Here is a 56,683-nt window from a genome sequence, read left to right on the forward strand (position 1 = left end):
GAGGGTTGCGGCGAGAGGGGAGAAGGAGGGGAAGAAGAGCGGGCCGAGCACGAGGGCGGCGGCCGTCCCGTACACGAAGAAGTCGTAGAACTCGATCGCGGTCCCGGCGAGCGAGGCCGTGGCCAGCCGCAGCATGCCGGGCCCGGAGCGGACGCCGGCCTCGGGGGGCGGCGTCGGGGACGGGGCGGGGGAGGCGAGGGGCGGGGAAGGGTCCTGTGGCATGCCGCACCACATACCCCTTTCCCACCCCTCGGGGCGGGAGTTCGGTCGCAGGCGACCGGAAGGAGTGGGTCGCGCCAGGAAGTTGACGCGTTGCGGTGCCTACCAGCCGCGCTCGCGCCATTCGGCCAGGTGCGGACGCTCGGCGCCGATCGTGGTGTCGTTGCCGTGGCCCGGGTAGACCCAGGCCTCGTCCGGCAGCCGCTCGAAGAGCTTGTGCTGGACGTCGTCGATCAGGCTGGCGAAGGCTTCGGGGTCGTCGTGCGTGTTGCCGACACCGCCCGGGAAGAGGCAGTCCCCGGTGAACACGTGCGGGTGCCCGTGCGGGTCGTCGTAGACCAGGGCGATCGAGCCGGGGGTGTGCCCGACCAGGTGGCGGGCGGTCAGGCTGACCCGTCCCACCGTGATCGTGTCCCCGTCGGTGACGAGGACGTCCGTGGCGACGGGAATGCCCTCGGCGTCGAGCGCGCCCGCGACGGTGCGCGCGCCGGTCGCCCCGACCACCTCGGCGAGCGCGCCCCAGTGGTCGCCGTGCTGGTGGGTGGTGACCACGGACGCGATGCCGTCGTCGCCGATCAGGCTGAGCAGGGTGCCGGCCTCGGCGGCCGCGTCGATGAGCAGCTGCTCATCGGTGGCGCGGCAGCGCAGCAGGTAGGCGTTGTTGTTCATCGGGCCCACCGCGACCTTGGAAATCATCAGGTCCGCGAGTTCGTGCACGTCGGCCGGACCGCCGACCTTGACCTCTCCGGTGTACGTCATGCCTTGATCCTAGAGCGGGGGGAGCTCGGGGAGGCCGTCGCCGTCGATGACCGCGAGGTGGGCGCCCTGGAGGCCGCGCCCGGCCAGCCAGCCGAGCAGTTCGTCCATGGGGCCTTCCAGAACCACCGAAGTGCCCTCCGTGCCGCCGGTGCGCCAGACCTGGCCGTCGTGCGCGGTCCGCAGGGTCACCGGCGGGACGTCCGGACGTCCGGACCAGCGGTCGGCGAGGAAGACGATCTCGCGCTCGGTGAACTCGTCCGGGAGGTCGCAGAGCTCGTAGCCGATGTTCAGGTCGACGTGGTGCAGATCGGCCTCGACCCAGCGGCGGAAGGGTACGTTGGCGGCGAGGTCGGTGACGCCGTTGCGCAGCTCGACCGTGCGGGACCAGTCCTGGTCGTGCTCGGTGGTGGCCATGAAGCGGGCCGCGGAATCACGGAGGTCCGCCAGGTGTTCTTCCAGGGGCCGACCTGCGTCGCGCTCGATGTCGGCGTCGCGCGCGGTGCCGCTCTCGTACATCGGGCGCCCCTCGAAGACGTTGACGAGGGCGTCGGCGTTGCGTGCGAGGTGGGCCAGGATGTGGCCGCGGGTCCAGCCCGGGAGGTGTGACTCCTCGGTGAGGGCCGCGTTGTCCAGTTTCGCGACTGCGGTCAGCAGCCGGTCCGTGGCTTCACGTACAGATCGCAGGTCGTGCACATGATCAGTCATGACGGCGAGCCTAGTGGCTCACCTCGTACCGCCACACGATGGGGTGAAGCGGTCTGCGGAGTGCCGTAAATCGAATGTGCGTGCTATACGCTCGGAAGTCCAAGGACCCAGTCCATCGCAGAGGCGCCCCCCATACCCTGGGACGGGGGCCCGTGCCCCGCTCTCTCAAGAAAGGTGCGGACCGGCGTGACCGACCGTCTCATCGTTCGTGGCGCTCGCGAGCACAACCTGAAGAACGTCTCGCTCGACCTGCCCCGCGACTCACTCATCGTCTTCACCGGACTCTCCGGGTCGGGCAAGTCCTCCCTGGCCTTCGACACGATCTTCGCCGAGGGCCAGCGCCGCTACGTCGAGTCGCTCTCGTCGTACGCCCGCCAGTTCCTCGGGCAGATGGACAAGCCCGACGTCGACTTCATCGAGGGCCTCTCCCCGGCCGTCTCGATCGACCAGAAGTCGACCTCGCGCAACCCGCGCTCGACCGTGGGAACCATCACCGAGGTCTATGACTACCTGCGCCTGCTCTTCGCCCGCATCGGCAAGCCGCACTGCCCCGAGTGCCGCCGGCCCATCTCGCGCCAGTCGCCGCAGGCCATCGTCGACAAGGTGCTCGCGCTCCCCGAGGGCAGCCGCTTCCAGGTGCTCTCGCCGCTGGTGCGCGAGCGCAAGGGTGAGTTCGTCGACCTCTTCTCCGACCTCCAGACCAAGGGCTACAGCCGGGCGCGGGTGGACGGGGAGACCATCCAGCTCTCCGAGCCGCCCACGCTGAAGAAGCAGGAGAAGCACACCATCGAGGTGGTCATCGACCGCCTCACCGTCAAGGAGAGCGCCAAGCGCCGGCTCACGGACTCCGTGGAAACCGCCCTCGGCCTCTCGGGCGGCATGGTGATCCTCGACTTCGTCGACCTCGCCGAGGACGACCCCGAGCGTGAGCGGATGTATTCCGAGCACCTCTACTGCCCGTACGACGACCTGTCCTTCGAGGAGCTGGAGCCCCGCTCCTTCTCCTTCAACTCGCCCTTCGGCGCCTGCCCCGAGTGCACCGGTATCGGTACGCGCATGGAGGTGGACCCGGAGCTGATCATTCCGGACGAGGACAAGTCACTGGACGAGGGCGCGGTCTCGCCCTGGTCGCTCGGCCACACCAAGGACTACTTCCAGCGGCTGGTCGGCGCGCTCGCCGAGGAGCTCGGCTTCCGGACCGACATCGCGTGGGCCGGGCTTCCGGTGCGCGCGAAGAAGGCCCTGCTGTACGGGCACAAGACGCAGATCGAGGTCCGCTACCGCAACCGGTACGGGCGGGAGCGCGCGTACACCACGGCCTTCGAGGGCGCCGTGCCGTTCGTCAAGCGCCGGCACGCGGAGTCCGAGAGCGACGCGAGCCGCGAGCGCTTCGAGGGCTACATGCGCGAGGTGCCCTGCCCGACCTGTGAGGGCACCCGCCTCAAGCCGATCGTGCTCGCCGTGACGGTGATGGAGAAGTCCATCGCCGAGGTCGCCGCCATGTCGATCAGCGAGTGCGCGGACTTCCTGGGGCGGATGCGCCTCGACGCCCGCGACAAGAAGATCGCCGAGCGGGTCCTCAAGGAGGTCAACGAGCGGCTCCGCTTCCTCGTTGACGTCGGCCTCGACTACCTCTCGCTCAACCGGGCCGCCGGCACCCTGTCGGGCGGCGAGGCCCAGCGCATCCGGCTCGCCACCCAGATCGGCTCCGGCCTGGTCGGCGTGCTCTACGTACTGGACGAGCCCTCCATCGGTCTGCACCAGCGGGACAACCACCGGCTGATCGAGACCCTGGTGCGGCTGCGGGACATGGGCAACACGCTCATCGTGGTCGAGCACGACGAGGACACCATCAAGGTGGCCGACTGGGTCGTGGACATCGGTCCGGGCGCCGGCGAGCACGGCGGCAAGGTGGTGCACAGCGGTTCGCTCAAGGACCTGCTCAAGAACCCCGAGTCGATGACCGGCCAGTACCTGTCGGGCAAGAAGTCGATCGAGATCCCGGACGTGCGCCGGCCCGTGAACGGGGAGCGCAAGCTGACCGTCCACGGTGCCAAGGAGAACAACCTGCGGGACATCGACGTGTCCTTCCCGCTGGGTGTGCTGACGGCCGTGACCGGTGTGTCGGGCTCGGGCAAGTCGACACTGGTCAACGACATCCTCTACACGCACCTGGCGCGCGAGCTGAACGGCGCCCGTTCGGTGCCCGGGCGGCACACGCGGGTGGAGGGCGACGAGCTCGTCGACAAGGTCGTGCACGTCGACCAGTCGCCGATCGGCCGGACCCCGCGGTCCAACCCGGCGACGTACACGGGCGTCTTCGACCATGTGCGCAGGCTCTTCGCGGAGACGATGGAGGCGAAGGTGCGCGGCTACCTGCCGGGCCGCTTCTCCTTCAACGTGAAGGGCGGCCGGTGCGAGAACTGCGCCGGTGACGGCACGATCAAGATCGAGATGAACTTCCTGCCGGACGTCTACGTCCCCTGCGAGGTCTGCCACGGCGACCGGTACAACCGGGAGACGCTGGAGGTCCACTACAAGGGCAAGTCGATCGCGGAAGTCCTGAACATGCCGATCGAGGAGGCCCTGGGCTTCTTCGAGGCGGTGCCGACGATCGCGCGTCACCTCAAGACGCTCAACGAGGTCGGGCTGGGCTACGTCCGCCTCGGCCAGTCGGCGCCGACCCTGTCGGGCGGTGAGGCGCAGCGCGTGAAGCTGGCCTCCGAGCTCCAGAAGCGATCCACGGGCCGGACGGTCTACGTGCTGGACGAGCCGACCACGGGTCTGCACTTCGAGGACATCTCGAAGCTGATCAAGGTGCTGTCGGGGCTCGTGGACAAGGGGAACTCGGTGATCGTCATCGAGCACAACCTCGATGTCGTCAAGACCGCGGACTGGGTCATCGACATGGGTCCGGAGGGCGGCTACGGCGGCGGCCTGGTGGTGGCCGAAGGTACGCCGGAGGCCGTTGCCTCCGTCGGCGCGAGCCACACCGGCAAGTTCCTGCGGGACATCCTGGGCGCCGACCGGGTCTCCGACGCGGGTGCGTCCCCGGTGCGGGCCTCGGCGAAGAAGGCCCCGGCCAAGAAGGCGCCGGCCACGAAGGCTCCGGTGAAGAAGGCCGTGGCCACCAAGGCCGCTGCCGCGAAGAAGGCGGCCCCGGCCAAGAAGACGACGGCCCGGGCGCGCAAGGCGTAGCAGCCGCGCGGTGTTCGAGTCCGACGGAAGGGCCCGGTCCACGGCCGGGCCCTTCCGCGTGCGCCCGGGCAGCCCTCAGGAGGCGACGCCCACCGCGCGGCAGGTGCAGGCCGGGTCCGTCAGGGCGGCGAGGAGGGCGTCCGCGACATCCCCGCGCGGGATGACGCTGCCGCCGGGCGCAGGCGGCGCAGCAGCGGGTGGACCACGGCGCGGGTGAGGAGCCCCGTGCCCTTCGGCAGGGGGCCGACCGGCGCGGTCCGGCCGCGCTGCGGTGAGCCGGCCGGGGCCGACGCGGGCCGAGCGCCCTGCCGGAGCTCCTGCTCCGCCGCGTCAGAGCACCGCCGCGTCAGAGCGCCGCCGCGTCAGAGCTCCGCCGCGTACGGGGGTTCCGCGCCCGCCCGCGTGCAGGTCAGGGCCGCCGCGTGGGCGGCGCGGGCCAGTACGTCCGGCCAGTCCACCGGGCCGTGCGGCGCGATGGTGAGCCGGTGCAGCAGGGCGGCGTTGACGGTGTCGCCCGCGCCGATCGTGTCCACCACCGCCACCGGGCGGGCCGCCGCCGAGTACTCCCCGCCCTCCCGCGTCCAGGCCGTCAGGCCCGCCGCGCCCCGGGTCAGCACCACCGCCGACGGTCCGGCCGCCAGCCAGTCCTCGACCCGGCCGCCCAGCCAGACCGCGTCCTCCTCCGACAGCTTGAGGACGCTCGTGTACGGCAGCAGCCGCTCCAGGAAGCGCGCGCGGTACGCCGCCGGTTCCGCGATCAGCGCCGGCCGGATGTTGGGGTCCAGCAGGGTGAGCAGCCCGCGCCGGGACTCCCGGCGCAGCAAGGCCTCGTACGCGCTCGCGCCCGGCTCCAGGACCAGCGAGCAGGTGCCGAGCGCGAGGGCCCGTACCCCCTCCGGGAGGGCCGGCGGCAGGGTGAACAGCCGGTCCGCGGTGCCCTCGACGTAGAAGCCGTACGAGGCCGAGCCGTCCGGGGCCAGCGAGGGCACGGCGAGTGTGGTCGGCTCCGGTCCCCGCTGGACCAGCGACAGGTCCACCCCGGCCGCCCCCAGCCCGGCCAGCAGGCTCTCGCCGAAGCCGTCCGAGGAGACCCGCGAGCAGAAGGCCACCTCGGCGCCGAGCCGGCCGAGCGCGAGCGCGGTGTTGTACGGTCCGCCGCCCGGCCGGGGCAGCAGCGCGCCGGGCGGCCGTGCCGCGGGCACCAGGTCGATGAGGGCTTCTCCGCCGACGACGATCACGCGGGGGAAGCTACCGCATGGGACGGCGGTATCGTCGGGTGGGCCGGTGCCCCGGTCGGGTTCCGGCCCGGGCCGTGCACCAGCACCCGCACCGCACCCCCGTAGCTCAGGAGAACCGCATGCCCGCGCCGCAGTCGCCCGCCCGCCGTACCGTCCTCAGGGGCGCCGCCGCGCTCGCCGGGGCCGCGGGCGCCGGAGCGACCCTCGCGGCCTGCTCCACCGAGAGCAACAACGGGGGCAACACCCCTGCCACCCCGGGTGAGCCCGTGGAGCTGGGCGCCGCGGCGGATGTCCCGGTGGGCGGCGCGAAGCTGTACCGGGAGAAGAAGCTGATCGTCAGCTGCCCGGCGGAGGGCCAGTACAAGGCGTTCAGCGCCCTGTGCACGCACGCCGGCTGCGTGCTCGACAAGATCGTCGAGGGTGAGGGGAACTGCCCCTGCCACGGCAGCCGTTTCGACGTGAACACCGGCAAGGTGCTGCGCGGCCCGGCCTCCGCCCCGCTGCCCGCCGTCCCGGTCCGGGCCGAGAACGGCAACCTCGTCGCGGGCTGAGCAGCGACCGGGCTCGCGACCGGGCTCGCGACCGGGCCCGCATCCGCATCCGCACCCGCGCCCCCGCCGTCAGTCCCAGTCCCAGGCGATCCCGAGGATCCCTCGCCGCACCGACTGCTCCACCAGGTGCACCGCCCGGTGCCGGCCGCTGGGCGTCAGGTCCACGACGCCGGTGCGCGGGGCGTCCGGGCCGCCCCGCGCGAAGCGTCGGCAGCGCACCGGAAGGGCCGCCTCGTCGAAGCCGACCTGGAGCATGTACTGGCCGCCGGCGTAGCTGAACCCGCGCACGTACTCGCTGCTGCGGGGACCCGTACCGTCCTCGATCACATAGCCGAAGACGTGGGTGTCGCCGCGCCGCAGCCGCGCGTCGAAGAGCAGCTCCGCGACCACCACCCCGGACTCCGGGTGGCACCGCACGCGGCCCGTGCGGCAGTTCTCGTACGCCGATACGCGGATCCGGGACACATCGCAGCCCGGGTCGCCGTGGTGGACGGCCAGGTAGCGGTCCACCCCGTCCCGGTGCGCCCGCACGATCTGCTGCGACTCGCGCACCCGCAGCTCGCCCGCCGCTCCGATGCGGACCCGCTCATGGTGCCCGACCGAGTGCAGGCCGCCGTCCGGCGGCAGGTCCATCCCGTTCAGCAGCCGCTCCACCGTCCCGCCCATGGTGAACAGGGCCCGATAGGAGCGGGCGGGCGGCCGGGCGGGCCCTGGGCCGGTCTCGGGTGCGGCCAGCAGCCGCAGGAGGGCGCCGTCGGGCAGCTCCAGGATCCGCTCCAGGGCGCCGACCGCCCGCAGTGACTCGGGGTGACGCGGCCGCCGGGCGCCCTGCTGCCAGTAGCTGAGGCTGGTGACGCCGACCTTGATGCCCTGCACCGCGAGCCGGTGCTGGACCCGGTGCAGCGGCAGTCCGCGCGCGGCGAGGGCGGCGCGCAGGGCCAAATGGAAGGGGCCGCCGCGCAGCAACCGGCCCAGTTCCGCCGTGTCGCCGGTCGGTCGCATGGCGACTCCTCTGTGAACGTTCACACGGGCCGGCGCGGGGGATCGCGGGGGCGGCTCCGGGGGACCAGGTGACACGACAGCAACCGTTCACACCGCAGCCCCACTGTTCACACCGCAACGTCACCGCGTATTGAAGCGTGTTGACCTGATCGCGACAACTCCCTGATGCTCCTGAACAGCGTCCGGACGCGCTCCTCCACCCCCCAATCCCCACACTGGGAGGAACGCGATGCGCAACCGAAACCGGCGGCTTTCCCCAGCCGCCCCGCTCACCGCCGTGCTCACCGTCCTGCTGTTCGTCCTGCCCATCGGTGCCGGCGCCGGCACCGCCGCCGCCGATGCCGGCACCGATTCCGCCCTCGCCACCAAGCGCCTGAACATCACCATGCAGGCACAGACCAAGACCAACTGGTGCTGGGCCGCGGGCGGCAACACCATCGCCACCTGGTTCGGCCGGAACTACAGCCAGAACCAATTCTGCAACGCCGCCTTCAACCGCCAGCAGGGCACCGAATGCCCCAACAACCAGGCCACCCTCGGCAACGTCCAGACCGGGCTGCGCTGGGCGGGCATCAACCCCGGCTCGTACGTGACCGGCTGGCTCCAGTACTCCACCGTCCAGACCGAGATCAACGCCGACCGGCCGATCGAGACCCGTATCCAGTGGTCGAACGGCGGCGGTCACATGCACGTCGTCTACGGCTACGACACCGCGAGCAACTGGGTCTACTGGGGCGACCCCTGGCCCTCCAGCGACCGCTACAACTGGGCCTCGCACGCCTGGTACGTCAACAACAACACCTTCTCCTGGACCCACTCGCTCTACCGGATCGGGGCGTGACCGCCATGACCCTGCGCGCCACCGCCGCCGCCGCGGTCCTCGCGGCCACCGTCCTGCTCGGCCTCGCCCCACAGGCCGTCGCGGCCCCCGGTGGCCCCGTGCCGCAGCCCGAGGCCGCCACCGCCGAGAACCGGGCCGCCGCCGGCCGGGCGGCCACCGCACCCGACACCCTGGCCACCCTCTCCCGGTTCTTCGCCCGGGAGGGCAAGGTCTCCCTCGCGGCCGCGCAGCCCCGGATCGAGGGCGAGGCGATACCCGTCAACCACCTCTCCCCGGAGTTCGTCGCGGGCCGAACGGGCGCGCCCGTCGCCCGCCTGGAGTTCCTCGCCAGCCAGGCCGTCTCCTCCGACGGGCAGCAGGCCGCGCTGTGGACGGCGCGTACGGAGACCGGCTGGCAGGTCGTGAACATCGCCACCGGCGACGACGAGTTCCGCTACGCCCGGCTGGGCGCGCAGAAGCTGCCCGGCGGGACGGTGTTCCGGGAGCCGCAGATCGACGCCTGGTACGTGACCGGGGGCAGCAGGGTGGTGCCGCTGGACGAGGACGCGGTGCGGGCCGTGGGCGCCGGGGGTACGAGCCTGGCCGCCTACCGGGCCCGGGTCGCCGGGGCGTACGGGGACAAGCTGCCGGGCTCCTCGTATGCCGCGCGGGGCATGGCGGGCGGCTATGGCGAAGCCCCGCCGGAGGGCGGCGCGACCGCGGTCGCGGCGGTCGCCGGCGGCGCCGGGGCGCTCGCGCTGGGCGGGGGTGGCGTGCTGGTCGCCCTGCGGCGGCGCCGGGCGGTCGGGGCGTAGCCCGTCGGGGCCCGGCCGACCGCCAGGCGGCCGGGCCCCGCGGCCCCCGGGGGCTCCGCCCCCGCACCCCCGCGCCTCAAACGCCGGCGGGGCTGGAGGTGGCGGCGGGGCTGATGCCGGGCGCGAGGGCTGGTGCCGGGCACGAGGGCTACGGTCTGTTGTCGGTGGGCGCAAGTAGGGTGGTTGGCATGGCCGACCCTTCCAGCTACCGCCCCGAGCCGGGACAGATCCCTGACTCCCCGGGGGTCTACAAGTTCCGCGACGAGCACCGCCGGGTGATCTACGTCGGGAAGGCCAAGAGCCTGCGCCAGCGCCTGGCCAGCTACTTCCAGGACCTCGCCGGCCTGCACCCCCGTACCGCCACCATGGTGACCACGGCCGCCTCCGTCGAGTGGACCGTGGTGTCCACCGAGGTCGAGGCGCTCCAGCTGGAGTACTCGTGGATCAAGGAGTTCGACCCCCGGTTCAACGTCAAGTACCGGGACGACAAGAGCTACCCCTCCCTCGCCGTCACCCTCAATGAGCAGTACCCGCGGGTCCAGGTCATGCGGGGGCCCAAGAAGAAGGGCGTGCGCTACTTCGGTCCGTACGGACACGCCTGGGCGATCCGCGAGACCGTCGACCTGATGCTCCGGGTGTTCCCGGTACGGACCTGCTCCGCGGGCGTGTTCAAGCGTTCCGCCCAGATCGGCCGGCCCTGCCTGCTCGGCTACATCGGCAAGTGCTCCGCCCCTTGTGTCGGCCGGGTCACGCCCGAGGAGCACCGCGAACTGGCCGAGGACTTCTGCGACTTCATGGCCGGCCGCACCGGCACCTACCTCTCCCGGCTGGAGAAGGAGATGCACGCGGCGGCCGAGGAGATGGAGTACGAGAAGGCCGCCCGGCTGCGCGACGACATCGGGGCGCTGCGCCGGGCCATGGAGAAGAACGCCGTGGTGCTCGCCGACGCCACCGACGCCGACCTGTTCGCCGTGGCCGAGGACGAGCTCGAAGCCGCCGTGCAGATCTTCCACGTCCGCGGCGGCCGGGTCCGCGGCCAGCGCGGCTGGGTCACCGACAAGGTCGAGGCCGTCGACACCGCCGGCCTCGTCGAGCACGCCCTCCAGCAGCTGTACGGCGAGGAGAAGGGCGAGGCCGTGCCCAAGGAGGTGCTGGTCCCGGCGCTCCCCGAGGACACCGCGGCGCTGGCCCAGTGGCTCGCCGACCGGCGGGGGTCCCAGGTCAGCCTGCGGATACCGCAGCGCGGCGACAAGAAGGCCCTGATGGAGACCGTCCACCGCAACGCGCAGCAGTCCCTCGCCCTGCACAAGACCAAGCGCGCCAGCGACCTCACCACCCGCTCCCGGGCCCTGGAGGAGATCGCCGGGGCCCTGGACCTCGACGGCGCCCCGCTGCGCATCGAGTGCTTCGACATCTCCCACCTCCAGGGGGACGACGTCGTCGCGTCGATGGTCGTCTTCGAGGACGGGCTGGCCCGCAAGAGCGAGTACCGGCGCTTCGCGATCAAAACGTTCGAGGGGCAGGACGACGTCCGCTCCATGCACGAGGTGGTCTCCCGGCGCTTCCGCCGCTACCTCCAGGAGAAGCTCAAGACGGGGGAGTGGGACCCGCAGGACGCCGTCGGCGGCGGGGAGGTGCCCGAGGACGACGGGCGCCCCAAGCGGTTCGCGTACCCGCCCCAGCTCGTCGTGGTCGACGGTGGGCAGCCGCAGGTCGCCGCCGCCAAGCGGGCCCTGGAGGAGCTCGGGATCGACGACGTCGCCGTGTGCGGCCTGGCCAAGCGGCTGGAGGAGGTCTGGCTGCCCGGCGAGGACGACCCGGTCGTGCTGCCGCGCACCAGCGAGGGCCTCTACCTGCTCCAGCGGGTCCGTGACGAAGCCCACCGGTTCGCCATCCAGTACCAGCGGGGCAAGCGCGGAAAGCGCCTGAAATCCGGGCCGCTGGACGAGGTGCCCGGCCTCGGCGAGAGTCGCAAACAAGCCCTGGTCAAACACTTCGGTTCGGTGAAGAAGCTGAGACAGGCGACAATCGACCAGATCTGCGAGGTCCCGGGCATAGGACGGAAGACGGCCGAGACCGTGGCCGCGGCCCTCGCCGGGGCGGTTCCCGCCGGTCCTGCCGTCAACACGGCCACAGGAGAGATCATTGAGGATGAGAACCCCGCGCCAGCGGGAGCATCGTCCGAACGGGGGACCGAGCAATGACCGAGCACGAGACCGCGCACGACCGAGACGGAGCACAGGTGAGTACGGGCACGACAGTGGAGCCCGGCGAGACCGCCGAGGCGGCCATCCCCGAGCTGGTGATCATCTCCGGCATGTCCGGGGCCGGCCGCAGTACGGCGGCCAAGTGTCTGGAGGACCTCGGCTGGTTCGTCGTCGACAACCTCCCGCCGGCCCTGATCCCGACCATGGTGGAGCTCGGCGCCCGCTCCCAGGGCAACGTGGCGCGCATCGCCGTCGTCGTGGACGTCCGCGGGCGCCAGTTCTTCGACGCCCTGCGCGAGTCCCTCGCCGACCTCGACAGCAAGGGCGTCAACCGCCGCATCGTCTTCCTGGAGTCCTCCGACGACGCGCTGGTGCGCCGCTTCGAGTCGGTCCGCCGCCCGCACCCGCTCCAGGGCGACGGGCGCATCACCGACGGCATCGCCGCCGAGCGCGACCTGCTGCGCGAGCTGCGCGGCGACGCCGACCTCGTGATCGACACCTCCAGCCTGAACGTGCACGAGCTGCGCGCCAAGATGGACGCCCAGTTCGCCGGGGACGAGGAGCCCGAGCTGCGGGCCACCGTCATGTCCTTCGGCTACAAGTACGGCCTCCCCGTCGACGCCGACCTCGTCGTCGACTGCCGCTTCATCCCCAACCCGCACTGGGTCCCGGAGCTGCGCCCCTTCACCGGGCTCAACGAGGAGGTGTCGGGGTACGTCTTCAGCCAGCCCGGCGCCAAGGAGTTCCTCGACCGCTACACCGAGCTGCTCCAGCTCATCGCCACCGGCTACCGCCGCGAGGGCAAGCGGTACGTGACCATCGCGGTCGGCTGCACCGGCGGCAAGCACCGCAGCGTGGCCATGTCCGAGAAGCTCGCCGCCCGCCTCGCCTCCGAGGGAGTCGAGACCGTCGTAGTCCACCGGGACATGGGGCGCGAGTGACCGCACGGACCCCGCGGCTGAGCCGCCTGCGCCGCCTCACCCCCGGACGGGGCGAGGACGGCGCGGGCCGCTCCGGCCGCCGGCGCGGCGCCACGCCCAAGGTGGTGGCGCTCGGCGGCGGCCAGGGCCTGTCGGCCTCCCTCGCCGCCCTGCGCCGCATCACGGGTGACCTCACCGCGGTGGTCACCGTCGCCGACGACGGCGGATCCAGCGGCCGGCTCCGGGAGGAGCTCGGCGTGCTCCCGCCCGGTGACCTGCGCAAGGCGCTGGCCGCGCTGTGCGGGGACGACGACTGGGGCCAGACCTGGGCCCGGGTCATCCAGCACCGCTTCCAGTCCGAGGGCGATCTGCACGGGCACGCGGTCGGCAACCTGCTGATCGTCGCCCTGTGGGAACAGCTCGGCGATCCCGTCCAGGCCCTCGACCTGGTCGGGAAGCTGCTCGGGGCGCAGGGCCGCGTCCTGCCGATGTCGGCGGTGCCGCTGGAGCTCCAGGCCCTGGTCAGAGGGCACGACCCGGCCCGTCCCGAGGACGTGGACACCGTCCGCGGGCAGGCCACGGTGGCGCTGACCCCGGGCGAGGTGCTCTCCGTACAGGTGGTGCCGAGCGACCCGCCGGCCGTGCCGGAAGCGGTCGCGGCGGTTCTGGACGCCGACTGGGTGGTGCTCGGTCCGGGGTCCTGGTTCTCCTCGGTCATTCCGCACCTGCTGGTGCCGGAACTGCTGGAAGCGCTCATGGAGACGAAGGCCCGGCGGGTCCTCTCGCTGAACCTCGCGCCGCAACCCGGCGAAACAGAAGGCTTCTCTCCGCAGCGTCATTTGGAGGTTTTGGCCCGACACGCCCCTAAACTCGCCCTGGACGTGGTGCTGGCCGACGAGGCCGCCGTGCCCGACCGCGAGTCCCTCTCCGATGCCGCGAAACGGTTCGGTGCCGCGGTCGAGCTGGCTCCCGTGGCCAGGCAGGACGGTTCTCCGAAGCACGATCCGGAGCTGCTGGCCGCCGCGTACGACCGTATTTTTCGGATGCATGGAAGGATCGGCCCATGGCGATGACGCCTGCGGTGAAGGATGAGATCTCCCGCCTGCCCGTCACCCGGACCTGCTGCAGGAAGGCGGAGGTCTCGGCGATCCTTCGGTTCGCCGGCGGGCTGCACCTGGTGAGCGGCCGCATCGTCATCGAGGCGGAGCTGGACACCGGGATCGCCGCAAGACGTCTGCGCAAGGACATCCTGGAGATCTTCGGCCATTCTTCGGACCTCGTGGTGATGGCGCCCGGCGGTTTGCGACGAGGCAGCCGCTACGTGGTCCGCGTCGTGGCCGGCGGTGACCAGCTGGCGCGCCAGACGGGCCTCGTGGACGGCCGCGGACGCCCCATCCGGGGTCTTCCGCCGCAGGTGGTCTCCGGGGCCACCTGTGACGCCGAGGCGGCCTGGCGCGGCGCCTTCCTGGCCCACGGCTCGCTCACCGAGCCGGGCCGGTCCTCCTCCCTGGAGGTCACCTGCCCCGGCCCGGAGGCCGCCCTGGCCCTGGTGGGCGCCGCCCGCAGGCTGTCCATCGCCGCCAAGGCGCGCGAGGTGCGCGGAGTGGACCGCGTCGTGGTCCGGGACGGCGATGCGATCGGAGCCCTGCTGACCCGGCTCGGTGCGCACGAATCGGTGCTGGCCTGGGAGGAGCGGCGGATGCGGCGCGAGGTGCGCGCCACCGCCAACCGCCTGGCCAACTTCGACGATGCCAACCTGCGCCGCTCGGCGCGGGCCGCGGTCGCCGCCGGAGCCCGCGTGCAGCGCGCGCTGGAGATCCTCGGCGAGGAGGTCCCCGAGCACCTCGCCGCGGCCGGCCGACTGCGCATGGAGCACAAGCAGGCCTCCCTGGAGGAGCTGGGCGCGCTCGCCGACCCGCCGCTGACCAAGGACGCGGTGGCCGGCCGGATCCGCCGCCTGCTGGCGATGGCCGACAAGCGGGCCCAGGATCTCGGCATCCCGGGCACCGAGTCGAACCTCGACCTCAGCGAGGAGATGGCCGACAACATGGTCGGCTGACCGGACCGGCAGCCGGTTTCCGGATTCGGCCGAAGGGGGCCCGTGCGATCACTCGTGCGGGCCCCCTTTCCGCACGCCCCATTGACATGAGCATGGGCCGGTCTTGAGTCTGGCGTCCGAACGCTTTCGTGGCAGACGACGCCCAGGGGGGCACATGAGTCACCGCGCGAGATCGATCCTCGCCGCAAGCGCACTCGTCTTCGGAACCACACTCGCCGTGCTGCCCGCCGCGGCGCAGGCCCAGCCAGGACCCGGCGCCGCATCCGGCGCCGACGAGGTACGGGTCTACGACGCCGACATCACCAGGGAACAGGTCCCGCTCGTCCTCGCCGCGGGGCAGGACGCGCACGAGCTTTCCGAGCGGGCCCCGGAGACCGGCACCGCCCGGGTCGAGCTCTTCCTCAGCGGCGCCCAGGCCGGGGAACTGGCCGCCCAGGGCGTCAAGCTGGCCGAGCGCAAGGTCCCCGCCCAGGGCCTGGCCCGCGCCAAGGCCGCCGGCGACGGGGTGTTCCGCCCGTACAGCGGCAAGGGCGGCCTCCAGGAGGAGATCCTGCGGACCGCGCAGGAGAACCCGGGACTCACCAAGGTCGTCTCCATCGGCAAGACCGTCCAGGGCAAGGACATCCTCGCCCTGAAGGTCAGCAAGAACGCCAGGAAGACCAAGGACGGCGACAAGCCTGCCGTGCTCTACATGTCCAACCAGCACGCCCGTGAGTGGATCACCCCCGAGATGACCCGGCGGCTGATGCACCACACGCTCGACAACTACGGCAAGGACCAGCGGATCACCAAGCTGGTGGACTCCAGCGAGCTGTGGTTCCTGCTCTCCGCCAATCCCGACGGGTACGACTACACGCACGCGGCCGACGGCCAGCGGCTGTGGCGCAAGAACCTGCGCGACAACGACGGCGACGGGAAGGCCGGCCCCGGCGACGGCGTCGACCTCAACCGCAACTTCGCCTTCAAATGGGGCTACGACAATGAGGGTTCCTCGCCGAGCAAGGCGAGCGAGACCTATCGCGGCCCGAGCGCCTCCTCCGAGCCGGAGACCAGCGCCCTCGACCGCTTCGAGAAGCGCATCGGCTTCGAGTACGCCATCAACTACCACTCCGCTGCCGAGCTGCTGCTCTACGGCGTGGGCTGGCAGGTGGCCACCCCCACTCCCGACGACATCGCCTACAAGGCGCTCGCCGGCACCCCGGAGAACCCCGCCGTCCCCGGCTACTACCCGCAGGTCTCCTCCGAGCTCTACACCACCAACGGCGAGGCCGACGGCCACGCCTCCAACGTCAACGGCATCATGATGTTCACGCCGGAGATGACCACCTGTCAGACCGCTTCGGCGAGCGACCCCGATGACCAGTGGAAGCCCGAGGACTGCGCCTCCGGCTTCAACTTCCCGGACGACGAGCAGCTCGTCCAGGCAGAGTTCGCCAAGAACGTGCCCTTCGCGCTGTCGGTCGCCGAGAGCGCCGCGACCCCGGACCGCCCGAAGTCCTCGCTCGGCCTGAGCGCCGCGGACTTCACGGTGGACTCCTTCGCCACCTCCTACGTCGCCCGCGGCGAGGACCAGGCCGTCTCCGTCACGGCCCGTAAGGCGCTGAAGGACAAGGAACTCAACTTCCGGATCAACGGGGGCCGCACGCACGACGAGGACCTGAAGCCCTGGAAGGGTGGCGAGGTCTACGGCGGCGACGACAACAACTGGTTCGACGAGTACCGCGCCGAGGTCGACGGCGCGAAGCCCGGCGACAAGGTCGAGGTCTGGTTCACCGGCAGCGACCGCTCCGGCAAGCAGGTCTCCAGCGAGCACTTCACGTACACGGTCGCCGAGCGGCCGCGCGCGGACGTCCTGGTGATCGCGGAAGAGGGGGCCAAGGCCCAGCACGCCCAGACCTACGTCGACGCCCTGCGCGCCAACGGCAGGTCCGCGGCCGTCTGGGACGTCGCCGTCCAGGGCGTCCCGGACCACCTCGGCGTCCTCTCCCACTTCGGTACGGCCGTCCATTACACGGGGGCCAAGTCCCCCGGCGGCGAAACCCAGTTGGCCGTGCGCGACTTCCTGAACGAGGGCGGCAGGCTGATCGAGGCCGGTGAGCTGGCGGGCGGCAACGCCCAGGTCGGCCGCGCCGTGACCAACGACTTCAGCCAGTACTGGCTCGGCGCCTACGGCCGTACGAGCACCCCCGGAGCCACCGGCTTCGCCGGCGCCGGCGCCCTGAACGGGGCCCGGGGCAACGTGGGCGACGCCGCGGGCAACCCGCTCAACGCCCCCGGCGGTTACACCGTGACCTCCGAGACCCTGGCGGCCGCGCAGTTCCCGCAGTTCAAGAGCGCCCAGGCGGGAGCCTTCACCGGGGTCGTGAACCCGTACGCCCCCTACGCCGGCTCCGGCATGGCCTCGGCCCTGCACGCCGACGACGACTGGAAGCGCCTCGTGCGCACGATCGACCTCACCGGGGTCACCGCGGCCGAACAGCCCAAGCTGAAGCTCGCGCTCAGCTGGAACACCGAGGAGGGCTACGACCACGCGGCCCTGGAAGCCCGGACCGCCGGCGGCGACGACTGGACCACCCTGCCCGAGGCGGGCGGGGCGACCAGCAGCACCGTCCCGGAGGAGTGCGCGGCCGGGTTCTTCATGAACGGCCACCCGTTCCTGCGCCGCTACCTCACGCTCGACGCCGGCGGCTGCACCCCGCAGGGCACCAGCGGCCGGTGGAACAGCTTCACCGGTTCCTCCGGCGGCTGGAAGCAGGTCTCCTTCGACCTGAGCGCCTACGCGGGCCGGACCGTTGAGCTCTCGCTCTCCTACATCACCGACCCGGGCTCGGGCGGCCGCGGCGTCTTCGCGGACGAGGCGCGCCTCTCCGTCAACGGGGCGGACCAGGGCGCCGAGGGATTCGAGACCTCCCTCGGTGCCTGGACGGCACAGGGCGCACCTGCCGGAAGCCCCGAGGTCGCGGGCGACTGGTCCCGGTCCGGTGAACTGTTCAAGTCCTATGCGGCGGTCACCACGCGTGACACCGTCCTGCTGGGCTTCGGTCTGGAGCACATGCCGACCGCGGCAGATCGCGCGCTACTCGTCGGTAAGGCACTGCGCTCGCTGCACCGCTGATCAGAGCCCCGGTCCTCGCTCACCCTGAGTGACCGGGGTCAAGGTCCCGAGGTCCCGTTCCGGAGCGTCCGGAACGGGACGCCGCGGGGATCCCCCCCCCACGAAGTGGGGGAGTGTCAGGCCCCGACCGATGTCACCCAGAAGCTCACGGAGAGGTAGGGTCGTAAGCGGTCGGGGACATCCCATACAGCTCGCCGGCGCTCTTACCGGCGCACCAACGAGGAGATCGGTTCGTGACGATCCGCGTAGGCATCAACGGTTTTGGTCGAATTGGCCGTAACTATTTCCGGGCGCTCCTGGAGCAGGGAGCGGACATCGAGATCGTCGGTGTCAACGACCTGACTGACAACGCGACCCTGGTGCATCTGCTCAAGTACGACACCATCCTGGGCCGGCTCAAGGCCGAGGTCTCCCACACCGACGACAGCATCACCGTCGGCGGTCAGACCTTCAAGACGTTCGCCGAGCGCGACCCCGCCAACCTCCCCTGGGGTGAGCTGGGCGCCGACATCGTCATCGAGTCGACCGGCATCTTCACCAAGAAGGCCGACGCCGCCAAGCACATCGCCGCGGGCGCGAAGAAGGTCCTCATCTCGGCTCCGGCCAAGGACGAGGACATCACCATCGTGATGGGCGTCAACCACGACAAGTACGACGCGGCCAACCACCACGTCATCTCGAACGCCTCCTGCACCACCAACTGCGTGGCGCCGATGGCCAAGGTCCTCGACGAGAACTTCGGCATCGTCAAGGGCATGATGACGACGGTCCACGCGTACACGAACGACCAGCGCATCCTGGACTTCCCGCACTCGGACCTGCGCCGCGCCCGCGCCGCCGCCGAGAACATCATCCCGACCTCCACCGGTGCCGCCAAGGCCACCGCGCTGGTCCTCCCGCAGCTCAAGGGCAAGCTCGACGGCATCGCCATGCGCGTCCCGGTCCCGACCGGCTCGGTCACCGACCTGGTGCTGGAGCTCTCCCGCGAGACCACGGTGGAAGAGATCAACGCGGCCTTCCAGAAGGCTTCGGAGGGGCAGCTCAAGGGCATCCTCGACTACACCGAGGACGCGATCGTCTCTTCCGACATCGTGAACTGGCCCGCGTCCTGCACCTTCGACTCCTCCCTGACCATGGTTCAGGACGGTACGCAGGTCAAGGTCGTCGGCTGGTACGACAACGAGTGGGGCTACTCCAACCGTCTCGTCGACCTCACCGTCTTCGTCGGCGGTCAGCTCTAAGAACGTAGGGCAAGGCACCGCGATGTGAGCACAGGGTCCGAGCAGCGCAACGAAGCGCCGCACGGGCCCTGTTGCTTGCCTCGTTCTTTCCTTCCTCGCCCTTCGAGTGAAGGCTAAAGGAGTAGAAATACATGAAGACGATCGATGAACTGCTCGCCGAGGGCGTCAAGGGCAAGCGGGTCTTCGTCCGCGCGGACCTGAACGTTCCGCTGGCCGAGGGCACCATCACCGACGACGGCCGCATCCGCGCCGTCCAGCCCACGATCGCGAAGCTCGCCGAAGCCGGCGCCCGCGTCATCGTGGCCTCGCACCTGGGCCGCCCGAAGGGCACCGGCGTGGAGCCGGCGTTCTCGCTCGCCCCCGCCGCCGCGCGCCTCGGCGAACTCCTCGGTGCGGACGTCGCGTTCGCCGCCGACACCGTCGGAGCCTCCGCCAAGGAGACCGTCGCGGCCCTCACCGACGGCCGGATCGCCGTCATCGAGAACCTGCGCTTCAACGCCGGCGAGACCTCCAAGGACGACGCCGAGCGCGGCGCCTTCGCGGACCAGCTCGCCGAGCTCGCCGACATCTACGTGGGCGACGGCTTCGGCGCCGTGCACCGTAAGCACGCCTCGGTCTTCGACCTGCCCGCCCGGCTCCCGCACGCGGCCGGCTACCTCATCGCCACCGAGGTCGGCGTGCTGAAGAAGCTGACCGCCGAGGTCGAGCGCCCGTACGTGGTGGTCCTCGGCGGCGCCAAGGTCTCCGACAAGCTCGCCGTCATCGACGAGCTGCTCGGCAAGGCCGACCGCATCCTCATCGGCGGCGGCATGGCCTACACCTTCCTCTACGCCAAGGGCTACGAGGTCGGCATCTCCCTGCTCCAGAAGGACCAGGTGGAGGTCGTCAAGGAGTACATGAAGCGCGCCAAGGACACCGGGGTCGAGCTGGTCCTCCCGGTCGACGTACTGGTCTCCTCGGAGTTCCCGGACCTCAAGGGCAAGACCCCGGCCGACTTCGCGGTCGTCGACGCGGACAAGATCCCCGCCGACAAGGAGGGCCTGGACATCGGCCCCGGGACGCGTGAGCTGTACGCGTCGAAGATCGCCGACGCGAAGACCGTCTTCTGGAACGGCCCGGTGGGCGTCTTCGAGCACCCCGACTACGCCGGGGGCACGTCGGCCGTCGCCCGGGCCCTGCTCGACAGCAGCGCCTTCACCGTCGTCGGCGGTGGCGACAGTGCCGCCGCGGTCCGCATCCTGGGCTTCGACGAGAATGCATTCGGCCACATCTCGACCGGTGGCGGCGCCTCCCTCGAATACCTCGAGGGCAAGACGCTCCCCGGCCTCGCCGCCCTGGAGGGCTGAACCCGTATGACCACGCGTACCCCGCTCATGGCGGGCAACTGGAAGATGAACCTCAACCACCTCGAGGCCATCGCCCACGTTCAGAAGCTCGCCTTCGCCCTCGCCGACAAGGACTACGACGCCGTCGAGGTCGCGGTCCTGCCGCCCTTCGTCGACCTGCGCTCGGTCCAGACCCTGGTCGACGGCGACAAGCTGAAGATCAAGTACGGCGCCCAGGACATCTCCGCGCACGACTCCGGTGCCTACACCGGCGAGATCTCCGGCCCGATGCTCTCGAAGCTGAAGTGCACCTTCGTGGCGGTCGGCCACAGCGAGCGCCGCCAGTACCACGGCGAGAGCGACGAGATCTGCAATGCCAAGGTCAAGGCCGCGTACCGGCACGGGATCACCCCGATCCTCTGTGTCGGCGAGGGCCTGGACGTCCGCAAGGCCGGCGAGCAGGTCCCGTACACCCTCAGCCAGCTCGACGGCGGCCTGGAAGGCGTCCCGGCCGATCAGGTCGAGTCCATCGTGATCGCCTACGAGCCCGTCTGGGCCATCGGGACCGGCGAGGTCGCCACCCCCGACGACGCCCAGGAGGTCTGCGGAGCGATCCGCGGCCGTCTCGCCGAGCTGTACTCGCAGGAGCTGGCCGACAAGGTCCGCATCCAGTACGGCGGCTCGGTGAAGTCCGGGAACATCGCGGCGATCATGGCCCAGCCCGACGTCGACGGCGCCCTGATCGGCGGCGCGGCACTGGACGCGGACGAGTTCGTCAAGATCGTCCGCTTCCGCGACCAGTGAGTATGCGGTAGGGCGGATCCGTCGTACCCTTGCGGGGGCCAGGGGCTGAACCATCAGCCACTGGCCCCCGCGCACATCTCGCAAAGCCGGAAAGCCAGAAAGTAGGAATCAGCCGTGATTATGGGGTTCTCGATCGCCCTGATCGTCTTCAGCGGCCTGCTGATGCTGCTCGTGCTGATGCACAAGGGCAAGGGCGGCGGCCTCTCCGACATGTTCGGCGGCGGTATGCAGTCGTCGGTCGGCGGTTCCTCCGTCGCGGAGCGCAACCTGGACCGCATCACTGTGGTCGTGGGTCTGCTGTGGTTCGCGTGCATCGTCGCGCTCGGCCTGCTGATGAAGTCGAGCACCTGACCGTTCTGGCCATTCCGGCAGTCCGGTCGGCACCACCCGGCCTATCATTGAGGTCGGCGTTCATGGCGTGGAATCAGTAACTCCGCTCCCTGGACGTGCGTTGGGCCTTACGTAGACTTGGGCGCTCCGCGGCGGAAATCCACACACACTCCGCGGCACCATCACGCAGGGAGTTACGACCGTGGCAAGTGGCAACGCGATCCGTGGTAGCCGGGTCGGAGCGGGGCCGATGGGTGAGGCAGAGCGCGGCGAGTCCGCGCCCCGCCTGCGCATCTCCTTCTGGTGCTCGAACGGGCACGAGACGCAGCCGAGCTTCGCCAGCGACGCGCAGGTGCCGGACACCTGGGACTGCCCGCGCTGCGGGTTCCCGGCCGGCCAGGACCGGGACAACCCGCCCGCGCCGCCGCGCACCGAACCGTACAAGACCCACCTGGCGTACGTACGGGAGCGGCGCTCGGACGCCGACGGGGAGGCGATCCTCGCGGAGGCGCTCGCCAAGCTCCGCGGCGAGATCTGAGACGGCCCCAAGCGTGTGACGTGAGGCCCGGTGCCACAGGAACTTCTCCTGTGGCACCGGGCCTCTTTGTGTGCGTTCTGCCGCTTGTGATCCCTTAAGTTGGAGAACGGCGGGGCACGACAGGACGGAAGAAGTGGGTTGATGTCCGAGATGAATGCAAAGCAGGCCGCCGCGCGGAGCGCGTCGAGCGAGGGTGGCGGTGGGCGACAGGATGGACGTACGAAGCTGACCCGGACGCCCGAGTGGCTGGCGCTCGGCAAGCACCGGGAGGAGTTCGGGCCGACGCATCTGCGGGAGCTGTTCGAGGAGAATCCCGGCCGCGGCTCCGGCTACACCCTGCAGGTCGGCGACCTGCACATCGACTACTCGAAGCACCTCGTCACCGACGAGACGCTCAGGCTGCTCCGCGAGCTGGCCGAGGCCACGGGCGTGGCCGAGCTGCGCGAGGCGATGTTCCGCGGCGAGAAGATCAACACGACCGAGGACCGGGCGGTCCTGCACACCGCCCTGCGCGCACCCGCGGACGCGGTCGTCGAGGTCGACGGCGAGAACGTCGTCCCCGGCGTGCACGCCGTCCTCGACAAGATGGCGGACTTCTCCGACCGGATCAGGTCGGGGGCATGGACCGGCTTCACCGGCAAGCGCATCAAGAACGTCGTCAACATCGGTATCGGCGGCTCCGACTTGGGCCCGGCCATGGCGTACGAGGCCCTGCGGGCCTTCGCCGACCGGGATCTGACGGTGCGCTTCGTCTCCAACGTCGACGGCGCCGACCTGCACGAGGCCGTGCGGGACCTGGACCCGGCCGAGACGCTGTTCATCATCGCCTCCAAGACCTTCACCACCATCGAGACCATCACCAACGCCACCTCGGCGCGCGGCTGGCTGCTCGCGGGGCTGGGCGGGGACCAGTCCGCGGTGGCACGGCACTTCGTGGCCCTGTCGACCAACGCCGAGAAGGTCACCGACTTCGGCATCGATCCGGCCAATATGTTCGAGTTCTGGGACTGGGTCGGCGGGCGCTACTCCTTCGACTCGGCCATCGGCCTCTCGCTGATGATCGCGATCGGCCCGGCCGCCTTCCGGGAGATGCTCGGCGGCTTCCACGCCATGGACGAGCACTTCCGCACGGCGCCCGCCCAAGAGAACGCGCCCCTGCTGATGGGCCTGTTGGGGATCTGGTACATCGCCTTCTTCGACGCCCAGTCGCACGCGGTGCTCCCGTACAGCCACTACCTCTCGCGTTTCACGGCGTACTTGCAGCAGCTCGACATGGAGTCCAACGGCAAGTCCGTGGACCGCGACGGCAATCCGGTGGAGTGGCAGACGGGCCCGGTCGTCTGGGGCACGCCGGGCACCAACGGGCAGCACGCCTACTACCAGCTGATCCACCAGGGCACCCGGGTGATCCCCGCGGACTTCATCGGCTTCGCCCGGCCGGTGGCGGAGCTGGAGGAGGCCACCGCGGCCCAGCACGACCTGCTGATGGCGAACTTCTTCGCGCAGACCCAGGCACTGGCCTTCGGCAAGACGGCGGACGAGGTGCGCGCCGAGGGCGCCCCCGAGTCCCTCGTCCCGCACAAGACCTTCCACGGGAACCACCCGACGACCACCATCCTGGCCGGCGAGCTCTCCCCGGCGGTGCTGGGCCAGCTGATCGCCCTCTACGAGCACAAGGTGTTCGTCCAGGGCGCCGTGTGGAACATCGACTCCTTCGACCAGTGGGGCGTCGAGCTCGGCAAGGTGCTCGCCAGGCGCGTCGAGCCCGCGCTGAGCGAGGGCGCGGACGTGCCGGGGCTGGACGCCTCGACGAAGGCCCTGGTGGCCACGTACCGGAAGCTGCGCGGGCGCAGCTGACCCGGGCGCAGATGCAGGAAGGGCCCGCCTCCCGGTACCGGGAGGCGGGCCCTTCGCGCGTGGGCCGCCGTCAGGAGGAGGCCGGGGGGTACATCCCGGTCGGGAGCTTGGCCGCGGCCGCCCGGTCCAGGAGCCACAGGGTGCGCGAGCGGCCGTACGCCTGCGCGGCCGGGGCCTGGACCCCGCCCGCCCCGCCGAGGGCCAGGGAGACCGCCCCGGCCTTGTCCTCGCCCGCCGCCAGCAGCCAGACCTCACGCGCCGCCCGGATCGCCGGGAGGGTGAGCGAGATCCGGGTGGGCGGGGGCTTCGGCGCGCCGTGGACGCCGACCACCGTGCGCTCGGTCTCGCGGGCCGCCGGGTGCTCAGGAAACAGCGAGGCCACGTGCGTGTCCGGGCCGACGCCCAGCATCAGCACGTCGAAGGTGGGGACCGGACCGTGGTCCTCGGGGCCGGCCGCCTTCGCGAGCTCGGCCGCGTACGAGGCTGCCGCCGCGTCCACGTCCGCCCCGTACGGGCCGTCCGAGGCGGGCATCACGTGCACGCGGGCCGGGTCCACGGGGACCGAGTCCAAAAGGACCTCGCGGGCCTGGGTGTGGTTGCGCTCGGGGTCGTCGGCGGGGACGTACCGCTCGTCACCCCACCACAGGTCCAGCCGGGCCCAGTCGATGGCGTCCCGCGCCGGGGCGGTGGCCAGGGCCGCGAGCAGGCCGTTGCCGTTGCGTCCGCCGGTCAGGACGACGGACGCGGAGCCGCGGGCCGTCTGCGCGTCCACGATCTTCGTGATGAGCCGGGCCGCGGTGGCCTGGGCCATCAGTTCCTTGTCCCGGTGGACGACGACCTGGGGAGTCGTCATACCCATGTGCTGCCGCCTTCTTGGTTGTGCGGGTGGGATGCGGTGCGGGTGCCGCTGCGCGGAGCCGGCCCCGCCCTTTCGCCGTTTCCCGGGCTCTGCCCGGACCCGGTCCTCAAACGCCGGACGGGCTGACGATCCAGCCTCGCCGGCGATTGAGGCGCGGGGTCCGGGGCGGAGCCCCAGCACGGTCCCGCAGAGCCCTACTTGGCCTTGGCCCTCTTGGGCTTCGGAGCCGGCTGAGGGGCCGGCTGAGGGGCCGGCTCCGCCGGAGCGTCGGCCGGGGCCGGCCCCGCCGGGGTCGCCGAGGCTTCCAGCCGCGCCACGCCGAACTTCAGCGAGGCCTCGTACGTGTTGTCCGGGTCCAGCCTGCGCAGCTCCTCCGCCAGGAGCTCGGCCGTGTCGCGGCGCTTGAGCGCCACGGCACGGTCGGGCTGCCCCGGCATGCACAGGGTGGCCAGCGCGCCGTCCGCCCGGTCCAGGACGATGTCGCCGTCCTTGGTGGACAGCCGTACGGCGGTCAGGCCGGGGCCCGACGACAGCGTGCGCTTGACGGGGACCTGGAGCCGGTCCGCCAGCCACATGGCCAGCAGTTCGCAGCTCGGGTTCTCGTCCTCGCCCTCTACGGTCGCCGATTCGACCGACAGGGCCTGCTGGTCCAGTGCCGCGGCCAGCATGGAGCGCCACGGGGTGATCCGGGTCCACGAGAGGTCCGTGTCCCCGGGGGCGTACGCCCCCGCACGGCCGCCGAGCGCCCTGATCGGGTCCTCGCAGGAGTACGTGTCCGTGATCCGGCGCTGTCCCAGCGCCCCCAGCGGATCGCCCGCCAGGTCCGCGGGAGCACCGTCCGGCCACCAGACGACCACGGGGGCGTCCGGCAGGAGCAACGGGAGAACCACTGACTGGGCGTGGTCGACCAGTTCGCCGTGAAGGCGGAGCACAACCGTTTCACCGCTGCCGGAGTCCGCTCCGACGCGGACTTCCGCGTCGAGCCGGGCGTCGCGGCGGCTGCGTGGCGAGCGGCTGGCCCGCTTGATGACGACGACGATCCGCGAGGGGTGTTCGTGGGACGCGTCGTTCGCCGACTTGAGCGCGTCGTACGCGTTCTCCTCGTCGGTCACGATCACCAGCGTGAGGACCATGCCGATGGCCGGCGTGCCGATGTCCCGGCGTGCCTGCACCATCGCTGCATTGATCTTGCTGGAGTTGGTCTCCGTGAGGTCGATCTTCATGGCCGGCGCCAGCTCCGTCCGTCTCGTGCGAGCATCTCGTCCGCCTCGACCGGCCCCCAGGTGCCCGACGGGTACTGCGCGGGCTTGCCGTGCTTGTCCCAGTACTCCTCGATCGGGTCGAGGATGTTCCAGGACAGTTCGACTTCCTGGTGACGCGGGAAGAGGTTCGCGTCGCCGAGGAGCACGTCGAGGATGAGTCGCTCGTACGCCTCGGGGCTCGACTCCGTGAAGGACTCGCCGTAGGCGAAGTCCATCGTGACGTCCCGGACCTCCATGGAGGTGCCCGGAACCTTGGAGCCGAAGCGGACCGTCACGCCCTCGTCCGGCTGGACCCGGATGACCAGGGCGTTCTGCCCCAGCTCCTCGGTCGCGCCGGACTCGAACGGCAGGTACGGGGCCCGCTTGAAGACGACCGCGATCTCGGTCACCCGGCGGCCCAGGCGCTTGCCCGTCCGCAGGTAGAACGGGACGCCCGCCCAGCGGCGGTTGTTGATCTCCAGGCGGATGGCCGCGTAGGTGTCGGTCTTCGACTTGGGGTCGATACCGTCCTCTTCGAGGTACCCGACGACCTTCTCGCCGCCCTGCCAGGCCGCCGAGTACTGGCCGCGCACGGTGTGCTTGCCCAGGTCCTCCGGCAGCTCCACGGCGGTCAGCACCTTGAGCTTCTCGGCCACCAGCGCCTTGGGGTGGAAGGAGCCGGGCTCCTCCATCGCGGTCAGCGCGAGCAGCTGGAGCAGGTGGTTCTGGATGACGTCACGGGCGGCGCCGATACCGTCGTAGTACCCGGCCCGGCCGCCGATGCCGATGTCCTCGGCCATGGTGATCTGCACGTGGTCGACGTACGACCGGTTCCAGATCGGCTCGAACATCGTGTTGGCGAAGCGGAGCGCCAGGATGTTCTGGACGGTCTCCTTGCCGAGGTAGTGGTCGATCCGGAAGACCTCGTCACGGGGGAAGACCTCGTGGACGACCTTGTTGAGTTCCTCGGCGCTCTTCAGGTCGTGTCCGAAGGGCTTCTCGATGACGGCACGCCGCCAGGAGCCCTCCTTCTGCGCCAGCCCGTGGTCCTTGAGCTGCTGGACCACCTTGGGGAAGAACTTGGGCGGGACGGACAGGTAGAAGGCGAAGTTGCCGCCCGTGCCCTGTGCCTTGTCCAGCTCCTCTATGGTCGCCTTCAGCGTCTCGAAGGCGGCGTCGTCGTCGAAGTCGCCCGAGACGAAACGGCAGCCCTGCACGAGCTGCTGCCACACTTCCTCGCGGAAGGGCGTCCGGGAGTGCTCCTTGACCGCGTCGTGGACCACTTGCGCGAAGTCCTCGTCCTGCCACTCGCGACGGGCGAACCCGATCAGCGAGAAGCCCGGCGGGAGCAGGCCGCGGTTGGCCAGGTCGTAGACGGCAGGCATCAGCTTCTTGCGCGACAGGTCACCCGTAACGCCGAAAATGACCAGGCCGGACGGCCCCGCGATGCGCGGGAGCCGCCGGTCCTGTGCGTCACGAAGCGGGTTCGCTCCGTTCACAGACAAGGTGTTCAGGCCTCCGTGGGGGCAAGGCGCAGAAGCTCCGCCTCGGTCGACTTCAGCAGGTCGTTCCAGGACGTCGCGAACTTCTCGACGCCTTCGTCCTCGAGCAGCTGCACCACATCGTCGTACGAGATGCCCAGCTTCGCGACCGCGTCGAGCTCGGCGCGGGCCTGCTCGTAGGTGCCGCGCACGGTGTCGCCCGTGATCTGCCCGTGGTCGGCGGTGGCCTCCAGGGTGGCCTCCGGCATGGTGTTCACCGTGTTCGGGGCGACCAGGTCGTCCACGTACAGGGTGTCCTTGTACGACGGGTCCTTGACACCCGTCGAGGCCCACAGCGGACGCTGCTTGTTGGCTCCGACACGCTCCAGGGCGGTCCAGCGGTCCGAGGAGAAGACCTCCTCGTAGGCCTCGTAGGCCAGACGGGCGTTGGCGAGCGCCGCCTTGCCCTTGAGGGCCTTCGCCTCGTCGGTGCCGACCGCGTCCAGGCGCTTGTCGATCTCCGAGTCCACGCGGGACACGAAGAAGGAGGCGACCGAGTGGATCAGGGACAGGTCCAGGCCGGAGGCCTTGGCCTTCTCCAGACCCGAGAGGTACGCGTCCATGACCTCGCGGTAGCGCTCCAGCGAGAAGATCAGCGTGATGTTGACGCTGATGCCCTTGCCGATGACCTCGGTGATCGCCGGCAGGCCGGCCTTGGTCGCCGGGATCTTGATGAGCGTGTTCGGGCGGTCCACCAGCCAGGCGAGCTGCTTGGCCTCGGCGATGGTCGCCGGGGTGTTGTGGGCCAGGCGCGGGTCGACCTCGATCGACACGCGGCCGTCCTGGCCGTCGGTGCGGTCGTAGACCGGGCGCAGGATGTCGGCGGCGTCGCGGACGTCCGCCGTCGTGATCATGCGCAGGGCCTCCTCCACGGTGACCTTGCGGGTCGCGAGGTCGGTGAGCTGCTGCTCGTAGCCCTCGCCGCCGCTGATGGCCTTCTGGAAGATCGCCGGGTTGGTGGTGACACCGACCACGTGCGACTGGTCGATGAGCTCGGCCAGGTTGCCGGACGTGATGCGCTTGCGGGACAGGTCGTCCAGCCAGATCGCGACGCCTTCGTCGGAGAGGCGCTTGAGTGCGTCTGTCATGGGATTACATCTCCTACTTGGTTCCGGACCGGGCGTCAGCGCGCAGCGGCTTCGAGGGACTGCTTGGCGGCGGCCGAGACGTGCTCGGGGGTGAAGCCGAACTCGCGGAAGAGCACCTTCGCGTCGGCCGAGGCACCGAAGTGCTCCAGCGAGACGATCCGGCCGGCGTCGCCGACGTAGCGGTGCCAGGTCAGGCCGATGCCCGCCTCGACCGCGACGCGCGCCTTCACCGACGGCGGCAGGACGCTGTCCTTGTACTCCTGGTCCTGCTCCTCGAACCACTCGACGGACGGCATCGAGACGACCCGGGTGGGCACGCCCTGCGCCTGGAGCTGCTCGCGGGCCTCGACGGCCACGTGCACCTCGGAACCGGTGGCGATGAGGAGGACCTGCGCCGGACCGCCCTCGGCCTCGAACAGGACGTACCCGCCCTTGGCGGCATCCTCGTTGCGCTCGTACGTCGGCACACCCTGGCGGGTCAGCGCGAGGCCGTGCGGGGCACCCTTGCCGAAGACCTTGGTGTGGCGGCGCAGGATCTCGCGCCAGGCGATGGCGGTCTCGTTGGCGTCGGCCGGGCGGACGACGTTGAGACCCGGGATGGCGCGCAGCGAGGCGAGGTGCTCGACCGGCTGGTGGGTCGGGCCGTCCTCGCCGAGACCGATGGAGTCGTGCGTCCACACGTACGTCACCGGCAGGTGCATCAGCGCGGACAGGCGGACGGCGTTGCGCATGTAGTCGGAGAACACCAGGAAGGTGCCGCCGTAGATGCGGGTGTGGCCGTGCAGGGTGATGCCGTTCATGGCCGCGGCCATGGCGTGCTCACGGATGCCGAAGTGGATGGTGCGGCCGTACGGGTCGGCCTCCGGCAGCGGGTTGCCCACCGGCAGGAACGAGGAGTCCTTGTCGATGGTGGTGTTGTTGGAGCCGGCCAGGTCGGCCGAGCCGCCCCACAGCTCCGGGATGATCGCGCCGAGCGCGCCCAGGACCTTGCCGGAGGCGGCGCGGGTGGCGACACCCTTGCCGGGCTCGAAGACGGGGAGCTTGTCCTCCCAGCCCGCGGGCAGCTCGTTGGCGTTGATGCGGTCGAACTCGGCGGCGCGCTCCGGGTTGGCGGTGCGCCAGGCGGAGAACTCCTTCTCCCACCCGGCCTTGGCCTCGCGGCCGCGGTCGAGGGCCTTGCGGGTGTGGGCGATGACCTCGTCGGCGACCTCGAAGGTCTGCTCCGGGTCGAAGCCGAGCACGCGCTTGGTGGCCGCGACCTCGTCGTCGCCGAGCGCCGAGCCGTGGGCGGCCTCGGTGTTCTGGGCGTGCGGGGCGGGCCAGGCGATGATCGAGCGGGCCGCGATGAAGGACGGCTTGCCGGTCTCGGCCTTGGCGGCCTGGAGGGCCGCGAACAGCGCCTTCGGGTCGAGGTCGCCGTTCTCCTGCTGCGCGACGCGCTGGACGTGCCAGCCGTAGGCCTCGTAGCGCCCCAGGGTGTCCTCGGAGACGGCCGTCTCCGTGTCGCCCTCGATGGAGATGTGGTTGTCGTCCCACAGCAGGACGAGGTTGCCGAGCTTCTGGTGGCCGGCCAGCGCGGACGCCTCGTGGGAGAGGCCCTCCTGGAGGCAGCCGTCACCCGCGACGGCGTAGATCATGTGATCGAACGGGGAGGCGCCCTGGGGGGCCTCCGGGTCGAACAGGCCGCGCTCGTAGCGGGAGGCCATGGCCATGCCCACCGCGTTGGCGATGCCCTGGCCGAGGGGGCCGGTGGTGGTCTCGACGCCCGTCGTGTGGCCGTACTCCGGGTGACCGGGGGTCTTCGAGCCCCAGGTGCGGAAGGCCTTCAGGTCGTCCAGCTCCAGCCCGAACCCACCGAGGTAGAGCTGGGTGTAGAGCGTCAGGGACGAGTGCCCCGCGGAGAGCACGAAGCGGTCGCGGCCCACCCACTCGGGGTCCGCCGGGTCGTGCCGCATCACCTTCTGGAAGAGGGTGTACGCGGCGGGGGCCAGGCTCATCGCCGTACCGGGGTGGCCGTTTCCGACCTTCTGGACCGCGTCAGCGGCCAGGATGCGGGCGGTGTCGACGGCCCGCTGGTCCAGTTCGGTCCACTCGAGCTCTGTGGTGGTCGGCTTGGTGCTCACCGTGGGTCAGGGCTCCTCTCCACATGTATGAATCCCGGTGACGAACGGTGCACCGGCGCGATTGCGAGCCTACCCCCGCAACGGCGTGCAGCTATTCGAGTGCAGGCAGTCCGTCACCGCGCCGCCGGTACCTGTTCACCCGCCCACGGGTGTTCGGCGTGGCCTGTGCCCCGTATATATGCACGGTCCGATCGGCCCAACACGAAGCGACCCCGGCGCAGGGCGACGTAAGCGCAACGTCTACAGTGGCGTGGTACGCGCAAGCCTTAACCGGGCCTTCATGTTCTGGGCGGTCCGGGTCCGAGCTTGCTGGATTCTCTCTCAGGGGTGTGCGTGACGGCCGTCGAATCCCGTCCAGCGGGGGTGCTCGGGACGAGCCCCGGTCAGCGGCCGCTCGGGACCCGCGTCATGGCTTTCGTGGCATTGACCAAGCCGCGGATCATCGAACTTCTGCTGATCACCACAGTGCCGGTGATGTTCCTCGCCGAGCAGGGTGTGCCGTCGCTGTGGCTGGTCCTCGTGACCTGCTTCGGCGGCTACTTGTCCGCGGGCGGCGCCAACGCGCTGAACATGTACATCGACCGCGACATCGACGCGCTGATGGACCGGACCTCGCAGCGCCCGCTGGTGACCGGCATGGTCAGCCCGCGTGAGTGCCTGGCCTTCGGCCTCACCCTCGCGGTCGTCTCGACCCTGTTCTTCGGCCTGCTCGTCAACTGGCTGTCGGCGGCGCTGTCGCTCGGCGCGCTCCTCTTCTACGTCGTGGTCTACACGATGCTGCTGAAGCGGCGCACCGCGCAGAACATCGTCTGGGGCGGCATCGCCGGCTGCATGCCGGTGCTGATCGGCTGGTCGGCCGTCACGAACTCGGTCTCCTGGGCCGCGGTCATCCTCTTCCTCGTCATCTTCTTCTGGACGCCGCCGCACTACTGGCCGCTGTCGATGAAGGTGAAGGACGACTACGCGCGCGCCGGCGTGCCGATGCTCCCCGTCGTGGCGGGCGCCACGGCCGTGTCGCGCCAGATCGTCCTCTACAGCTGGGTGATGGTGGCGGTCTCGCTGCTGCTGACCCCGCTGGGGTACACCGGCTGGTTCTACACCTCGGTCGCGCTGGCGGCCGGCGGCTGGTGGCTGTGGGAGGCGCACGCGCTGCACGCACGCGCCAAGGCCGGTCTCACGGGCGGGAAGCTCAAGGAGATGCGGCTGTTCCACTGGTCGATCACCTATGTGTCGCTGCTGTTCGTGGCGGTGGCCGTGGATCCCTTCCTCCGCTGATTACTCGCCGGTAGCATGCTTTCCATGGGAGACACCGAAGAGACCGCGGGCGCCGCCGCCGCAGCAGGCGCCGCGGAGAAGAAGCAGGACCGCAGGGCCGCGAAGCTGGCCAAGCAGATCGGCGCGTTCGCCAAGGAGCACGGCGGCGCCGAGGGCCAGCTCGCCCACATCGGCCAGGCCGGCACCCGGATCGTGCTCGTGGGCACGGACGGCGGCTGGGGCGATCTGGTGGCCCCCACCTACGCGGTGGCGCAGCTGGCCGCCGAGAAGGCCGGGCTGACCCTTCACGACGAGTTCGACGGGGAGTTCGCCGCGCGCGTGCGCACGGGCCCGTACGAGTGGTCGCGGATGGCCGGTATCCAGATCGGCGGACCCGAGAACCCCGCGGCCTGAGCCCCGGATCGCCTCCGCGGGACCCGGGAGTGCCGCGGGAGTGCCGTTTCGGTCAACAGCCCGAGCAACACCTCACACCCCGCTCACCCGTTAGGACGTGTGGAAGCCCCTTCCTCACGTCCGCAACGGGATGCCCGGATGATCGAAACGCCGCCCCTGGTGGACCAGTCCTGCCACGGAGTACTCCGTACGGAGCTGGGCCTGGGCACCTTCGAGGCCCAGCTGATGCGCTCGGCCGGCCCGCCCGCCGCGGGCACCACCTTCTTCGACACGCAGACCGGCTTCGCGGTGCGCCGCTGGTGCCCGCCGCTGCTGGGGCTGGAACCGCACGCCGCGCCCGCCCGGTATCTGGCGCGGCGGCGCGAGCTGGGCGCGGCCGAGACCGCGCGGCGGCTGCTGAGGGGATCCGGCGTCGCCGCCTACCTGGTCGACACCGGGGTGACCGGGGACCTCACCGGCCCCAAGGAACTGGCGCTCGCCGCGGACGCCGAGGCCTTCGAGGCCGTCCGGCTGGAGTTGCTGGCCGAGCAGGTCGCCGACACCTCCGCAACGGTGGGTGCCTTCCTCGCCAATCTCGCCGAGGCCGTCCACCATGCCGCCGCCGGGGCCACGGCCTTCACCTGCGCCACGGCCTTCGGCGGTGCGGACACCCCGGCCGTCGCGCCCGAGCCGCCGGGTCCCGGGGCGGTACGCGGGGCGGCCGGGCGGTGGCTGGCCGGGCGGGCGCGGGGCGAAGCCGTACGGGACCCCGTGCTCCTGGCCCACCTGCTGTGGAGCGCGGTGGCGTCCGGGCTGCCGCTCCAGCTGCACACGGCCGCGCCCGATTCGGCTCCGCTGACCGGGTTCTTACGGGCCACCGCCGGCCCGGGGGCGCGGCTGGTGCTGCTCGGCGGATACCCGCACCACCGCCGTACGGCGCAGCTGGCGGCCGCCTTCCCGCACGTCTACGCCGATACGGGCGCGGCCCTCGGGCCGAGCGGGGCGCGGGCGGCGGCGGCCCTGGCGGAACTGCTGGAGTTCGCGCCGTTCGGGAAGGTGCTGTTCTCCAGCGGCGGTCGGCACCTGCCCGAACTGCACGCGGTGGGCGCCCTGGTGTTCCGTGAGGCGCTGGGCCGGGTGCTGGGCGGATGGGTCGCCGAGGGCTCCTGGTCCTGGCGGGACGCGGAACGGGTGGCGGCCATGGTCGCGGCGGGCAACGCCCGCCGCGTCTACCGCCTGGAGGGGGACTAGACGGCGGAGAGCTGCGGGTCGCCCTGCGAGGGGATCTCCGCCTGCTCGGCCGGCCGCTCGCGCAGGCTCAGCGCGACCCGGAGTACGGCGATCCACACCAGGCAGGAGCCCAGCATGTGGGCGGCGACCAGGGCCTCGGGGACCTGGGTGGCGTACTGCACGTAGCCGATGGCGCCCTGGGCGAGCAGGACGACCAGCAGGTCGCGGGCGCGCGCCCGGGTGTCGGCGGGAGCGTCCACGACACGCAGGACCAGCCACATCGCGACGCCGAGCGCGCACACCACCCAGGCGGCGACGGCGTGCACGTGGGCGGTGGTGTCCCAGTCGAAGGGCATGCGCCTGATCTCGCTGCTGTCACCGGCGTGCGGACCGGAGCCGGTCACGACGGTGCCGGCCGCGATCAGGACGAGGGTGGTCGCGAGCAGCGCCCACGACAGCTTGCGCACGGGCCCGGGTGCGCGCGGCCTGGGGGCGCCGTCGCCCTCGCGGGTGCGCTGCCAGGTGAGCGTCGTCACGGTGATCAGCGCGGTGGCGAGCAGGAAGTGCCCGGCCACGCTGTAGGGGTTGAGCCCGGTCAGCACGGTGATGCCGCCCAGTACGGCGTTCGCCATCACGGTGAAGAACTGCACCCAGCCGAGCTTCGTCAGGGAGCGCCGCCAGGGCTTGGCCGAGCGGGCGGCGATGATCGCCCAGCCGACGGCCGCGCTGAGCACGTAGGTCAGCATGCGGTTGCCGAATTCGATGGCGCCGTGGAAGCCCTGCTCCTGCGTCACGAGCAGGCTGTCGTCGGTGCACTTGGGCCAGGTGTCGCAGCCGAGACCGGATCCGGTCAGCCGTACCGCGCCGCCGGTGACGACGATGACCACGCTCATGACGAGCGCGGCGAGTGCGGCCCGCTGGACGGTCCGGGGTGACGGGGTCCAGCGGCTGGCGATGTGGGCGAGGGGGTTCAACACGCCCCATATCGTAGGCGACCCCTTGTGCAAAGTTTCACGAGGGGGTGCCCGTGGCGGCGTCGGGACCGATGACCAGGCGGTACTTCGCGGCCGCGGGGTCGCCCTCCTCGTGCCACCACAGCAGGATGCGCCAAGGGACGCCGTCGCCCGGGTACTCCGCCGAATCGGCGAAGCCGGGTAGTAATTCGCCCACTATGTCCTTGGCTGTTCGATTCCTTACTTCTGTGGCGCTGTGCCAGGGATGTTCCATTACGTTCCACAGGCCGTCAGGTCCGCGCACCTCGATGCGCCACACCGCGATCCACGGGGTGACCTCCAGCATCGTGCGCACCTGCTCGGCGTCGAGACCCAGGCCGGCCGCGATCGCGGTCTCCCGCGTCCCCTGGATGCGGGCGGCCACCACGGCCCGGGGCAGCAGCCGTTCGGGCAGCAGCCCCTGCGCGCGCAGGCCCACCAGGGAGTCGAAGGGCAGGAAGCGCAGGCGCAGTTCCAGCTGGCGGCCGATGTGGTCGAGGGCCTCCTCGGCTTCCCCGGCCTCCTCGGCGGCAGGGTTCGCGAGCAGCAGCTGCCGGAAGTCGGACTCGGCGGCCACGGCCCAGGCCACGGCCTCCTCGGCGAATCCCAGCTCGGCGAGGCGGTCCCCGAGGAACACCTTGGCCTGCGCCAGGCCCCGCCGGTTGACCGGATCCCCCTGGTCCAGTGCCGCCCAGACCTCCACGGCGGTCCGCGTCAGGTCGCGGGCGCGTTCACCGGCAGCCCGCTCCATCGCGCTCGGCCCCTCCCCGGCGGCCGGCCTCAGCGGATGCTTCGGCAGCCGGGCCCCGTCGCTCAGCGGCCAGGCCAGCCAGACCCCGTGGTTGATCAGCCCGCGGGCGTACCAGCGGGCGAACTCGGGGGAGTGTCCGGCCGCGCGCTCGGAGCTGCGCAGCCCTTCCTCGATCGTGGCGAGGGCGCCCGCGCGGTCGCCGGCGGCGAACCGCAGGGCGGCGCGGTCGGCCAGGCGCAGCCCGAGCAGGGCCGTGCACCGCGGGTCGTCGCCGAGCGGGCGCAGGGCGCCGATCAGCTCGTCGAGGAGCCGATCGCGCTCCGCGGGCTCCGTGTGCCCGTCCCCCGACCGCACGCGTGCCCATTGATCGTCCAGCCGTAGAACGGCCTCCCACTGCACCATGTCCGCCCCCCGGCTTCATGTGTGAGGGGGCCATCCTCGCGGCATCGCCGCCGCGAGGGGAGGGATTTCATTCCCAGCGGAAGAGCCGCGCGGCGGCGCCCAGACCGAGTACGGCCCAGCCCGCGAGTACGGCCGCGTCGGCCCAGGGGAGCGCGGCCCCGTGCTGGAGCACCTCGCGCAGCCCGTCGGACAGGGCCGCGATGGGCAGCAGCCCCAGTACGGACTGCGCGGCGTCCGGGAACTTCTCCAGCGGCACGATCACCCCGCCGCCGACCAGCAGCAGCAGGAAGACCAGGTTGGCGGCGGCCAGGGTCATCTCGGCCTTGAGGGTGCCCGCCATCAGCAGCCCGAGGCCGGAGAAGGCGGCGGTGCCCAGCAGGATCAGCGCGGCGACCGACAGCGGGTCGCCCTGGGGGGACCAGCCCAGGGCGAGGGCGATCACGGTCAGCAGCGCGATCTGCAGCACCTCGGTGACCAGCACCGACAAGGTCTTGGCGGCCATCAGGGCCCAGCGCGGCAGGGGGGAGGCCCCGAGCCGCTTGAGGACCCCGTAGCGGCGGTCGAAGCCGGTGGCGATGGCCTGGCCGGTGAAGGCCGTGGACATCACGGCGAGCGCCAGGATCCCGGGGGCGAGGAAGTCCACGGACTTCCCGCCGCCCCCCTCCTGAACCGGCACGGTGATGATGTCCACGGCCGAGAAGAGGGTCAGCAGCAGCGCCGGGATGATCACGGTCAGCAGCAGCTGCTCCCCGTTGCGCAGCAGCATCCGGGTCTCCAGCGCCGTCTGCGCGAGGATCATGCGGGACACGGGCGCGGCCCCCGGGCTGGGGGTGAACGTACCGGCGCTCATGCGCGCAGCTCCTTACCGGTGAGTTCGAGGAAGACGTCCTCGAGGGTGTGCCGCTCGACCGTGAGGCTGCTCGGCATCACGCCGTGCTGCGCGCACCAGGAGGCGACGGTGGCCAGCAGCTGGGGGTGGACGTCGCCGGTGACCCGGTAGACGCCCGGGGTGAGCTCGGCGGCCTCGGTGCCGTCGGGCAGCGCCTTCAGGAGCGAGGCGAGGTCGAGGGAGGGGCGGCCGGTGAAGCGCAGGGTGTTCTCGGCGCCGCCCCGGCACAGCTGCTCGGGGCTGCCGTGGACGATGACCCGGCCCGCGTCCACGATGGCGACCTCGTCGGCGAGCTGCTCGGCCTCGTCCATGTGGTGGGTGGTGAGGACGACGGTGACCCCGTCGCCGCGCAGTTCCCGTACGAGGTCCCAGGTCGCGCGGCGGGCCTGGGGGTCCAGGCCCGCTGTGGGCTCGTCCAGGAAGACCAGCTCGGGGCGGCCCACGACGGCCATGGCCAGGGCGAGGCGCTGCTGCTGGCCGCCGGAGAGCCGGCGGTAGGGGGTGCGGCCGCAGCTGCCGAGGCCCAGGCGTTCCACCAGGGGGTCGACCTCGAGCGGGTCGGCGTACAGCTTGGCCATGTGGCGCAGCATCTCGACGGCGCGGGCTCCGGAGTAGACGCCTCCGGACTGCAGCATCACGCCGATCCGCGGGCGCAGGGCCTCGGCGCGGGCGACCGGGTCGAGGCCGAGGACGCGGACGGTGCCGGCGTCGGGGCGGTGGTAGCCCTCGCAGGTCTCCACCGTGGTCGTCTTGCCCGCGCCGTTGGGACCGAGGACCGCGGTGACGGAGCCGCTCCGGACGGTGAGGTCCAGTCCGTCCACCGCGGTCTTGGTGCCGTACCGCTTCACCAGTCCGCGGATCTCCACGGCGGGGTCGTTGCTCATGAGGGGTGAGTCTACGGAGCCCAGGGAGGGGGCGCGGGTTGCGGGGTCGGGGGCCCTTGATGCCCGTGGGATTCGAACGCGGTATCGCGAATACGGTTCTTTTCAGTCTCCTGGCCCTGATCGCACCGGCGTCTTTCAGTGATCTTTTGCGGAATCCGATGGCGATCGCGCCGGGGCGGTCCGAAAGGGCAGGTGCCCTGGTGGGAGCCGGGTGCGGCCAAGCGGGAGCGCTCGGGGAGCTTGCGGAACACTGCCCTCCGAATAACTCTCCGTCGATAAATTAGGTAACCCTTAGTGATGGAGGCCACCAGGGGTGGCGTCCGTCACGGCTTGTCCCCGCTCGGTTATTTACGCAACAATGGCGTTGTGAAATACGGCGAACGGCAGATCGACACCCCCCAGGGGGAGCTCGGCACCGGGGAGCGGTCAACCCGCAACCGGGTGGCGCGCTCGATCCTGGACCACGGTCCGTCCACCGTCGCCGACCTCGCCCAGCGCCTCGGCCTCACCCAGGCCGCCGTCCGCCGCCACCTCGACACGCTCGTCACCGACGACGTGGTCGAACCCCGTGAGCAGCGTGTGTACGGTGCGCGCACCCGGGGTCGGCCCGCCAAGGTCTTCGCGCTCACCGACTGCGGTCGCGACGCCTTCGAACAGTCCTACGACACGCTCGCCGCGGACGCCCTGCGCTGGATCGCGCAGTCGGTCGGCGGCGGCGAGCAGGGCGAAGTGGCCGTCGCCGCCTTCGCCAGGGCGCGGATGGAAGCGCAGGCGCAGGCCTACCGGGAAGCCGTCGAGGCCGTCGCCCCGCAGGAGCGCGCGGAGGCCCTTGCCAGGGCGTTGACCGTGGACGGGTACGCTGCTACGGCGAAGAGCGCTCCCGGTCCGCACAGCGGTGAACAGCTCTGCCAGCACCACTGCCCGGTCGCGCACGTCGCCGAGCAGTTCCCGCAGCTGTGCGAGGCGGAGACCGAGGTCTTCTCCCGCCTGCTCGGGACCCATGTGCAGCGCCTCGCCACGATCGCCCACGGCGATGGGGTGTGCACGACGTTCATTCCGCGTAGCGCGAGCACCACACAGACCGACACATCAGTATCTGCACGTACGGCCGGGAGGAACCCCGCATGACCACGGAGATCGCTCACCCTGAGCTCGATGGCCTGGGCACCTACGAATACGGCTGGGCCGACTCCGACGCGGCCGGTGCCGCTGCCAAGCGGGGTCTGTCCGAAGATGTCGTCCGCGACATCTCGGCGAAGAAGTCCGAGCCGGAGTGGATGCTCAACCTCCGCCTCAAGGGCCTGAAGCTGTTCGGCAAGAAGCCCATGCCCAACTGGGGCTCCGACCTCTCGGGCATCGACTTCAACAACATCAAGTACTTCGTGCGTTCCACCGAGAAGCAGGCCGCTTCGTGGGAGGACCTGCCCGAGGACATCAAGAACACGTACGACAAGCTCGGCATCCCGGAGGCGGAGAAGCAGCGCCTCGTCGCCGGTGTCGCGGCCCAGTACGAGTCCGAGGTCGTCTACCACCAGATCCGCGAGGACCTGGAGGAGCAGGGCGTCATCTTCCTCGACACGGACACCGCGCTCAAGGAGCACCCGGAGCTCTTCCAGGAGTACTTCGGCACGGTCATCCCGGTCGGCGACAACAAGTTCGCGTCGCTGAACACCGCAGTGTGGTCCGGCGGCTCCTTCATCTACGTCCCCAAGGGCGTGAAGGTCGACATCCCGCTCCAGGCCTACTTCCGTATCAACACGGAGAACATGGGCCAGTTCGAGCGGACGCTGATCATCGTCGACGAGGACGCCTACGTCCACTACGTCGAGGGCTGCACCGCCCCGATCTACTCCTCGGACTCGCTGCACAGCGCCGTGGTCGAGATCATCGTCAAGAAGGGCGGCCGCTGCCGCTACACGACGATCCAGAACTGGTCGAACAACGTCTACAACCTGGTCACCAAGCGCGCCGTGGCGTATGAGGGCGCGACCATGGAGTGGATCGACGGCAACATCGGTTCCAAGGTCACCATGAAGTACCCGGCCGTCTACCTGATGGGCGAGCACGCCAAGGGCGAGACCCTGTCCATCGCCTTCGCGGGCGAGGGCCAGCACCAGGACGCCGGCTCCAAGATGGTCCACATGGCGCCGTACACCTCCTCGAACATCGTCTCCAAGTCGGTGGCGCGAGGCGGCGGCCGGACCTCCTACCGAGGCCTGGTCGAGATCGGCGAGGGCGCCCACGGCTCCAAGTCCAACGTGCTGTGCGACGCGCTCCTGGTCGACACCATCTCCCGCTCGGACACGTACCCCTACGTGGACGTGCGCGAGGACGACGTCTCCATGGGCCACGAGGCCACGGTCTCCAAGGTCTCCGACGACCAGCTCTTCTACCTGATGAGCCGCGGTCTGACGGAGTTCGAGGCGATGGCCATGATCGTGCGCGGCTTCGTCGAGCCCATCGCGCGTGAGCTGCCCATGGAGTACGCCCTCGAGCTGAACCGGCTGATCGAGCTGCAGATGGAGGGATCGGTCGGCTGACCCCCGACCGCGCGGCATCCCCCGCCGCACATCCTTTGACGTAGGCAGTGTTCTTTAAAGAGAGTGAGCAAGACGACAGCCATGGCTGAGGCTCAGAACATTCCGGCGGGTTCGACCACCGCCGGCGCGATCGCGGTGGCCGCCGAGTCCACCGTTGCCACCCGGATGAGTGCGCCCCCGTCCTTCGACGTGGCGGACTTCCCGGTTCCGAACGGCCGCGAGGAGGAGTGGCGGTTCACCCCGCTCGCCCGCCTCAAGGGCCTGCACGACGGCACCGCGGTCGCCGACGGCACCATCAAGGCCCAGATCGACGCGCCCGAGGGCGTCACGGTGGAGTCGGTGGAGCGCGGCGACGCGCGCATCGGCAAGGCCGGCACCCCGGTGGACCGGATCGCCGCCCAGGCGTTCTCGTCCTTCGCCAAGGCCACGGTCGTCACCGTGCCCAAGGAGACGGTCCTGACCGAGCCGGTGCGCCTCGCGCTGCACGGCGAGGGCGGCACCACCTTCGGCCACACGGTCTTCGACGTGCAGGCCTTCGCCGAGGCCGTCATCGTCATCGACCACACCGGTGACGGCGTGCGCGCCGCCAACGTCGACTTCCTGGTCGGCGACGGCGCCAAGCTCACCGTCGTGTCGGTGCAGGACTGGGACGACACCGCCGTCCACGTCTCCCAGCACAACACGCTGGTCGGCCGCGACGCGACCTTCAAGTCGATCGTGATCACCTTCGGCGGCGACCTCGTCCGCCTCCACCCGCGCGTGAGCTACGCCGGCCCGGGCGGCGAGGCCGAGCTCTTCGGCCTGTACTTCACCGACGCCGGCCAGCACCAGGAGCACCGCCTCCTGGTCGACCACAGCGCGCCGCACTGCAAGTCGAACGTGGTCTACAAGGGCGCGCTCCAGGGCCAGGACGCCCACGCCGTCTGGATCGGTGACGTGCTCATCGAGAAGACCGCCGAGGGCACCGACACCTACGAGATGAACCGCAACCTCGTCCTCACGGACGGCGCGCGGGTCGACTCGGTGCCGAACCTGGAGATCGAGACCGGCGAGATCGTCGGCGCCGGCCACGCCTCCGCGACCGGTCGCTTCGACGACGAGCAGCTCTTCTACCTGCAGGCCCGTGGCATCCCGGCCGACGAGGCCCGCCGCCTGGTCGTCCGCGGCTTCTTCGCCGAGCTCGTCCAGCAGATCGGTGTCGACGACATCGAGGAGCGCCTGCTCGCCAAGATCGAGACCGAGCTCCAGGGTTCCGTCTGATGAATTACGTCAAGGCCTGTGCGCTCAGCGAGCTGGAGGAGAACACCCCCAAGCGGGTGGAACTCGACGGCACGCCGGTGTCCATCGTCTCCACCGAGGGGGAGGTGTTCGCGATCAACGACATCTGCTCGCACGCGAACGTCTCGCTCTCGGAGGGCGAGGTCGAAGACTGCATGATCGAGTGCTGGCTGCACGGGTCGGCCTTCGACCTGCGCACCGGCAAGCCTTCGGGTCTGCCGGCGACGCGCCCCGTACCCGTATACCCCGTAAAGATCGAAGGGGACGACGTGCTCGTCTCCCTCACCCAGGAGTCCTGAGGTATCCATGGCAACGCTTGAAATCCACGACCTGCACGTCTCTGTCGAGACTGGTGACTCGGCGACCGGCGCCCGCGAGATCCTCAAGGGCGTCGACCTCACCGTCAAGCAGGGTGAGACCCACGCCATCATGGGTCCGAACGGCTCCGGCAAGTCCACCCTGGCGTACTCGCTCGCCGGTCACCCGAAGTACACCATCACCGGTGGCACCGTGACCCTCGACGGCGAGGACGTCCTGGAGATGTCCGTCGACGAGCGCGCCCGCGCCGGCGTCTTCCTCGCGATGCAGTACCCGGTCGAGGTCCCCGGTGTCTCGGTCTCCAACTTCCTGCGTACGTCGGCCACCGCCATCCGCGGCGAGGCGCCGAAGCTGCGTACCTGGGTGAAGGAGGTCAAGTCCGCGATGGAGCAGCTCCACATGGACCCGGCCTTCGCCGAGCGCAACGTCAACGAGGGCTTCTCCGGCGGTGAGAAGAAGCGCCACGAGATCCTGCAGCTGGAGCTCCTGAAGCCGAAGATCGCGATCCTCGACGAGACCGACTCCGGCCTCGACGTCGACGCGCTGCGCATCGTCTCCGAGGGCGTCAACCGGGTCCGCGAGACCGGCGAGGTCGGCACCCTGCTGATCACGCACTACACGCGCATCCTGCGCTACATCAAGCCCGACTTCGTGCACGTGTTCGCGAACGGCCGTATCGCCGAGTCCGGTGGCGCCGAGCTCGCCGACCAGCTGGAGGCCGAGGGCTACGACAAGTACGTGAAGGGTGGCGCGACCGCGTGACACAGCTGCCTGGCCTCCTCGACATCGAGGCGATCCGCAAGGACTTCCCCCTGCTGGATCGTGTGGTCCACGACGGGAAGAAGATCGTTTACCTGGACAACGCGGCGACCTCCCAGAAGCCGCGCCAGGTGCTCGACGCGCTGAACGAGTACTACGAGCAGCACAACGCCAACGTCCACCGTGGCGTGCACGTGCTCGCGGAGGAGGCCACGGCGCTGTACGAGGGCGCTCGCGACAAGGTCGCCGCCTTCATCAACGCGCCGAGCCGCGACGAGGTGATCTTCACCAAGAACGCCTCGGAGTCGCTCAACCTGGTCGCGAACATGCTCGGCTGGGCGGACGAGCCCTACCGGGTCGACCGCGAGACCGAGATCGCCATCACGGAGATGGAGCACCACTCCAACATCGTGCCGTGGCAGCTGCTCTCGCAGCGCACCGGCGCGAAGCTGAAGTGGTTCGGCCTCACCGACGACGGCCGGCTCGACCTGTCCAACATCGAAGAGGTCATCACGGAGAAGACGAAGATCGTCTCCTTCACGCTGGTCTCCAACATCATGGGCACGGTCAACCCGGTCGAGGCGATCGTCCGGCGCGCCCAGGACGTCGGCGCCCTCGTGCTGATCGACGCCTCCCAGGCCGCCCCGCACATGCCGCTGGACGTGCAGGCGCTCGGCGCCGACTTCGTGGCCTTCACCGGCCACAAGATGTGCGGCCCGACCGGCATCGGCGTGCTCTGGGGCCGCCAGGAGCTCCTGGAGGACCTGCCCCCGTTCCTCGGCGGCGGCGAGATGATCGAGACCGTGTCGATGCACGCCTCGACCTACGCCCCGGCGCCCCACAAGTTCGAGGCGGGTACGCCCCCGATCGCCCAGGCCGTCGGCCTCGGCGCGGCCGTGGACTACCTGAGCGCGATCGGCATGGACAAGATCGCCGCGCACGAGCACGCGATCACGGAGTACGCGATCAAGCGCCTCGCAGAGGTGCCCGACCTGCGGATCATCGGCCCCACCACGGCCGAGGACCGCGGCGCCGCGATCTCCTTCGTCCTCGGCGACATCCACCCGCACGACGTCGGCCAGGTGCTGGACGAGCAGGGCATCGCGGTCCGCGTGGGACACCACTGCGCGCGCCCCGTCTGCCTGCGCTACGGAATTCCTGCGACGACGCGAGCGTCTTTCTACCTGTACTCCTCTCCGGCCGAGGTCGACGCGCTGATCGACGGGCTGGAGCACGTACGGAACTTCTTCGGCTGACGGACGAGGCGACGAGGACGCAGTGAAGCTGGATTCGATGTACCAGGAATTGATCCTGGACCACTACAAGCACCCGCACGGGCGTGGCCTGCGCGACGGCGACGCCGAGGTGCACCACGTCAACCCGACGTGCGGTGACGAGATCACGCTGCGCGTGAAGTACGACGGCGAGACGCTGACCGACGTCTCCTACGAGGGCCAGGGCTGCTCCATCAGCCAGGCCAGCGCGTCCGTACTGAACGAGCTGCTCGTGGGCAAGGAACTGGCCGAGGCGCAGAAGATCCAGGCAGTCTTCCTGGAGATGATGCAGTCCAAGGGCAAGATCGAGCCCGACGAGGCCATGGAGGAGGTGCTGGAGGACGCGGTCGCGTTCGTCGGCGTCTCCAAGTACCCGGCTCGTGTGAAATGTGCTCTGCTGAGCTGGATGGCGTGGAAGGACGCGACCGCCCAGGCTCTGGGCGGCGCGGAGAGGAAGACGGCATGACCGAGAACGCGACGCCCGAGGCGTCGATCAAGCCGGCCACCGAGGAGGAGGTCCGCGAGGCCCTCTACGACGTGGTCGACCCCGAGCTGGGCATCGACGTCGTCAACCTGGGCCTGATCTACGGCATCCACATCGACGACGCGAACATCGCCACCCTCGACATGACGCTGACGTCGGCGGCCTGCCCGCTGACGGACGTCATCGAGGACCAGGCGAAGTCGGCGACGGACGGCATCGTGAGCGAGCTCCGGATCAACTGGGTCTGGATGCCGCCGTGGGGCCCGGACAAGATCACGGACGACGGCCGCGAGCAGCTCCGCGCACTCGGCTTCAACGTCTGACCACAGCATGACGAAGGGCCCCCGGCACATCGTGCCGGGGGCCCTTCGCGTTTTCCGGAACGCTGTTCTCCGGGTGGACGGGTGGTGTGCACCCGCAGTTGTCCACCGTGGCCGAATCTTCTCGACGGCCGCCACGACGTGGCGCCGTGGACGAGAGGACCCACCGTGACCGTTCGTTTCGCCGCCGGGACCGCCGGCGCCGCCGCCCTGCTGGTTGCCGCGCTGACCGCGCCCGCGCAGGCCGTGACGTACGGGACGCCGACGATCGCCCTGTCCGCGTCCTACCTCTCCGGGGCCGTCGGGGCGGTCGGGGACCCGGTCGTGAACGTCACCGTCGGCCAGAGCGGGGCCGACGCGTCCGCGCTCACCGTCAGCGCGTCCGCGTCGAGCAAGGCCTCGGTCGCCGGGACCGGGGACGTGAGCGTCACCGGCGCCGGGGCGGTGCGGCAGCTGGCCGTCGCCGCGCGCGGCCGCGGGTACACCAACCTCACCGTCAAGGTGAGCGGACTGGGCGGCAAGACCGCCACCAGGACGCTGTACTACGCGGCCTCGGCGGCCGTGCAGAATCCGGCCGACGCGCGGTACCTCACCGGGTCCGCCGACGCCTCGGCCGCTGTGGACGTCGGCGGGGGCTACGCCGTGGTCGCCGACGACGAGTCCAATGTGCTGCGCCTGTATGACCGCTCCCGCTCGGGCGCCCCGGTGAAGACCTGGGACTTCAGCTCGCAGCTCGGTGTCAGCAAGGAGGTGGACATCGAGGGGGCGACCCGGATCGGCAACACCATCTACTGGACGGGCTCGCTCGGCAACAACAAGGACGGCGAGTACAAGACGCCCCGGAACACGGTCTTCACCACCACGGTGAGCGGCTCCGGCTCGACCGCGCAGCTGGCGTACGGGCGCTCGTACAAGAAGCTCCGCGAGGACTTGGTGGCCTGGGACAAGGCGAACGGGAACAAGTACGGCTTCGCGGTGGGCACCGCGGCCGGGGAGGCGCCGAAGCAGATCGACGGGTTCAACGTGGAGGGCCTGGAGTTCGCGCCGGGCTCGACCACCACCGCCTACCTGGGCTTCCGGGCCCCGCTGGCGCCGGTCGTGCCGGGCGGCAAGGCCCTGATCGTGCCGGTCACCAACTTCGACCAGGTCCTCGCGAGCGGGGCCAAGGCCACCTTCGGGGCGGGCATCGAGCTGGACCTCGGCGGGCTCTCCGTCCGCGACCTCCGCAAGAACGCCGCCGGGCAGTACCTGATCCTGGCCGGCTCCTGGGCCGCGGACGACAACTCCGACCCGTACGCCCTCTACCAGTGGGACGGCGTTCCCGGCCACGCGCCGGTCAAGCGCGCGGACCTGCCGACCACCGACCCCGGCGGCTGGGAGGCCATCGTGGAGGTGCCGGACCTGTCGGTCGCGGGCGCCCGGGTGCAGCTGATCACCGACAGCGGCTCCGCGGACCTGTACGGGGACGGCGGCGAGGCCAAGGACCTGACGCACGCGGAGTGGAAGAAGGCCCGGGCGGCCTGGTTCACGCTGGGCTGATACCCGATCGTTGCGTACGGGCGTACGCAACGATGTGTACAGTTGTACGCATGCCCTATGTGATGCTTGCCGCGGCCATCGCCGCAGAGGTCGCCGGAACCACCGCCATGAAGTACAGCGACGGCTTCACGAAGCTGTGGCCGTCGCTGGGCACCCTGCTGGGGTACGCCATCGCCTTCACCCTGCTCGCGCAGACGTTGAAGTCGATGTCGGTCGGCACGGCGTACGCCATCTGGGCGGGCGTCGGCACCGCGGCGATCGCCGCCATCGGCATGGTGTTCCTGGGGGAGGCGGCCACCGCCGCCAAGATCGCCGGGATCGCCCTGGTCATCGGCGGCGTGGTCCTGCTGAACCTCGGCGGGGCCCACTGATGCCCTCCGGCGGGCGGCGCTACGACCCGGACCGGCGCCAGCGGATCATCGACGCGGCGATCCGGGTGGTGGGCGTCAAGGGCATCGCGGGGCTGAGCCACCGCAGCGCGGCCGCGGAGGCCGACGTACCGCTCGGGTCGACCACGTACCACTTCAAGACGCTGGACGACCTGCTGGTCGCCGCGCTGCGCCAGACCAATGAGGGCTTCGCGCAGGCGGTGGCCCGTTCGGTGGCCCTGGCCGACCCGGACGCGGACCTCGCCCCGGCCCTGGCCCGCCTGCTCGGGGAGCTCCTGGCGGCGGACCGGGGGCGGGTGGAGCTGGAGTACGAGCTCTACCTCGCGGCCCTGCGCCGCCCGGCACTGCGGCCGGTGGCGGCCGCGTGGTGCGATGCGGTCGCGGCGGCGCTGGCCCCGCGGACCGACCCGGTGACGGCGCGGGCGCTGGTGGCGGCCGTGGACGGGATCGGGCTGCAGGTCCTGCTGACGGATTCCGCCTACGACGAGGCGTACACCCGCGAGGTCCTGCGGCGGATCCTGCGTCAGGACTGAGCGGGGTCCGCGGCGGCGGTGGAGCCGGCGGCGGTGGTGTCCGTGGAAGCGGTCGTGTCGACGGCGGTCGTACCCGTGGCGGCGGTCGCGCCCGCGGCAGCGGTGCGGACGGCCGCGAGGGCCGTCCGCACGCTCGCCTCGATGTCCTGGATCGGGTAGATCACCTCGCGCACCGTGCGGTCCCGGTCGATGACCAGCGTCAACCGCTTGATCCGGCTCGTGCCCGCCGTACGGAACGTCGGCAGGCGCAGCGCGGTCGTCAGCGCCAGGTCCGCGTCCGACAGGAGGGGGAACCGCAGCCGCTCCTGCTCCGCGAACTCCCGCTGCTCGTCCGGCCGCTGGGCCGACACCCCGTGCACGGTGGCGCCGGCCGCGGTGAACTCCGCGAGCTGGTCGCGGTACGTGCACGACTCGAACGTACAGCCCTTGGCGCCCGGGATCCCGGCCCAGCCGGGCGGGTAGGACTCGGCGCGCGCGTACGCGCCCGGGAAGCAGTACAGAATGGTGAACGGGGTGTCCGCCACCGGGTCGCTGATCCCGCCGAAACGGTCCGGCAGCAGCAGCGGCGGCACTCTCGTGCCGCGCAGCGCCTGCACCCGTGCCGCCTCGCGCGAGGCCTCGCCGGTCGTCGCCGTCATGTCTCCCTCTCCCAGGATCCAGGTGTCTCCCCAGTCCTGGAGGGCCACCAGGACGGGCAGCAGCCCCCGCCCGCGCGGGGTCAGCCGGTACTCGTGCCGCACCGGGCGTTCCTGGTACGGCTCGCGCGACAGCACCCCGGCCTCGACGAGCAGCTTCAGCCGCTCGGCCAGCACCTTGCGGGACATCCCCAGCTCGTGCTGGAACTCGTCGAAGCGGTGCACGCCGCGCGCGGCGTCGCGCACGATCAGCAGCGTCCACCAGTCGCCCACCACATCGAGGGCCTGGGCGATGGCGCAGTCCGCGTCGCCGAGGTGTGTGCGCTGGGCCATGGGGAACTCCTTCGTCCGTTGACCCAAGGCTGTCATGCTGACATAGTCAGTTCCCAAAGGGAACTTACTCGTTCGGATGTGGGGGACACGGGTGTGCTGCAGGGGTTCAAGGACATACCGAGGGTCGTGTGGCTGCTGGCTGCGGGGGTCTTCGTCAACGCCCTCGTCAGCTTCACCTTCGTTTTCGTCTTCCTCTACCTGACCGGCCCCCGTGGTCTCGGCGCCGCCCAGGCCGGCCTCGTCACCGCCATCGGCGGCATCGGCCTGGTCGCCGGCAACTTCACCGGCGGCTGGTACGGCGACCGCTTCGGCCACCGCCGGGTGCTGCTCGCCGCCGCCACCCTGGGCGGCCTCGCCCTGGCGGTCCTCCCCCTGCTGCCCACCCCGCTGCTCTACGCGGCCCTGCCCGTGGCCCAGTACGCCTCCGGCGTGATCCGGGCCGCCAACTCCGTACTCGTCGCGGTCACCGTCCCGGAAGGAGCCCGCCGCCAGGCCTTCGCCCTCGTACGCTGCGCCTCCAACGGCGGATTCACCCTCGGGCCGCCGCTGGGCGCCCTGATCGCCACCGGCCTCTCCTACGACTGGCTCTTCGTCGGTGACGGCATCGGCACGCTCGTCTTCGCCCTGTGGACCGCGCGGGTCGTCCCGGCCCGCGGCACCACCCGCACACCCTCCCGCGCAGCCCTCCGGGCGCGGGAGGTATCCCCGGCGGCCCGGGACGGGGGTCCGGGCCGCCGGGAGCACGGCCTCCGGCGCGAACTGCGCGCCCGCCCCGCCGTGCTGCTCCTGCTCGGCGCGATCCTGGTCACCGACATCGTCTACCGCCAGCAGTACTCCACCTTCCCCGTCTTCCTCGCCGACCACGGGCTGGACGCGCGCGCCTTCGGGCTCGTCATCGCCCTCAACGGAGGGGTGATCCTCCTGCTGGAGCTGCCCGCCGCCGTCGCCCTGCGCGAGCGGCCGGCGCTGCCGGTCATCGGCACCGGGCTGGTCCTGGTCGGGGCCGGGTACGCGGCGCTGCTGCTCGGGGCCGGGATCGCGAGCGCCGTGACGATGATGATCCTGCTGAGCCTCGGGGAGATCCTCTACAAGACCACCGCCACCGCCTACGTGGCCGACCAGGCGCCCGAGCACGCCATCGGGCGGTTCCAGAGCCTGTACGCGGGGGTCTCGGTCAGCGGGGTCGTCGTCGGCCCCGCCCTGGGCGGAGCCCTGTACTCGGCCGCGCCCGGACTGCTGTGGCCGCTGTGCGCGCTGCTGGCGGCGGGGGCGGGAGCAGTACTGCTGGGGGCGCACGCGCGGCAGGCCCGGCGCGCCCGGCGCGCGGCGCGACCCGCGCGACCGGCACATGAGACCGGTTCGCAACCGAAGGCCGTCGCCGGTTAGGTTTCGGATATGACTGCTACGCGTACCACCGGCGCCGTCGCCGCCGGACTTGCCACCATCACCGCCGACGGCACCGTCCTCGACACCTGGTTCCCCGCCCCCGTGCTGGTCGCCGAGCCCGGCCCGGCCGGCACCGAGCGCCTCACCGCCGACCAGGCCGTGGAACTGCTCGGCGCCGCCGCGGCCAAGGCGATCCGTACGGACGCGGTCCGCGGGGTCGAGGTCGTAGCCGTCCGCACGGTCATCTCCTCCCTGGAGGACAAGCCGCTCGACGCGCACGACGCGTACCTGCGCCTGCACCTGCTGAGCCACCGCCTGGTCAAGCCGCACGGCCAGAACCTCGACGGCGTCTTCGGCCTGCTCACCAACGTCGCCTGGACCTCGCTCGGCCCGGTCGCGGTCGACCAGGTCGAGACCGTCCGCCTCAACGCGCGCGCCGAGGGCCTGCACCTCCAGGTCACCTCGATCGACAAGTTCCCGCGGATGACGGACTACGTCGCCCCCAAGGGCGTGCGTATTGCCGACGCGGACCGCGTCCGCCTCGGCGCGCACCTCGCCGAGGGCACCACCGTCATGCACGAGGGCTTCGTCAACTTCAACGCCGGCACCCTCGGCACCTCCATGGTCGAAGGCCGCATCTCCGCGGGCGTCGTGGTCGGCGACGGCTCCGACATCGGCGGCGGCGCCTCCACCATGGGCACCCTCTCGGGCGGCGGCAAGCAGATCATCTCGATCGGCGAGCGCACCCTGATCGGCGCCGAGGCGGGCGTCGGCATCGCGCTCGGCGACGAGTGCGTCGTCGAGGCCGGCCTCTACGTGACCGCCGGCACCCGTGTGACCCTCCCGGACGGCCAGACCGTCAAGGCCCTGGAGCTCTCCGGCGCCAACAACATCCTCTTCCGCCGCAACTCGGTCACCGGCGCCGTCGAGGCCCGCCCGTACAAGGCGACCTGGGGCGGCCTGAACGAGGTCCTGCACAGCCACAACTGACGTCCCGTCGCCCTCGCCCGCGGCTGAGCCGCGACGAGTGGTGGACGTCCGTCCCGAACGAGCGCCCTCCCACGCCCCCACCACGGCCGGGAGGGCGCTCGCACTGGCGCCCGATGCTTCGGCGTCTCCTCCCGCGAGGAGCTGCTGCTCCATCGCGACGACCCCCAGTTCGCCGACCGCCACGACGACGGTCAGGGGACTCTGGCGGCTGAGGGTGATGGGCCCTCGGTGTTCGGGCCGGGGGCGTCAGTTCAGGGGGATGGTGCGGATCAGGCCCGCGAAGGCCTGCTTTTCCGCCTCCGTCAGTTCCACCGACTCCAGCGGGTGCGCGGCCGAGCCGCGCTGGGCCGGGATCATCGGCAGGCCCTCGGCGGCCGCCGGCTCCGGCTGGTGGAGGCGGTTGTCCCGCAGCATGTGGCCGAGGCCGGTGACCCAGACGATCGCGGCCACGAGCAGGACGGCGAGGCCGGTTTCCTGAGCGAGGGAGATGGAGGGGAACACGAGGATCCTCCGGAGTGCGGTCGGTACAAGCCGGTACAAGATCGGGCGTGGAAATACTCAACACCACGACGGGTCGTTTCGGTGGAGATGTGTCGAGCGTCACGCCAGGGCCGAAAGTCCCCACCTTGCCCGGAAAGGGCCCGTTACGGCTCCAGGTACAGCTTGAAGCCCTCGTGGCTGCGGGCGAAGCCCAGCCGCTCGTAGAACCGGTGCGCGGCCGTCCGCCGCTTGCTGCTGGTCAGCTGGATCAGGCCGCAACCGCGCTCGCGGGCCCGCTCGGCGGCCAGCCGCACCAGCTCGGCGCCGAGTCCGCCGCCCCGCCGGTCCGCCCGGACCCGTACCGCCTCCACCAGCGCCCGCTCCAGCCCGTTCTGGCCCAGGCCCGGGATGTACGTCAGCTGGAGGCAGCCGAGGACGACCCCGTCCGGGCCGTCAGGGCCGACCGCTTCGTCCGTTTCATCCGCTTCGTCCGTGCTCTCGGTGAGGACCAGCAGCTCGTTGCGCGGGTCCGCCGCGATCGCGGCGAAGGCGCGCTCGTGCGCCTCTCCGACCACGATCCGGGCCGGGTCGACGACCGCGTCCTCGTTCTCGAGGAGGGCGAGGACGGCGGGCAGGTCCTGGCGTGTGGCCTCACGGAAGATCATGGCCGGAATTGTGGCAGGGGGTCCGGTCTGGACTGCGGCCGGACCCCCTGTGGCTTCGAACCCGAGGTGTTACGGGCGGAAGCGCAGCACCTGCGGGTCGTGGTCGCTGTTCTGCGCCGCGAACTCCGCGTTGATGTGCACGCTGTCGTACGTGAACTTCTTGATCGCCGGGCTGGTCAGGATCTGGTCCAGCACCTGGGCGTTGCCCTGGTAGACGTACGAGTAGCGCTCCGCCTTCGGCAGCGACTTGATCGCCGGGTACAGGGCGCCGCCGTCCGCCAGCGCGTCCGTCGTCGCCGAGAACTCGAAGTCGTTGATGTCACCGAGGACCAGGACGTTGGCGTTCTTGTCCTCCGCCAGGATCTGCTTCACGAAGCCGTTCACGGCCTGCGCCTGCTGCAGTCGCTTGGCCTCCGAGGAGCGGACCGGCGGCTGGTGGTGCGAGGTCAGGCCCTCGTCGCCGCCCTTGGAACCGAAGTGGTTGGCGATCACGAAGACCGGCTTGCCGCGGAAGGCGAACTCGCCGGCGAGGGGCTTGCGGCTGTCCGCCCACGCCGGGTTGGCGGGGTCGACGCGGCCGGGGGAGTGGGTCAGGGCGGCCTTGCCGTCGACCTTGGCCACGCCCGTCGCGGTGACCGCGTCACCCGGGGCGCGCTCGGTGAAGGAGACCCGCGCCGGGTTGAAGAGGAACACCTGGCGGATGTTGCCGCCGGGCTCGCCGCCGTCCTTCTTGTCCTCCGGGTTGATGGTCCGCCACTGGTAGGCCGGGCCGCCGGCGGCCGAGATGGCCGCGGTGAACTTGGCGATGGTCTGCTCGGCCGAGACGGTGCCGTCGTTCTTGGCGCCGTTGTCGTCCTGGATCTCCTCCAGGGCGAGGATGTCCGGGGAGGCCAGGTTCTCGACGACGGCCTTCGCCAGCGCGTCGAACTTCTCCTGCGGGTCGGTCGGGTCGAGGTTCTCGACGTTGTACGTGGCCACCGCGAGCTCCTGCTCGACCTGCGGCTTGGTCTTCTCGGGGGCGAGGGTGCCCGCCTTGACCGTGCCGAGGGTGCGGGCCACCAGCGTGTAGCCGCCGAACTGGTTGAAGTCCAGCGGGCCTTCGGTGGTGCCGGTCAGCTTGTCGCCGACGTTGGCCACCGGGAAGGGCTGCTGCGCGAGGGGCGCCAGCTGCTGGACCTGGAGGCGGCCGGTGTTCTGGGACTCGTAGGAGCCGTAGATGGTGCCGCCGCGCTTGGCGGTGTTCTCCCAGCCCTTCACCGTGACCCACAGCTCCGAGTACGGGTCGGTGGCGCCGACCACGCGGGAGGTGCCGATCTTGACGTTCATGCCCTCCAGCGACTCGTAGTGGTCGAGGGCGTAGCGCGCGGGCTCCAGGGTCAGGCCGTTGACGCTGCCGCCGGCGGCCGGGTCACCGGCCGGGGCGTACTCGGCGGGCACCGTGTACTCGTTGATCGCGGTGGCCGCGGGCAGCGCGTTGCCGGAGGAGACCACGGTCACCGTCGGCTTGGAGATCTGGGTGACCGACTGGTTGCCGGAGGTCAGACCGCCGGGGATGTACTCACCCACGGTGCCGGTGACCTTGACCGCGTCGCCCACGGCGACGGTCGGGACCGAGTTGGTGAAGACGAAGACGCCCTCGCTGGTGGCGTCGTTGTCGTCAGCGTCCGGGTCCTGGATCCAGAAGCCGCGCGAGCCGTACGTACGTACGCCCGTCACGATGCCCTCGACGTCGGTGACCTGCTTGCCGTTCAGCGGGGATATCCGGGTGGTGCCCTGAATGTCGTGGATGCGTATCGGATCGGCGGACACGGCGCCTTCGGCCGCGTCGGCGGAACCCGCGAGCAGGCCGGTGGCCAGTGCGGTGGCGACGAGGGCCGCGACGGCGGCGGAACGGGGATGCGAGGAGCGCATGGGCAGGAACTCCGGTGTGGGAGAGGGGAAGGAGAGGGGCGCGGCAGTGAGATCTGCGGGTGATGTGCCGCTCCCGATATATCTACGCGCGTCAATTTCCTGTGTGGCCAGCAAAGTTGTCAAGCCCTCCAGGGAATACGGCAGCTGACTGTGGGATGAACCAAGAGGGATGACCCGCCGGACGCGCCCGAAATGCGTCTACGCTGGAGCGCCGCAAGAAGCCACGTCTGTCATCTGCGCCACATCAGCCCTGCCCGCACCGCCCGTCATGTCGGCCATGTCATCGAAATCCGGGCGCACATGACGGTCCGGCCGCCAAACGGCCCGTGTCGCCAACGCCACACCCCGAAAGACCCTGCCAGGCCCCGCCAGACCCCCGAAAACCCAGTCCGATCCCACCCCACCCCACCGCGTCCGCGAGGAGAAACCGCCCCCATGTCCGCAGACTCGCACCCCACGCTGCCGCCGGTACGGCTGCACTCCGATGCGGAGCTGGCCCGCGACGCCCTCGGCGCCCCGCTGTTCGCGCGCGCCGTACGGCTCGCCCGCTGGGCCGGCACCGATACCCGCGTCGGTGTCGGCGGAGAGCTCGCCGCCGACCAGCTGCCCGAGGCCGCCGCGCTGCTCGGTCTGGACGCCGCCGACGGGGACTCCGCCGGGTACGTGAGCCAGGCCTGGCGCGTGGCCGTGGACACCGGGCTGGTGGACGTGACCGAGCCGGACGACGACGGCGATGAGAGCGGCGCGAGCGAGGCGAGCGGCGAGGAGCGCTTCGGGACGGCCGCGCCCGGTGAGGACCTCGCGCTCGTGACGAGCGGTGCTCCCGGCGACGTACTCGACCTCTGGCTGGCGGCCCTGGACACCGTGCTCGCCGACGCCTCCGTGCCCGACCTGGACGACCTCGTCGACGCGCTGGACGCGGGCGGCGAGATCGACTTCGACCGGCTGGACTGGAACCCGGGGCGCGAGGCGGACTTCCTCGACGGGGTCCTCGCCAACCTCTACCTGCTCACCGTCACCGAGGGCGGGGCCGCGGACGGACCGGTTCCGCTGCCGGTGCTCGCCGCGTCGATGGTCGTGCCCGACGATATGGGCGAGCCGACCGATGCCGTGCTGGAGCAGGTGTCGGACGCGATGATGCGCCTCGACGACCAGTTCCGGCAGCTGGAGCCGATCGGACTGGTGGAGTTTCGGCCCGTCGACGAGGAGCTGATGGCGGAGGCCGACGGCCCCCTGGACGGAGCGGGCGAGGCGGGCGAAGCGGACGACGAGGACGACGAGGACGTCTCGCGCTACGGGATGGTCCGGCTGACCCCGCTCGGCCTGTACGGGATCAGGGCCCGGATGCTGGAGGCGGGAGTGGACGCCCCCGCCCTCGGCGAACTGTCCGAGAAGGGCGCCGACGTACTGCTCGACGCCGTCTCCCTCTACTCCGAGAACGCCGCCCAGGCCGAGATCGAGCAGTGGCTGGCCGGCCGCGAACAGCCCGCCGCGGCCGCCGAACTGCTGGCCGCCGCCCGCGGCGACGACGAAGGCGGCCCGCTGCGCAGGCTCCGCTGCCAGCAGGCCCTGGCACCGGCCGGACCGGAGGCCGAGTCGGCGGTCCGCTCGGTGCTCGACGACCCGGAGCTCGGCGGGCTCGCCCGGGTCTGGCTGGCGGAGCGCGGCGCGGGCGACGTACCGGCTCCGGACCCCGAGATGGTGTTCTGGCTGACCGTCGACACGATCGCGGCGCAGCTCGCCACCGACGGGGAGACGGATGAGTTGCCGCTCCTGATGGAGACCCTGACCGCTCATCATGCGGGGTTCTTCGAGCAGGTGTGGCGGGTGGAGCACCCGGCGACGGCGTACGTCCTGGAGGCGATGGGCCGACTGCACCCGGACCGGAAAGCGGCCAAGGAGGCCCGCAAGGCCGCGTTCAAGGCCCGCTCCCGCCGCCCGGTCTAGGCGGGCCGAGGGCCGAGCGGCGGGCCTGCCGAGGCCGGGGTTCCCGGGCCGGGGCTCGCGGCCGGGGCCGGTCCGTGATCCCCCGGGGACACAATGGGCGTCATGGATTCAGGACTTGCCGCACTGCTGGGCGCCGCCGTCGGCTCCGTCACCACCCTGGGGGCCGCCTTCGTGAACGGCCGTGCGCAGGCGCGGTCCCAGCACGGCCAGTGGAGGCGCCGGCACCGTCGCGACGCCTGCGCGGCCTACCTCGGCGCGTTCCACGACCGCGACGTAGCCATGGACGCCGTACTCGACGCGCTGCGTGCGGACGCACCCGACCTGCCCGACCTCGACGGGAGGACGGGCCGCTTCGTCTCGCTGGCCCGCGAGGTCCACCGCGCCGCCGAGGTCGTCATCCTCGAGGGGCCGGCCGCCCTCGCGGAGGTCGCCGGACGCGTCACCCAGGCATCCGGCGACCTCTCGCACGTCGTGCGACGGATGGCCGAGGACGCCCGGGCCGGGGACACCACCCGCAAGGCCGAGGACACGGCGCTCGCCGCCGAACGACAGCACGCCCTCTACCGGGCGGTCCAGGACTTCCGCCTCGCGGCCCGCGGCGCCATAGGCGGGGCCGACTGACCTGCGGACCTGCGGACCTGCGGACCCGCGGACCTGTCGGCCCGGCGACCGGCCCGCCGACCGACTGACCCGCAGCCCCTCGTCCGGGTGGTCCGGGTGGTCCGGGGCATCGGGGGCGGGTGGCGACAATGCGCCGTTCCAGGGGCCGGAGTTGGCCATTCCAGGGGCGGGCAAGGGGTCGGTTCCTCTTGGTGGGTAGTTCAGCCGCCGTTCACGTGCGGGCGAGAGCGTGTGCGCTGACGACCGCACGACAGGCGCACCACCTCCCCACCCCTGGAGACCCGATGCCGCTCAGCCGTAGAGACTTCACCGCCCGCACCGTCATCGCCGGCGCGGGCGTCGCGCTCACCGGAACGGTCGGAGCCCTCGCCACCGCCCCGGGGGCCCTCGCCGCCGAGGACGGCACCGCCCGCGACGAGCACGGACGGCCCTGCGAGCCCGGCTACGGCCCGCTCGTCCCCGACCCGCGGGGAATCCTTGCCCTCCCCGCCGGGTTCACCTACCGCGTGATCACGCACAGCGGGGTCACCAAGCTGGACTCCGGCGAGACCACCCCGTCCAACCACGACGGGACCGCCGCCTTCGAGGGCCACCGCGGAGTCACCCTCCTCGTCAACAACCACGAGCTCAAGGGCAAGCGGGAGGGCTGGGCCCACCCCGTCCCGCTCGCCGAGGGCCTGGTCTACGACCCGGCCGCGGCCGGCGGGTGCACGGTCGTCGAGGTCCGGCGCGGCGGCGAGGTCGCCGAATGGGTGGGCATCGCCGGTACGTCGACCAACTGCGCGGGCGGCGCCACCCCCTGGGACACCTGGCTGACCTGCGAGGAGAACTCGGACCTCGCGGGCAAGAACGGTATGACCAAGGACCACGGCTACGTCTTCGAGGTCGACCCGCACGACCGGCGCGCCAACCGCGACCCGCGCCCGATCAA

At 71.1% G+C, this 56,683-nt stretch carries 52 protein-coding genes (2 of these 52 only partly in view); 34 read left to right on the forward strand and 18 right to left on the reverse strand.

The genetic code is table 11. The features are described from left to right. The 3 genes from ACIQZO_RS02505 to ACIQZO_RS02515 all read right to left on the reverse strand — a co-directional run. Positions 1-135, reverse strand: partial view of an MFS transporter gene (locus ACIQZO_RS02505; RefSeq protein WP_403619243.1) — the beginning only. The gene continues 1,191 nt to the left of window position 1, outside the view; 135 of the gene's 1,326 nt are visible here — the first part of the coding sequence; the start codon lies at positions 133-135; the stop codon falls past the left edge of the window. Positions 136-321: 186 nt separating this feature from the next. After that, positions 322-978: an MBL fold metallo-hydrolase gene (locus ACIQZO_RS02510; protein WP_403618811.1), complete on the reverse strand. Its 657-nt coding sequence runs from the start codon at positions 976-978 to the stop codon at positions 322-324. A gap of 9 nt (positions 979-987) precedes the next feature. Further along, the gene (locus ACIQZO_RS02515) at positions 988-1,683 is read right to left on the reverse strand and encodes a maleylpyruvate isomerase family mycothiol-dependent enzyme (RefSeq protein WP_403618814.1); all 696 of its coding nucleotides are present in this window, start codon (positions 1,681-1,683) and stop codon (positions 988-990) included. Positions 1,684-1,869: 186 nt separating this feature from the next. On the opposite strand from ACIQZO_RS02515, the gene uvrA reads away from it, so the two are divergent. After that, positions 1,870-4,881, forward strand: coding sequence for an excinuclease ABC subunit UvrA (gene uvrA, locus ACIQZO_RS02520; RefSeq protein ID WP_403618817.1), 3,012 nt, complete (start codon positions 1,870-1,872; stop codon positions 4,879-4,881). Between the two features lie 362 nt (positions 4,882-5,243). Here the strand turns inward: uvrA and ACIQZO_RS02525 are convergent, their stop codons facing one another. Then, positions 5,244-6,119 carry a carbohydrate kinase gene (locus ACIQZO_RS02525; RefSeq protein WP_403618820.1) on the reverse strand — a complete coding sequence of 292 codons (876 nt, stop codon included), beginning with the start codon at positions 6,117-6,119 and terminating at the stop codon, positions 5,244-5,246. A gap of 119 nt (positions 6,120-6,238) precedes the next feature. Between ACIQZO_RS02525 and ACIQZO_RS02530 the strand changes: the two genes are divergently transcribed. Continuing rightward, a complete protein-coding gene (locus tag ACIQZO_RS02530; RefSeq protein WP_403618823.1) occupies positions 6,239-6,670 on the forward strand; it encodes a Rieske (2Fe-2S) protein in 432 nt (143 codons plus the stop codon). A gap of 69 nt (positions 6,671-6,739) precedes the next feature. Here ACIQZO_RS02530 and ACIQZO_RS02535 read toward each other — a convergent pair whose 3' ends face one another. Next, positions 6,740-7,672: a hypothetical protein gene (locus tag ACIQZO_RS02535; RefSeq protein ID WP_403618826.1), complete on the reverse strand. Its 933-nt coding sequence runs from the start codon at positions 7,670-7,672 to the stop codon at positions 6,740-6,742. A 229-nt stretch (positions 7,673-7,901) separates the two neighbouring features. Between ACIQZO_RS02535 and ACIQZO_RS02540 the strand changes: the two genes are divergently transcribed. From ACIQZO_RS02540 to pgi, 13 genes are all read left to right on the forward strand, one after another. Next, positions 7,902-8,513: a papain-like cysteine protease family protein gene (locus ACIQZO_RS02540; RefSeq protein WP_403618829.1), complete on the forward strand. Its 612-nt coding sequence runs from the start codon at positions 7,902-7,904 to the stop codon at positions 8,511-8,513. A gap of 5 nt (positions 8,514-8,518) precedes the next feature. Continuing rightward, on the forward strand, positions 8,519-9,307 hold the full coding sequence (locus tag ACIQZO_RS02545; protein WP_403619245.1) for a hypothetical protein: 789 nt from the start codon (positions 8,519-8,521) through the stop codon (positions 9,305-9,307). Positions 9,308-9,495: 188 nt separating this feature from the next. Further along, positions 9,496-11,511: an excinuclease ABC subunit UvrC gene (gene uvrC, locus ACIQZO_RS02550; protein WP_403618832.1), complete on the forward strand. Its 2,016-nt coding sequence runs from the start codon at positions 9,496-9,498 to the stop codon at positions 11,509-11,511. Then, positions 11,508-12,455 carry an RNase adapter RapZ gene (gene rapZ, locus ACIQZO_RS02555; RefSeq protein WP_403618835.1) on the forward strand — a complete coding sequence of 316 codons (948 nt, stop codon included), beginning with the start codon at positions 11,508-11,510 and terminating at the stop codon, positions 12,453-12,455. Before uvrC ends, rapZ begins: the two co-directional genes overlap by 4 nt. Further along, positions 12,452-13,507 (forward strand): uridine diphosphate-N-acetylglucosamine-binding protein YvcK, encoded by a 1,056-nt coding sequence (gene yvcK, locus ACIQZO_RS02560; RefSeq protein ID WP_403618838.1) that lies wholly within the window; start codon positions 12,452-12,454, stop codon positions 13,505-13,507. Before rapZ ends, yvcK begins: the two co-directional genes overlap by 4 nt. Beyond that, entirely contained in the window at positions 13,498-14,493 is a 996-nt protein-coding gene (gene whiA, locus ACIQZO_RS02565; protein ID WP_403618841.1) for a DNA-binding protein WhiA, read from the forward strand. The genes yvcK and whiA overlap by 10 nt, the downstream gene beginning before the upstream one ends. A gap of 154 nt (positions 14,494-14,647) precedes the next feature. Then, positions 14,648-17,608 (forward strand): M14 family zinc carboxypeptidase, encoded by a 2,961-nt coding sequence (locus ACIQZO_RS02570; RefSeq protein WP_403618844.1) that lies wholly within the window; start codon positions 14,648-14,650, stop codon positions 17,606-17,608. Between the two features lie 233 nt (positions 17,609-17,841). Next, a complete protein-coding gene (gap, locus tag ACIQZO_RS02575) occupies positions 17,842-18,849 on the forward strand; it encodes a type I glyceraldehyde-3-phosphate dehydrogenase (RefSeq protein ID WP_030009077.1) in 1,008 nt (335 codons plus the stop codon). 131 nt (positions 18,850-18,980) lie between these two features. Continuing rightward, a complete protein-coding gene (locus ACIQZO_RS02580) occupies positions 18,981-20,195 on the forward strand; it encodes a phosphoglycerate kinase (protein ID WP_403618847.1) in 1,215 nt (404 codons plus the stop codon). A 6-nt stretch (positions 20,196-20,201) separates the two neighbouring features. Continuing rightward, the gene (gene tpiA, locus ACIQZO_RS02585) at positions 20,202-20,978 is read left to right on the forward strand and encodes a triose-phosphate isomerase (RefSeq protein WP_403618850.1); all 777 of its coding nucleotides are present in this window, start codon (positions 20,202-20,204) and stop codon (positions 20,976-20,978) included. A gap of 120 nt (positions 20,979-21,098) precedes the next feature. Continuing rightward, positions 21,099-21,329, forward strand: a complete 231-nt coding sequence (secG, locus tag ACIQZO_RS02590; RefSeq protein WP_403619248.1) for a preprotein translocase subunit SecG — start codon at positions 21,099-21,101, stop codon at positions 21,327-21,329. Positions 21,330-21,510: 181 nt separating this feature from the next. Then, a complete protein-coding gene (locus tag ACIQZO_RS02595) occupies positions 21,511-21,846 on the forward strand; it encodes an RNA polymerase-binding protein RbpA (RefSeq protein WP_010352468.1) in 336 nt (111 codons plus the stop codon). Between the two features lie 150 nt (positions 21,847-21,996). Continuing rightward, on the forward strand, positions 21,997-23,703 hold the full coding sequence (pgi, locus tag ACIQZO_RS02600; protein WP_403619251.1) for a glucose-6-phosphate isomerase: 1,707 nt from the start codon (positions 21,997-21,999) through the stop codon (positions 23,701-23,703). 70 nt (positions 23,704-23,773) lie between these two features. Here the strand turns inward: pgi and pgl are convergent, their stop codons facing one another. From pgl to tkt, 5 genes are all read right to left on the reverse strand, one after another. Continuing rightward, positions 23,774-24,556 carry a 6-phosphogluconolactonase gene (gene pgl, locus ACIQZO_RS02605; RefSeq protein ID WP_403618853.1) on the reverse strand — a complete coding sequence of 261 codons (783 nt, stop codon included), beginning with the start codon at positions 24,554-24,556 and terminating at the stop codon, positions 23,774-23,776. A gap of 200 nt (positions 24,557-24,756) precedes the next feature. Then, positions 24,757-25,785, reverse strand: coding sequence for a glucose-6-phosphate dehydrogenase assembly protein OpcA (gene opcA / locus ACIQZO_RS02610; RefSeq protein ID WP_403618856.1), 1,029 nt, complete (start codon positions 25,783-25,785; stop codon positions 24,757-24,759). Next, the gene (gene zwf / locus ACIQZO_RS02615; protein ID WP_030720386.1) at positions 25,782-27,308 is read right to left on the reverse strand and encodes a glucose-6-phosphate dehydrogenase; all 1,527 of its coding nucleotides are present in this window, start codon (positions 27,306-27,308) and stop codon (positions 25,782-25,784) included. The genes opcA and zwf overlap by 4 nt, the downstream gene beginning before the upstream one ends. Before the next feature lie 5 nt (positions 27,309-27,313). After that, entirely contained in the window at positions 27,314-28,432 is a 1,119-nt protein-coding gene (tal, locus tag ACIQZO_RS02620) for a transaldolase (RefSeq protein ID WP_403618859.1), read from the reverse strand. Positions 28,433-28,467: 35 nt separating this feature from the next. Then, positions 28,468-30,555 (reverse strand): transketolase, encoded by a 2,088-nt coding sequence (tkt, locus tag ACIQZO_RS02625; RefSeq protein ID WP_403618862.1) that lies wholly within the window; start codon positions 30,553-30,555, stop codon positions 28,468-28,470. 333 nt (positions 30,556-30,888) lie between these two features. Between tkt and ACIQZO_RS02630 the strand changes: the two genes are divergently transcribed. The 3 genes from ACIQZO_RS02630 (at position 30,889) to ACIQZO_RS02640 (ending at position 33,453) form a co-directional block, all read left to right on the forward strand. After that, on the forward strand, positions 30,889-31,830 hold the full coding sequence (locus ACIQZO_RS02630; protein WP_403618865.1) for a heme o synthase: 942 nt from the start codon (positions 30,889-30,891) through the stop codon (positions 31,828-31,830). Between the two features lie 24 nt (positions 31,831-31,854). Further along, positions 31,855-32,223 carry a hypothetical protein gene (locus tag ACIQZO_RS02635; protein WP_403618868.1) on the forward strand — a complete coding sequence of 123 codons (369 nt, stop codon included), beginning with the start codon at positions 31,855-31,857 and terminating at the stop codon, positions 32,221-32,223. A gap of 138 nt (positions 32,224-32,361) precedes the next feature. After that, the gene (locus ACIQZO_RS02640) at positions 32,362-33,453 is read left to right on the forward strand and encodes an amidohydrolase (protein WP_403618871.1); all 1,092 of its coding nucleotides are present in this window, start codon (positions 32,362-32,364) and stop codon (positions 33,451-33,453) included. Here ACIQZO_RS02640 and ACIQZO_RS02645 read toward each other — a convergent pair. From ACIQZO_RS02645 to ACIQZO_RS02660, 4 genes are all read right to left on the reverse strand, one after another. Next, positions 33,450-34,439 carry a heme A synthase gene (locus ACIQZO_RS02645; RefSeq protein ID WP_403618874.1) on the reverse strand — a complete coding sequence of 330 codons (990 nt, stop codon included), beginning with the start codon at positions 34,437-34,439 and terminating at the stop codon, positions 33,450-33,452. The two genes, ACIQZO_RS02640 and ACIQZO_RS02645, sit on opposite strands and share 4 nt — an antisense overlap. A gap of 4 nt (positions 34,440-34,443) precedes the next feature. After that, on the reverse strand, positions 34,444-35,577 hold the full coding sequence (locus ACIQZO_RS02650; RefSeq protein ID WP_403618877.1) for a hypothetical protein: 1,134 nt from the start codon (positions 35,575-35,577) through the stop codon (positions 34,444-34,446). A gap of 67 nt (positions 35,578-35,644) precedes the next feature. Then, on the reverse strand, positions 35,645-36,427 hold the full coding sequence (locus ACIQZO_RS02655; protein ID WP_403618880.1) for an ABC transporter permease: 783 nt from the start codon (positions 36,425-36,427) through the stop codon (positions 35,645-35,647). Continuing rightward, positions 36,424-37,350, reverse strand: coding sequence for an ABC transporter ATP-binding protein (locus ACIQZO_RS02660; protein ID WP_403618883.1), 927 nt, complete (start codon positions 37,348-37,350; stop codon positions 36,424-36,426). The genes ACIQZO_RS02655 and ACIQZO_RS02660 overlap by 4 nt, the downstream gene beginning before the upstream one ends. Positions 37,351-37,716: 366 nt before the next feature. Here ACIQZO_RS02660 and ACIQZO_RS02665 point away from each other — a divergent pair, with 366 nt between their 5' ends. From ACIQZO_RS02665 to ACIQZO_RS02715, 11 genes are all read left to right on the forward strand, one after another. Continuing rightward, positions 37,717-38,478: a helix-turn-helix transcriptional regulator gene (locus ACIQZO_RS02665; protein ID WP_403618886.1), complete on the forward strand. Its 762-nt coding sequence runs from the start codon at positions 37,717-37,719 to the stop codon at positions 38,476-38,478. Then, on the forward strand, positions 38,475-39,890 hold the full coding sequence (gene sufB, locus ACIQZO_RS02670; protein ID WP_403618889.1) for a Fe-S cluster assembly protein SufB: 1,416 nt from the start codon (positions 38,475-38,477) through the stop codon (positions 39,888-39,890). The genes ACIQZO_RS02665 and sufB overlap by 4 nt, the downstream gene beginning before the upstream one ends. An 81-nt stretch (positions 39,891-39,971) precedes the next feature. Beyond that, entirely contained in the window at positions 39,972-41,150 is a 1,179-nt protein-coding gene (gene sufD, locus ACIQZO_RS02675) for a Fe-S cluster assembly protein SufD (protein WP_403618892.1), read from the forward strand. Continuing rightward, a complete protein-coding gene (locus tag ACIQZO_RS02680; RefSeq protein WP_030009135.1) occupies positions 41,150-41,467 on the forward strand; it encodes a bifunctional 3-phenylpropionate/cinnamic acid dioxygenase ferredoxin subunit in 318 nt (105 codons plus the stop codon). The genes sufD and ACIQZO_RS02680 overlap by 1 nt, the downstream gene beginning before the upstream one ends. 7 nt (positions 41,468-41,474) lie before the next feature. After that, the gene (gene sufC / locus ACIQZO_RS02685; protein ID WP_403618895.1) at positions 41,475-42,248 is read left to right on the forward strand and encodes a Fe-S cluster assembly ATPase SufC; all 774 of its coding nucleotides are present in this window, start codon (positions 41,475-41,477) and stop codon (positions 42,246-42,248) included. Further along, positions 42,245-43,501: a cysteine desulfurase gene (locus tag ACIQZO_RS02690; RefSeq protein WP_189973804.1), complete on the forward strand. Its 1,257-nt coding sequence runs from the start codon at positions 42,245-42,247 to the stop codon at positions 43,499-43,501. The genes sufC and ACIQZO_RS02690 overlap by 4 nt, the downstream gene beginning before the upstream one ends. A gap of 22 nt (positions 43,502-43,523) precedes the next feature. After that, positions 43,524-43,985: a Fe-S cluster assembly sulfur transfer protein SufU gene (gene sufU, locus ACIQZO_RS02695; protein WP_030009138.1), complete on the forward strand. Its 462-nt coding sequence runs from the start codon at positions 43,524-43,526 to the stop codon at positions 43,983-43,985. Then, positions 43,982-44,326, forward strand: a complete 345-nt coding sequence (locus ACIQZO_RS02700; protein ID WP_030009139.1) for a metal-sulfur cluster assembly factor — start codon at positions 43,982-43,984, stop codon at positions 44,324-44,326. Before sufU ends, ACIQZO_RS02700 begins: the two co-directional genes overlap by 4 nt. Positions 44,327-44,491: 165 nt before the next feature. Next, on the forward strand, positions 44,492-45,862 hold the full coding sequence (locus ACIQZO_RS02705) for a DUF3616 domain-containing protein (RefSeq protein ID WP_403618900.1): 1,371 nt from the start codon (positions 44,492-44,494) through the stop codon (positions 45,860-45,862). Positions 45,863-45,912: 50 nt separating this feature from the next. Next, positions 45,913-46,233 (forward strand): multidrug efflux SMR transporter, encoded by a 321-nt coding sequence (locus ACIQZO_RS02710; RefSeq protein WP_030720338.1) that lies wholly within the window; start codon positions 45,913-45,915, stop codon positions 46,231-46,233. Continuing rightward, entirely contained in the window at positions 46,233-46,784 is a 552-nt protein-coding gene (locus tag ACIQZO_RS02715) for a TetR/AcrR family transcriptional regulator (protein ID WP_403618904.1), read from the forward strand. Before ACIQZO_RS02710 ends, ACIQZO_RS02715 begins: the two co-directional genes overlap by 1 nt. On the opposite strand, the gene ACIQZO_RS02720 is transcribed toward ACIQZO_RS02715, so the two are convergent. Further along, positions 46,775-47,752: a winged helix-turn-helix transcriptional regulator gene (locus ACIQZO_RS02720; RefSeq protein ID WP_403618907.1), complete on the reverse strand. Its 978-nt coding sequence runs from the start codon at positions 47,750-47,752 to the stop codon at positions 46,775-46,777. The two genes, ACIQZO_RS02715 and ACIQZO_RS02720, sit on opposite strands and share 10 nt — an antisense overlap. Positions 47,753-47,848: 96 nt before the next feature. Here ACIQZO_RS02720 and ACIQZO_RS02725 point away from each other — a divergent pair, with 96 nt between their 5' ends. Both ACIQZO_RS02725 and dapD read left to right on the forward strand, forming a co-directional pair. Continuing rightward, entirely contained in the window at positions 47,849-49,138 is a 1,290-nt protein-coding gene (locus tag ACIQZO_RS02725; RefSeq protein WP_403619254.1) for an MFS transporter, read from the forward strand. 9 nt (positions 49,139-49,147) lie between these two features. After that, a complete protein-coding gene (gene dapD / locus ACIQZO_RS02730) occupies positions 49,148-50,128 on the forward strand; it encodes a 2,3,4,5-tetrahydropyridine-2,6-dicarboxylate N-succinyltransferase (protein WP_403618910.1) in 981 nt (326 codons plus the stop codon). A gap of 246 nt (positions 50,129-50,374) precedes the next feature. On the opposite strand, the gene ACIQZO_RS02735 is transcribed toward dapD, so the two are convergent. The 3 genes from ACIQZO_RS02735 to ACIQZO_RS02745 all read right to left on the reverse strand — a co-directional run bounded on the left by ACIQZO_RS02735 (position 50,375) and on the right by ACIQZO_RS02745 (position 53,184). Continuing rightward, positions 50,375-50,629: a hypothetical protein gene (locus ACIQZO_RS02735; protein ID WP_403618913.1), complete on the reverse strand. Its 255-nt coding sequence runs from the start codon at positions 50,627-50,629 to the stop codon at positions 50,375-50,377. A 143-nt stretch (positions 50,630-50,772) separates the two neighbouring features. Next, positions 50,773-51,273: a GNAT family N-acetyltransferase gene (locus tag ACIQZO_RS02740; RefSeq protein ID WP_403618916.1), complete on the reverse strand. Its 501-nt coding sequence runs from the start codon at positions 51,271-51,273 to the stop codon at positions 50,773-50,775. Between the two features lie 69 nt (positions 51,274-51,342). After that, complete coding sequence (locus ACIQZO_RS02745; RefSeq protein ID WP_403618919.1) at positions 51,343-53,184, reverse strand: endonuclease/exonuclease/phosphatase family protein; 1,842 nt, start codon at positions 53,182-53,184, stop codon at positions 51,343-51,345. Between the two features lie 435 nt (positions 53,185-53,619). Between ACIQZO_RS02745 and ACIQZO_RS02750 the strand changes: the two genes are divergently transcribed. From ACIQZO_RS02750 to ACIQZO_RS02760, 3 genes are all read left to right on the forward strand, one after another. After that, positions 53,620-55,131, forward strand: a complete 1,512-nt coding sequence (locus ACIQZO_RS02750; protein ID WP_403618922.1) for a hypothetical protein — start codon at positions 53,620-53,622, stop codon at positions 55,129-55,131. Between the two features lie 102 nt (positions 55,132-55,233). Then, positions 55,234-55,752, forward strand: a complete 519-nt coding sequence (locus ACIQZO_RS02755) for a proline dehydrogenase (RefSeq protein WP_403618925.1) — start codon at positions 55,234-55,236, stop codon at positions 55,750-55,752. A gap of 284 nt (positions 55,753-56,036) precedes the next feature. Continuing rightward, on the forward strand, positions 56,037-56,683 hold the 5' portion of the coding sequence (locus ACIQZO_RS02760) for an alkaline phosphatase PhoX (protein WP_403618928.1). 793 nt of this gene lie beyond the right edge of the window; the window shows 647 of its 1,440 coding nt (coding positions 1-647); the start codon lies at positions 56,037-56,039; its stop codon lies off the right edge, out of view.

This window comes from Streptomyces sp. NPDC097617 (assembly GCF_044761485.1).
Taxonomy (GTDB): Bacteria; Actinomycetota; Actinomycetes; order Streptomycetales; family Streptomycetaceae; genus Streptomyces.

What these genes read in the sequence shown, in the direction of transcription:
- dapD (WP_403618910.1), top strand. Translation starts at nt 49,148, where the DNA reads ATGACTGCTACGCGTACCACCGGCGCCGTCGCCGCCGGACTTGCCACC.
- ACIQZO_RS02635 (WP_403618868.1), top strand. Translation starts at nt 31,855, where the DNA reads ATGGGAGACACCGAAGAGACCGCGGGCGCCGCCGCCGCAGCAGGCGCC.
- ACIQZO_RS02720 (WP_403618907.1), bottom strand. Translation starts at nt 47,752, where the DNA reads ATGGCCCAGCGCACACACCTCGGCGACGCGGACTGCGCCATCGCCCAG.
- ACIQZO_RS02750 (WP_403618922.1), top strand. Translation starts at nt 53,620, where the DNA reads ATGTCCGCAGACTCGCACCCCACGCTGCCGCCGGTACGGCTGCACTCC.
- ACIQZO_RS02570 (WP_403618844.1), top strand. Translation starts at nt 14,648, where the DNA reads ATGAGTCACCGCGCGAGATCGATCCTCGCCGCAAGCGCACTCGTCTTC.
- ACIQZO_RS02580 (WP_403618847.1), top strand. Translation starts at nt 18,981, where the DNA reads ATGAAGACGATCGATGAACTGCTCGCCGAGGGCGTCAAGGGCAAGCGG.
- ACIQZO_RS02510 (WP_403618811.1), bottom strand. Translation starts at nt 978, where the DNA reads ATGACGTACACCGGAGAGGTCAAGGTCGGCGGTCCGGCCGACGTGCAC.
- ACIQZO_RS02545 (WP_403619245.1), top strand. Translation starts at nt 8,519, where the DNA reads ATGACCCTGCGCGCCACCGCCGCCGCCGCGGTCCTCGCGGCCACCGTC.
- ACIQZO_RS02710 (WP_030720338.1), top strand. Translation starts at nt 45,913, where the DNA reads ATGCCCTATGTGATGCTTGCCGCGGCCATCGCCGCAGAGGTCGCCGGA.
- ACIQZO_RS02515 (WP_403618814.1), bottom strand. Translation starts at nt 1,683, where the DNA reads ATGACTGATCATGTGCACGACCTGCGATCTGTACGTGAAGCCACGGAC.
- sufB (WP_403618889.1), top strand. Translation starts at nt 38,475, where the DNA reads ATGACCACGGAGATCGCTCACCCTGAGCTCGATGGCCTGGGCACCTAC.
- ACIQZO_RS02530 (WP_403618823.1), top strand. Translation starts at nt 6,239, where the DNA reads ATGCCCGCGCCGCAGTCGCCCGCCCGCCGTACCGTCCTCAGGGGCGCC.
- ACIQZO_RS02755 (WP_403618925.1), top strand. Translation starts at nt 55,234, where the DNA reads ATGGATTCAGGACTTGCCGCACTGCTGGGCGCCGCCGTCGGCTCCGTC.
- pgl (WP_403618853.1), bottom strand. Translation starts at nt 24,556, where the DNA reads ATGACGACTCCCCAGGTCGTCGTCCACCGGGACAAGGAACTGATGGCC.
- ACIQZO_RS02700 (WP_030009139.1), top strand. Translation starts at nt 43,982, where the DNA reads ATGACCGAGAACGCGACGCCCGAGGCGTCGATCAAGCCGGCCACCGAG.
- ACIQZO_RS02745 (WP_403618919.1), bottom strand. Translation starts at nt 53,184, where the DNA reads ATGCGCTCCTCGCATCCCCGTTCCGCCGCCGTCGCGGCCCTCGTCGCC.
- ACIQZO_RS02640 (WP_403618871.1), top strand. Translation starts at nt 32,362, where the DNA reads ATGATCGAAACGCCGCCCCTGGTGGACCAGTCCTGCCACGGAGTACTC.
- ACIQZO_RS02680 (WP_030009135.1), top strand. Translation starts at nt 41,150, where the DNA reads ATGAATTACGTCAAGGCCTGTGCGCTCAGCGAGCTGGAGGAGAACACC.
- pgi (WP_403619251.1), top strand. Translation starts at nt 21,997, where the DNA reads ATGAATGCAAAGCAGGCCGCCGCGCGGAGCGCGTCGAGCGAGGGTGGC.
- ACIQZO_RS02535 (WP_403618826.1), bottom strand. Translation starts at nt 7,672, where the DNA reads ATGCGACCGACCGGCGACACGGCGGAACTGGGCCGGTTGCTGCGCGGC.
- ACIQZO_RS02740 (WP_403618916.1), bottom strand. Translation starts at nt 51,273, where the DNA reads ATGATCTTCCGTGAGGCCACACGCCAGGACCTGCCCGCCGTCCTCGCC.
- rapZ (WP_403618835.1), top strand. Translation starts at nt 11,508, where the DNA reads ATGACCGAGCACGAGACCGCGCACGACCGAGACGGAGCACAGGTGAGT.
- ACIQZO_RS02715 (WP_403618904.1), top strand. Translation starts at nt 46,233, where the DNA reads ATGCCCTCCGGCGGGCGGCGCTACGACCCGGACCGGCGCCAGCGGATC.
- secG (WP_403619248.1), top strand. Translation starts at nt 21,099, where the DNA reads ATGGGGTTCTCGATCGCCCTGATCGTCTTCAGCGGCCTGCTGATGCTG.
- whiA (WP_403618841.1), top strand. Translation starts at nt 13,498, where the DNA reads ATGGCGATGACGCCTGCGGTGAAGGATGAGATCTCCCGCCTGCCCGTC.
- ACIQZO_RS02660 (WP_403618883.1), bottom strand. Translation starts at nt 37,350, where the DNA reads ATGAGCAACGACCCCGCCGTGGAGATCCGCGGACTGGTGAAGCGGTAC.
- uvrC (WP_403618832.1), top strand. Translation starts at nt 9,496, where the DNA reads ATGGCCGACCCTTCCAGCTACCGCCCCGAGCCGGGACAGATCCCTGAC.
- tal (WP_403618859.1), bottom strand. Translation starts at nt 28,432, where the DNA reads ATGACAGACGCACTCAAGCGCCTCTCCGACGAAGGCGTCGCGATCTGG.
- sufD (WP_403618892.1), top strand. Translation starts at nt 39,972, where the DNA reads ATGGCTGAGGCTCAGAACATTCCGGCGGGTTCGACCACCGCCGGCGCG.
- sufC (WP_403618895.1), top strand. Translation starts at nt 41,475, where the DNA reads ATGGCAACGCTTGAAATCCACGACCTGCACGTCTCTGTCGAGACTGGT.
- ACIQZO_RS02655 (WP_403618880.1), bottom strand. Translation starts at nt 36,427, where the DNA reads ATGAGCGCCGGTACGTTCACCCCCAGCCCGGGGGCCGCGCCCGTGTCC.
- ACIQZO_RS02650 (WP_403618877.1), bottom strand. Translation starts at nt 35,577, where the DNA reads ATGGTGCAGTGGGAGGCCGTTCTACGGCTGGACGATCAATGGGCACGC.
- tpiA (WP_403618850.1), top strand. Translation starts at nt 20,202, where the DNA reads ATGACCACGCGTACCCCGCTCATGGCGGGCAACTGGAAGATGAACCTC.
- opcA (WP_403618856.1), bottom strand. Translation starts at nt 25,785, where the DNA reads ATGAAGATCGACCTCACGGAGACCAACTCCAGCAAGATCAATGCAGCG.
- ACIQZO_RS02540 (WP_403618829.1), top strand. Translation starts at nt 7,902, where the DNA reads ATGCGCAACCGAAACCGGCGGCTTTCCCCAGCCGCCCCGCTCACCGCC.